Here is a 56857-nt window from a genome sequence, read left to right on the forward strand (position 1 = left end):
GTGCCGTCGGCGCCGATGACCTCCCGGTCCTGCACGGAGGCGACCCGGGTGGGGTGGAGCCGAACGTTGGGCCTGGTGAGGGCCGGATAATAGGTGTCGGAGGCGATGATGCGGCGAACCCCGAAGCGGTAGCGGGGAGTCAGCGCCTGGCGCAGGGCCGGGTCGGGGACGGACCTGCGCAGATGGAGCCGGGCCATGGCCTCGAGGGGCGGCAGCAGACGGGGGTGGCGCAGGAGGAGGCCGATGGCCTCCTGGGTCCAGTAGTGCTGGCCGCGGAAGGCGCGGCGCACGACCGGGTGCCGGTGGAGGGCCGGCGGCAGGGCGTAGTCGGGCTTGGGCAGCACCCACTGCGGGGTGCTCTGGAAGACGTCCACGCGCTCCGCCCGGGGCTGGATCTCGGGGACGAACTGCACGGCGGACGCCCCGGTGCCGACGACGGCGACACGGCGGCCGGTCAGGTCGACGTCGTGGTTCCAGCGGGCGGAGTGGAAGACGGGGCCGGGGAAGGTGTCGAGGCCGGGGATGTCCGGGTAACGGGGGCGGTGCCAGGGGCCGGTGGCCACGACGACGGAACGGGCGGTGCGGGTGCCGGCGGTGGTCCGTAGGACCCAGTGGTGCGCGGCCGCGTCCCACCGCGCCTCCAGCACCTCCACGCCGTGGTGGACGGCCCTGTCCAGGCCGTGGTCCGAAGCGGTGGTCCGCAGGTAGTCCAGGATCTCGGACCGGGGGGCGAAGCACCTCTTCCAGGCGTGGGGGGCGAAGGAGTACTCGTACAGCATGGCGGGGACGTCACAGCCGCAGCCGGGGTAGGCGTTGTCGCGCCATGTGCCGCCCGTGTGCGCGGACTTCTCCAGCACGACGACGTCGTCGAAGCCGGCCCGGCGCAGGGCGATCACCGCGGCGATGCCGGAGAGACCGGCGCCGATGACGGCGACTTCCGTCGCTCCGTCGGCCATGGCGTCTCCCCCCTGGTAGTCCGCCGAGGTGGTGAACGTACCAATTGGCGATACCAGAACAAGGGGTGCAACGAGAACGCAACTCATATGAGTGACTCGCCCCCGCTAAGGGTGTATCGATCACCTTTCCGGCGAAAACTCCGCGTCATGACGGTGGAGGTGGATCCATCGGACCGGGAACTCCCCTACCCGAGCGGCTGGTTCTTCCTGGCGCTCTCCCGCGAGCTGGCCCCCGGCCGCGTCCTGACCCGGCGGCTGGCGGGCGAGGACGTGGTCCTCTACCGCACCGACGACGGAACGCCCTATGCGGTGCACCCCTACTGCCCGCACCTCGGCGCCCACTTCGGCGCCGGAGGCACCGTCGAGGGCCTGAACCTCGTATGCCCCTTCCATCACTTCGCCTTCGCCCCTGACGGCACATGCGTCGCAACGCCCGACGGCAGGCCCCCGCGTGCGCGGGTGGAGCACCATACGATCCACGAACGCAACGGCATGGTCTTCGGCTGGTACGCGCCCGACGGTACCGGGCCCACCTGGGAGGCCCCGGAGACGGCCCCGGGCGGAGTCGTTCCGACGGCCCTCTGGAGCATCGAGGTCCACGCCCCCGCCCAGGAACTCCCCGAGAACGCCTGCGACTACCGGCATCTGCCGGTCGTGCACCGGGTGACCCTGCGGGAACTGGATCCGCCGAAGGCGGAAGGCCCGTACCTGCGTTATCGCCTCAGGCTCGGCCCGGCCCGGCCCGCCGCTCTGCGCAGGTTCCAGGTCGACCACTCCTTCCTCATGGCCGGGCTGGGGTGTCTGCGCGTCGAGGCCGCCCTGCCCCGGCTCGGACTCGTCACCTACCTCTGGGCCCTCCATACGCCGACCGCGTCCGGGCGCACGCTCCTGACCGTCGCGTCGGCCTGCTCGGGCAGCCGGTCACCGCGGTCCGCGAGCACGTCGCCCCTGCACCGCGCCGTCGCCCACGGGTTGCTGCTGGGCGCGACCCGCAAGGTCCTGCAGGACGTGACGATCTGGAACACCAAGCGCTATGAGCCTCGCCCCCCGCCTCACCACCGGCGACGAGGCCATCGGCCTCTACCGCCACTGGGTCCGCCAGTTCTACCCGCCCCCGTGAGGCCGTCCCATGATGCTCGTGATCCCCCTGATGCTGGCGCTGTTCATGGCCAACCTGGACCAGACGATCGTCGCCACCGCCCTGCCCGGCATCGGCGCGGACCTCGGCGCGGGAGCGGACATCTCCTGGATCGCGACCGCCTATCTGCTCACCGGCTCGGTCTCCACCCTGCTCTCCGGCAGGCTCGGCGACCTCTACGGCCGCAAGAAGGTCCTCCAACTGACCGTCGTCGTCTTCCTGGTGGGCTCCTTGCTCAGCGGAGTCGCCCGTACTCTTCCCCTGCTGGCCGCCTCGCGAGCGCTGCAGGGCGTCGGCGGCGGGGCGATCACCTCGCTGGTCATGGCCATCACCGGCGACCTGGCCTCCCCGCGCCGCCGGGCCAGGCTCCAGGCCGCCCTCGGCGCAGTCGCCGCCGCGGCCCTCATCGCCGGGCCCCTGTGCGGCGGCGCCTTCTCCGACGGGCTCTCCTGGCGCTGGATCTTCTACGTCAACCTGCCCATCGGCGCCCTCGCGCTCGTCGCGGTCGCCGCGAAGCTCCGGCTGCCCGGCCCCGCGGGCGAGGGCCGGGTCGACATCCTCGGTGCCGTCACCGTCACCGTGTTCACCACCAGCGTCGTCCTGTTCACCACCTGGGGCGGACACGACCACCCCTGGTCGTCCCCCGCCGTCCTCGCTCCGGCCGGGCTCGCCGTCGTCTCCCTGGGCGGATACCTCCTCGTCGAGCACCGGGCGGCCGAGCCGATCACCCCGCTGCACCTGTTCCGCTCCACCGACTTCAGCCTGGTGGCGGTCCAGTTCCTGCTCGCTTCCCTGGTGTTGATGGCCGGCATGCTGTACGCGCCGATGTTCCTGCAGACCGTGCAGCACACGTCCGCCTTCACCGCCGGGCTCTACGTCATCCCCCTGCTCCTCGGCCTCGTGGCCGCCGCGGTGCTCTCCGGCCTCCTCATCGGCCGGACCGGCCGCTACAAGCCCTATCCCGTCGTCGGCGCGGTCCTCGTCGCGGCCTCGATGACCGTCCTCGGCCATGCCGACCGGAACACCGGCGCCGTCGCCCTGATCGTTCCGCTGGCCGTCACCGGTATCGGCATCGGCTTCTTCGTCCAGGTCTGCATCCTCGTCGGCCAGTTCTCCGTGGCCCACGACCACATCGGCACTGCCACGGGCGTGCTGAACTTCTTCCGCTCGCTCGGCGGGGCCTTCGGCGCCGCCCTCTTCGGCGCGATCCTCGCCGCCGGGACGCACGGCCCCGTCCCGGACGCGGCGGCGTTCCGCTCCGTCTTCGCCTGGACGGTGCCCTTCATGGCGCTCGCCCTGGCACTCGCCCTTCTGCTCGGGAAGCAGCCTCTGCCCGAGGCTTCAGTCCAACAGCCGGGCCAGTTCGACGCGTGAGCCGATGTCGAGCTTCCGGAAGATCTGCCGGAGGTGGTAGTTGACGGTGTGCGGCGAGCGCCCGAGGCGGGTGGCCACCTGCCGGTTCGTCATGCCGCCGGCCACCAGGTGGGCAATGCGGAGTTCGGCCTCCGTGAGGTCGTCGAGCGGGACGGCGGCCGGGGAGGCCGGGTTCGACCGGGGCGGGAAGAATCCGGTGCCCAGCTCGCGGAGGACGGATTCGACCCGGGTGGCGGCGGCGCTGGCGCCGATGGAGCGGTAACGGTCCCGGGCCGCGCGCAGATGTCTGCCGACCGATGCCTCGCGGTCCCCGCGTCTCATGAGCAGCATGCCGAGGTCCTCGTCCGCCGCGGCCGCCGCGAAGGGGTAACGGTGCTGCCGGACCGCGCACTCCAGGGCCTCCACGTTGTCGTGCAGCAGGGCCCAGGCGTGCAGCGCCGCCGCCGTGTACGCGGGGTCCGCGGCGGACGGCTGCGCCAGCCGCTCCACGGCGCGGACGGCGGACGCGGCGAGCGAGGTGTCCTCGGCCCGCCGGGCCAGCCGTACGAGCCAGGCGGCCGCCGCATGGTCGCGCAGGAACAGGGAGGGCTCGGTGACGAGTTCGGGGTAGCGGCCCACGAGCAGCTTCACGGCGTTGCGCGGATCCGCGTGCTCGGCGGACACCCGGACGTCGGCCCACTGGTGGGCGACCAGCGCCGCGCGGGGTCTCCCGGCGAGCTCCGTGCCCGCCCGCCACACCTGGTCGGCGGCCCGGCCGTTCTCGCCCCGCGCCAGGGATATCAACGACATCAGTGCCAGCCCGTGGGAGGCGGTCGTGCTGTCGCCGAGCCGCCGTGCCAGGGAGACGGACGAGGCGAGTTCGGCCTCGGCCTGGGCCATGTGGCCCCGGCCCATCAGGACCCGGCCGTTCGCGATCATGGAATCGGTGATCGCCCGGTGGTGGTGCAGCCGTTCGGCCAGCGCACGTGCCCGGCCGATTTCGGTGGCGCTTTCGCAGAACCGCCCGAGCTGATTCAGCTTGGCCCCGAGTGCCAGCGACGGATAGGGCCGCCAGGTGACGGGAAGGGCGTCGTTCGCCAGGCGGAGCGCCTCACGGCCCCAGTGCAGTCCTTCGTCGAGCGAGCCCGCGGCCCATTCGAGGTTCGACAGCACGATTGCGGCGATAGCAGAGACGGGCGTGGCCCGGTGGACCCGCAGGATTTCCCGGGCCCAGTCCTTGCGTCCCCGTGCATCGTCCTTGAAGAGCCGGACGACCAGATCCGCCTCGTTCCCGGCCGCGGCGGCATCGGTCGATCCGGACAATTGGCGGGTCAGCTCGGTGCGCAACTCGTCCTCCGCGGAGGACGACAATCGTTCCCCCGCCGAACTCTCCGCCCGGAACAGCCCGGACAGCAAATCCTCGGCGACACCCGAGGAGTTGCCAGTGGAGTTGCCAGTGGAGTTGCCAGTGGAGTTGCCAGTGGAGTTGCCCGAGGAGTTTTCCGGGGAAAACACGGCCTCTTCCCCGGGAACGGCCGGACCGGCCGCCTCATGCAGGTGGGAGGGCGAGACGCTGTGGAGAAGCATGCGCCCCACCCGGCTGGGGACTTGTTCCCGGAGGGCCCGGTGGACCTCCGCCGAGGCGAATGCCAGGCGGTCGCCGGCGAAATCGACCACCCCGGCGGCGAGGGCCTCGTCGAGCAGGGGCAGCAGACTCAGCGTGGTCACCGACTGCAGCTGGGCGACCTCCTGCAGCGTGAAACCCTCCCCGACGAGGGCCGCCGCCTGGACGAACTGCCGCGCGCCGGCGGAGAGCTCGTCGAGTTCCGGATAGGAGAGGGAAAGCATCTGGCGCGAAGTGATGACGTTATCGAGCACTTGACACCCATTAGTGTGTAGCGGCCGATTTCGAAATTCAGTTGACCGGGCGATACAGAGCCGGAAAATCCGTCACCGGCAAATCCACTCACCCCGATCCGAGTTACCCACGAGTACGACCGGCAGAGCGCCACGGTACATCACCCGAGCACGCACCCGACAGCCGCCGGAAGCAACGCACGCGATGGTACTCCACGTCGCACTAACGGCCGGGCAAAACTATGTTCAGCTACCAACCACTACGGGAACGTGGGAATATTTTGCCCAACGGGCGGCCGTGGAGGGATATTTCACGGCGGGCGGAGCCCAAGGGAACGGCCGGGGAACGCCGGGCCCGCCCGCCACCGGGCGGGCCGGACGGCCGGGTTCGTGATCGCGACGGCTCGTGATCGGTCCGCACTTCGTCCCGGAAATGTCACCTCCGGGAGCCGGGCCTCGGTGTGCGTCGCGCAAACGACAGGAGCGGGAACCGGGTGGGGATCCGGCTCCCGCTCCTGGGTCCGAGCGGCGGTGCGGCGGTGCGGCACGAGGCTCAGGCGACCGCCCCTGCCCGTCCGGCGCCCCGGCCGTCCAGGGCCGCGCCGGAGCAGACGAGTACGGCCCGTGCGATGGCGTCGGAGTCGGTGAGAGTGACGGAGTTGACCCCGGGACGGATGCCGGCCGCGGTCACCCAGTGCACCGACTCGGTGGGCACGCCGAAGGCGAAGCGCCGCGGATGCGCGCGGCCCCGGACGTCCACGAGCCGGAAGGGGCGGGGGGTGACGGAGAGCCCGTCGGTCTCGTACCACCCACCGTCCCTGGTCCTGATCCGGTACGGGGCGCACTCCCCCGCGTCCAGCAGGCCCCGCAGCAGCGCGTCATCGGTGTCGCGCAGCGTGATCCCCGGCAGCCGGGCCTCGACGACGGCTCCGGCGCGGACCTCGGAACCGGGCACCACGGGCGAGTGCGCGGTGAGGACACCGGTCGCCTCGTCCACGTCCACCCGCATCCCGGGACCGACCACGGTCAGGACACGGGCCTCGATCAGGGCGGTCATCTCCTCGATGCGCCGCGTCGGCGGACCGATGGACAGGAACGCGTTGAGCGGGGTGAACCAGCCGTCCAGACCGTCCCGGTGCGAGTCCCCGTGCAGCCCGCCGTGGTCGACCAGCTGCCGTATCTCGTTGCGCAGGTCGCGCAGCACGTCCAGGGCGGCCTTGCGCGGACCGTGCACGTTGCCGGCCCGGGCCTCGGCCACGTCCTGGCGCAGCCGGTCGAGCAGCCAGCACTCGAAGGCAGCGGGGCCGCTGAACTCCTCGTCGCGGTACGGCCGGGCGAGCAGGTCCCAGTCCCATCGCTCCTTCTCCCCGATGTCGTGGGCGTCGAGGATGCGCTGCTCCTCGTCGGTGCCCCACGGGGCGTTCACATATGCGCTCTCGAAACGCCGTGCCCGCAGGGTGAGTTGCCGGGAGGCGAGCAGGGTGCGGTAGTAGACCGTCTCCACCTCCTTGGCGACCAGGGGCCAGATGTCGCTCATGAAGTCGAGGCCGGATTCCAGGACGGCGCGGGCCTTCAGGGCGGCGATGCGCTCCGGGGTCAGCAGCAGCGGCTCGTGGCGGCCGTGCGGTCCCTTCTGGTTCTCGCCGCGCGCGTGGTACGGGATCCCGCGCCGCGAACCCGCGTACAGGCGCGGCTCGTTGCCCGACGCCCGGTAGACGAGCCGCCCGGCGGACCGGGCGAAGGAACCGCCCCGGCCGACGGTGAACAGTGCCATGTAGTCGAAGAAGTTCAGCCCCAGCCCCCGCACGATCACCTCCTGGCCGGGACGGATCGCGCCGAGGTCGACATCGGCGGGGTTGGCCGGCGGGACGTGGTGGATCCCGTGGCGCGCCGTCTGCGCCGCCCGGGCGCGGTCGGCCCGCGAGAGGCGGGCCGGCAGGTGGCCCTGGGCGAGGACCACGGCGTCGAGACGGCGCAGTTCCGTGCCGTCCGCCAGCGTGACGGCCTGCCGGGGGACGTCCGTGACGCCGTCCTGCTCGTCCCGCAGGGCCACGGCCCGGGTGCGGTGTTCCGTCACGGTGACCGAGGACGGGGCGCCGGCCACGATCCGTGCGTGGACCCAGCGCAGGTACTGCCCGTAGAAGGCGCGGGTGGGATAGCTGTCGGGCCCGAGCTCCCGCGCCTCCGCGAGGACATCGCGGCGCAGCCCGTCGGGGCACGTGTCGTCGGCCTCGCCGGCGAGCAGCGACTGCGCCCACTCGTACAGGCTCGGCCCGGGCTCCAACGGCCCCTCCAGATCGACGCTCGGGTCGGTGAACACCGAGATCTGTCCGGCCACGGTGTTCATCAGCAGCAGGCGGGACTGGCCGGTGCGCCACACGCCGCCCGCTCCGGGGGCGTACGGGTCGACGACGTGGATGTGGATGTCCGTGCCGGCGGGTACCCGGCGGGCGTTGGCGCAGATCCGTTCCAGCACGGACAGGCCACGCGGCCCCGCGCCGACGAGGCATATGGTGTGTGGTCTGGCGGTCACGGCCGGAACTCCTCCTGGGTTGCCTGTTGCGGTGGCTGAATCGGGGTGTGCGGCACTGACGGGGCATACGGAACCAGACCCACGGGCGAGGTGGGCCCGGTTCCGGGCGGTGGACGGCGGAAGGATCGGAAGGGACGGAAGGAATCTGCTGACGGAACGTCAGTTCTCGGCAGGGGCCGGGCGGCCGGCTATCCGGCGGAAGATCGCCAGCATGCTCATCACGACGAGGCACATGAGCAGGCAGACGGACGCGGCCCACACCATCGCGTCCACATACGAGGTGTCGGGCGCGCGGTCGCCGGCGACGGCGAAGAACAGCGCGCCGACGGCGGCGACGCCGGCCGAACTGGCGAACTGCTGCGCCGTGGTGAGTGCCCCGGACGCCATACCGGCCTTGTTCGCGGGAACTTGCAGCAGGGCGGCGCCGATGAGCGAGGGCAGCACCACGCCGTTGCCCAGACCGACCAGGCACAGAGACCCGCAGATCCAGGCCACGCCGGTGTCCTCACCGGCCGTGTGCAGCCGCAGGACGAGGACCAGCAGGCCGACGGCCGTCACCGCGCTGCCGGCGATGAGGGCGTTCATGCCGTAGCGGGCCGACCACTTCTTGCCCGCGATGGACGTCACCATGTAGGCGACTCCCATCGGGGTGAAGGCGAGGCCCGCGCGGACCGGGCTCAGGCCGAGGCCGCCCTGCAGGAGCAGGGTGAGCGTGAAGATGAAGCTGCCGAAGTAGACGTAGAAGGCGCCGCTGGCGACGATGCCCGCCCGGAACGACGGGCCGCGGAACAGCGACAGGTCGAGGACGGGATCCCCGCCCCGCGTGCCGAGCCGCTGCTCCCATCCCAGGGTGAGCGCCATGAGCGCGGCCCCGCCCGCCATGCACAGCCAGGTCCAGGCGGCCCAGCCGGACGAGTGTCCCAGGGCCAGGGGGACGAGGATCATGCCGAGCGAGATGCTCAGTCCCAGCGCCCCGACCGGGTCGAGGCCGGTGCCGCGGCGCGGCTCCGAGGCGGGCAGGACCCGGGGGGCGAGCAGCGCGACGACCGCGCAGATCGGGACGTTGACCAGGAAGATGGCCCGCCAACCGAGCCCGGCCACATCGGCGTTGAGCAGCAGGCCGCCGAGCAGCTGGCCCGCGATCGAGCCGATGCCCGCCGTCACCCCGTAGGCGGCGATGGCCCGGGGGCGCTCCGTGGGAGCGAAGGTCGCGGTGATGGTGGCGAGGACCTGCGGTGCCATCGCGGCGCCGGTGAATCCCTGCACGAGCCGTGCGGCGATCAACTGCCCCGGTGTCATGGCGATTCCGCACAGCAGCGAGGCTATGCCGAACCCCGCCATGCCGATCGCGAACATCTTCCGGTGGCCCAGGAGGTCACCGAGCCGGCCGCCGGTGACCATGCCGCTGGCGAGCGCGAAGGCGTAGCCGCCCACGATGAGTTCGAGCGCGGTGCCGCCCGCTCCGAGGTCGTCCTGGAGGGACGGGGCCGCCACGTTGACCACGAAGAAGTCGAACTGGGTGATGAAGGTGCCCGCTAAGAGGACCGCGAGCACCGCCACTGTGGACACGCCCTGCACCGCTTTCGGTTGCCCCGAACTGCCCTTGCCCGAAGGGATCGAAGCGGGCGCCCGGGAATCAGCATCTGTCATTTCTTTCCTCGTTGCATGCGCTGCGGAGTGTTCGGAGCGACTGTAATCCGCGCTGTGCACGTGCGATTACCCGCCTCGTCGAAGACGGCCACGTCGTACGAGGCCGTGGCCGGCCCGAGGTTGAGGGCGGTCGCCACCCCGGTGACGATGCCTCCGCGCACCGCGCGGTGGTGCGTGGCGTTGATGTCCACGCCCAGCGCTATGTGGCCGCCGCCAGCGTGCAGGGCCGCGCCGATGGACCCCAGCGTCTCCGCGAGGACGACGGCCGCGCCGCCGTGCAGCAGGCCGTAGAGCTGTTTGTTCCCCGCCACCGGCATCGTGCCGACCAGGCGGTGGGGCGAGGCCTCCAGGAGCTTGATGCCCATGCGCGCGGCGAGGGTCTCCGGGGCGCCGGGTCTGACGATCCAGCGGGCCAGTTCGTCCGGGTCCGTAATCGGTTGCGGGTCGGTGATCGGTTGCGGGTCGGTGATCGGTTCCGGGCCGGTGATCGGTTCCTGGTCCGTGATCGGTCCCGGCTGCGGGGAGGTCGGGATCTCGGTCATCGGGAGGCAGCGCCCCCGACACCGGCGGTGGCGAAGGCCGCCGTGCCGGTGGCCGCGTAGTCGGCAAGGTCGGCGTACTTCTCGCGCAGCATGCGCTTGAGGACCTTGCCGGTGGGCCCGACCGGGATGCCCGACGCGTCCTCGGCGATCTCCAGCAGGGCCAGCGCGGGCTGACCCGCCGCCGCCAGCGCCGCGTTGGCGCGCCGCAGCAGGTCCCCGGGGTCCGCCGCCCCGTCCGTCCTGACCACGGCCACCGGCGTCGGGGTGCCGCCGAGGTGTCCGGCGGCCACCGCGCAGTCCCGGACCTCGGCCAGGTGCATCAGGAGGATCTCCTCCATGAGCACCGAGTAGCCGTCGCCGTCGGGCGTGCGGATCGCGTCCACGGCCCGGTCGACGTGGAAGAAGTCGTCCCCCTCGCGGTACACCAGGTCGCCGGAGAGCCAGTAACCGGCCAGTTTGCTGCGGTAGTAGGTGTCCGCGTCGTTCCAGTAGCCGGGGATGACGGACGCGCTGCGCAGGCCGAAGAGGCCGACCTCGCCGTCCGCGGCCTCGGTCCCGTCCTCCCTCAGCACCGCCACCTCGCCGGCCGGAACCGGGTTGCCCAGGAAGCGCGGCCGGGGCGGGGTGTCCCGGTCGACGTAGCGGCGCAGGGTCGCCCACCCCAGCTCCGAGGAGCCGAGGCCGTCGCTGAAGACCGAACCGGGCCTGCGCTCGCCGTCGACGAGGTGGTGGCCGTGGCGGAGCAGCTTGCGGATGTGGGCGTCGTGCGCCGCGTCACCGGTGTTCTGCCACTCGCGCACCGAGGTGAAGTCCTCGGGGTCCAGCTCCATGGCCGCGAGTTCGGAGTAGGTCTGGTTGAACGCCAGGATGCGGGTCGGCCGGTGCTCCCGGGCGCCGCGCGCCACTCCGGCGCCGGTCTGGTCGGAGAAGGAGATCAGCGGCAGTCCGCACAGCAGCGAGTAGAAGGTGTACGCGATCGCGGACGAGTGGGACTGGGGCGCCGCCGAGAGCAGCACGTTCGGGGCCTCGGGCACGGACAGCCGCCAGCCCGGGCCGTGCAGGCTCTGCCGGTGCGCCCAGATGACGGGCTTGGGGTTGCCGGTCGTGCCGGAGGAGTGGCACAGGAAGACGGGGTCCTCGTCGGCGTGCCGGTACAGCGCGCCGTCGGGGAGGGTGCGCCGGCCCGGGCCGCGCGCCTCCTCGTCGGTGACGGTCCAGCGCAGGCCCGCCAGCTTCTCGTGCCGGCCGTCGAGCAGCGCCAGGCGGTCCGCGTCGGTGTACAGGCCGACCGGGTCCACCCGGGCCATCAGGCCGAGCGCGAGCGCGGGGTCCATGCGGCCGTTGATGAGCAGGGGAATGGCACCGATCCGGGCCAGGGCGGCCAGCTGCACCTGGTCGTCGAAGGAGTCCTCGACGTAGACCACGACGCGGTCGCGTGCGCGCACGCCGCGGTCCCAGTGGAACGCCGCCCATCCCTCGGCGAGTTCGTCGAGCTGGACGAGGCTGAATTCCGACTGCCGCGCCCCGTCGAGGTCGTACACGGGGCGGTCGGCGACCAGACAGGTCGCCTCCGGGTGGGGGCTCAGTTCAAGAGCCTTGCGCCAGGCGTTCCCGCCGCCCACGGAGGGGTCCTCATGAATGCGCGTTCGGGTCTCCTGGTCGAGCATGGTTCGCGTCGTGAGCGGCATCTTCACCTGGCCTCGATCGGGATCCGGTGCGCCTGATGTGTCGCACCACGTCTGCGGACGACGTTAGTTCGGCGCATTGACCTGCGGCACTACCTGATCGAGTAGGTGGGCCGGGTGGCGGCCTACCTCTTCACGCGGTTCCCGCGACGGCCGGCGCCGCAATAGCTTTCTGGCCACCGGCAGGAAGGGAAGCCACCAGTGACCACGGAAGCCCCACTGACTACACGAGCGAGCGCCGCACGCGCTCGCCTCCGCGAAATCGTGGCGACGGTTCTCGAGATGGAAACGGCCGAAGTCGGCGATTCGGACCGGTGGGTGGACGAACTCGGCATGGACTCCCTGGAGAAGGTGGAGACCGTCACCCGCATCCGGGAGGAGTTCGGCCTCGCCCTCCCGGCGCGGGAGGCGTCGCGCATCGGCTCCGTGGCCGACGTCCTGCCGCTCCTCGACGCCCGGGGGTACGACCTCGTCGAGCGCCTGGTGGGCCGTCAACTGGCGGCGGGGCGGGGCGATCTGCTCTCCTACGCGGACCCGGACGTGGGCGCGGTGTCCTACGCGGCCCTGTACGAGGCGGCCCGCGGCTACGCGGGCGCCCTGGCGGAGGCGGGCGTCATGCCGGGCTCGCGCGGCGTCGTACTGGCGGAGGACTCGGTGGCCACCGTGGTGGCCGTCCTCGGGCACTGGTGGAACGGGTCCGTCCCGGTCATGGTCAGTCCCCTGCTCGGCGACGGCGACATCGCCTTCGCGGTCGAGGACTGTGCCGCCCGGATCGTCCACCTCGACGGCGGCGACGCCAAACGCTCCTCCCTGCGGGCGGAGTTGGCCGGCCGCGCGCTCGTCGACGGCGAGGACGTCCGCCGGGACCTCGCCGGGACACGGCCGCCGGCCGTCCTGCGGCCCGCCGCGGCCGGACCGGCGCACGTCTGGCCCGCCGACGGCGAAACGCTGGTGCAGTACACCTCGGGCAGCACCGGCACGCCCAAGGGGGTCCGGCACTCCGCCGCCGGCATCATCGCCATGATCGACGGATTCGGCGAGGTCCTGGGACTGCGCCCCGAGGACCGCTTCCTGACCACGGCACGCCTGTCGTTCGGCTACGGATTCGGCAACGCCTTCCTGTGCGTCCTCGCGGCCGGCGCCAGTGCCGCCCTCGTGCGGGGCACCGTCGACCCCTACGTCACCGTCGACGCGCTGCGCACGCACCGGCCGACCGTGCTGTCCTCCGTCCCCCGCCTGTACGCCGCGCTGCTGGCCCTCGGCGAGGAGGAACGGGACGCCTACGGCCCGGTGCGGCTGTGCACGACCGCGGGCGAGCACTGCCCCCCGCAACTCGCCGACCGCATCCGGGAGATGACCGGGGCCGACCTGGTCGACTGCTTCGGCGCCACCGAGGTCATGCACGTCGCCCTGACCACCCCGCCCCGGGGCGGGACGGACGGCCCGCTGGGCTTCCCCGTGCCCGGCGTCCGCGCCACCGTGCGCGACGCCGCCGGCGCCGGGCTGCCCCTCGGGCAGGACGGCCGGCTGCACATCGCGGGCCCCACCGTCGCCCTCGGCTACGTCAACCGGGAGGGGCTCGACGCTTCCTCGTTCGCGGACGGCGGCGTGTACACCGGCGACCTCGTCCGGCAGGAGGCCGACGGGTCCTTCACCTATCTGTGCCGGGCCGACGACATCATCAACCTCGGCGGCTACAAGGTCGTCCCCGCCGAGATCGAGAACGTGGTGCGCGGCGTCGAGGGCGTCGCCGCGTGCGCGGTCGTGGCCGCCCGTGACGACAGCGGTCTGGAACAGGCCGTCGCCTGCGTCCAGGTGGCCGAGGGATTCGACGCCGGGCGCACGCGCAGACAGGTCGTCGCCGCCGCGCGCAGGCAACTGCCCGCGCACAAACGGCCCTCGCGCGTCGAGCTGTTCGACTCCTTCCCCACGACGACGAGCGGCAAGGTCTCCGTCCGCCGTCTCCGGGAGCGGGTGACGGGCGCATGACCTGGGACATCACCGGGCTCGCCGCCATCACCGCCCTCGGCGGCGACGCAGAGGAGAGCTTCGCCGCGATGCGCGCCGGCCGCGAAGGGCTCGCCCCCACCCGGATCTTCGACTCCGGCAGGTACCGGGCCCGGCACACCTACGCCATCGACGACCTGCCCGCGGACGGCCGCGACGTACCGCTGCGCGCCACCGGCTGGCTGCTGACGGCCGTCGCCCGGGCACTCGCCGACGCGGGACTCGGCGAGGACCTCACCGACGTCCCCGTCCTCGTCGGCACCACCCTGCGCGAGCAGCGCAGCCTGGAGATGTGGTGGCGCGAGGGCGCCGAACTGACCAATGACGACCTGTACTTCGGACCCGCGCTGCGGCGCCGGTTCAACGCCGTCACGAGCTACACCTGCGCCAACGCCTGTGCCGCCTCCCTGTACGCGCTCGGGCTCGGGGCGGACATGCTGGAACTGGGGCTCGCCGACATCGTGGTCGTCGCCGGCGTCGACTCGATCGCCGAGTCCACCTTCGCCGCGATGGACCGCGCCCAGACCCTGGTCCCGCACGCCGTGCGCCCCTTCGACCGCACGCACAAGGGCATGGTGATGGGGGAGGGCGCCGTCGCCGTCGTCCTCAGGAGGCCCGGCACCGGCGGCGGGCCGCCCGTCGCGCGGCTGCGGTCGGTGGCGCTCAACTGCGACGCCGTCCACCCCACGGCGCCCGACCCCGCGGGCATCACGACCGCCGTGCGCGAGGCGCACCGCCGGGCCGGGGTGCGCCCCGCCGACATCGACCTGGTCATGCTGCACGGCACCGGCACCGCCCGCAACGACGAGACCGAGGCCACGGTGATGGCCGAGGTCTTCCCCGAGGCCCCCGGCCCCCTCATGACGGCCGCCAAGTCCTCGGTCGGGCACACCCTCGGCGGCTCCGGCCTGCTCAGCCTGATCACCGCCGTGCTGGGAATGCGGCACGGCGCCGTGCCGCCCGTGGCCGGGCTGACCGACCCGATCGAGGAGGCGGCCGGGCTGCGGCTGGTGCGCGGCGCCGCCGCCCCGGCGAAGATCCGCCTGGCCCAGGTGAACGCGTTCGGATTCGGCGGGATCAACGCCGTGGCAGTGGTGGAGAAGGCATGAGCACCGACCGCGCGCACACCGTGTTCGTCACCGGGACGGGGCTCGCCGTACCCGGACTGTCCGGCGCGGCCGACCTGTTGGGGACGGCGCCGGCCGAAGGCGGCTTCGATCCGGAGACCGGTCTGACCGGCCGCGATCTCAGGCACAAGGACCGCGCGACCCGGCTCGCCCTGCGGGCCGTCGGACCGGCCCTGGAGGACGCGGGACTCCACGACGCGGACGACGGCTTCACGGCCGATCCCGCCGCCACGGCGGTGGTCGTCAGCTCCAACACGGGCAACTACGACAGCGTCTGCGGATACGTCGACACCGCCGCCCTGCGGGGCTCCCGCGCGCTCAGCGCGACGGGCCTGCCACAGACCTCCACGAGCGGCATCGTCGGCTGGATCGCCATCAACTACGGCCTGCGCGGCCCCACCGTGGGACTCGGCAACGGCCCGGCCGGCGGTCTCGACGCCCTGCACTGGGGCCGCAACCTGATCGCCGTGGGACGTGCCGGGATCGCCGTCGTCGTGGGGGTCGAACCGCACAACGACGTCGTGGCCAGGCTGCTGGGCACCACGGCGGTCGACGGCGCGGCGGCGGTCGTCCTCGAATCGGCGGAGCACGCCGCCCGGCGCGGGGCCCGGCCCCGCGCGGTCCTGCGGGGATACGGCCGCGCTCCCGGCCTCGACGGCGCCGTACGCCGCGCGGCGGCCGACGGCCCGGACGGAGCAGGGCTGTTGCTCGTCGACCGGCTGCCGGACGAGCCGCCCGGGACGGGCCGCGTCCTCGATCTGCAGGCCCGCCTGGGGCACTGCTCCGGCGCGCTCGGCGTGCTCCAATGCGCCGCCGCCACCGCCTGGTTCGACCGGGGCGGACGCGGGCCGGCCCTGGCCACGGCCGAGGGGACCGACGCCTCCGTGGCGCTCCTCCTCGCACCGCCGGACGCCTCCTGACCACCGCCCCACCACGCCCCCGCACCTCGTAACGCCCCGTAGATCACAGAGCCGAGAGGAAACACGATCATGTCCGAAACCGCCCCCGCCGTCGTCGACCTGGAGGAACTCCGGCAGCTCCTGGCGGTCACCTTCGACCTGCCCGCCGCGGAGATCACCGACAAGGCCCACTTCGTGCAGGACCTGGGCATGGACTCGCTGATCACCCTGGAGATCGCGACCCGCCTGGAGGACCGCTACGCCATCGAGATGAGCGACGACGAGCTCAAGGCCATCAGCACGCTCCTGGACGTCCGCGACCTGCTCGAGCGCAAGCTCGCGGACGCATGACCGGGCCGGCCGCCCCCGCCGCCGGCGAGCGGCGGGTGGCCCTCGTGTCCGGCGGCTCCCGGGGCATCGGCCGCGCCGTCGTGTCCCGCCTGGCCGAGGACGGTTACGACGTGGCCTTCTGCTACCGGTCCGACTCCGCGGCCGCCGACGGGACGGTGAAGGCGGCGCGCGAGGCCGGAGCGCGGGTGTACGCCGCCGCCGTCGATGTCTCCGACCCCGGGCAGGCCCGCCGGTTCGCGGCGGACGCGGAGCGGGAACTCGGCACGGTGCACACGCTCGTCAGCGCCGCGGGCATCACCCGTGACCGGCCGCTGGCCTTCATGACCGACGAGGAATGGGACGCCGTCCTGACGACCAACCTCGACGGCACCTACGCGATGTGCCGGGCGGTGATCTCCCGGATGGTGCGCCGCAGGAACGGCTGTGTGATCACCCTGTCGTCCGTGGCGGGGGTGCACGGCAACGCCGGCCAGACCAACTACTCGGCCTCGAAGGCCGGAATCATCGGCTTCACCAGGGCCCTGGCCAAGGAGTGCGGTCCCTATGGAGTGCGCGCCAACGTCGTGGCCCCCGGCTTCATCGACACGGACATGACCGCGGTCCTGCCGCAGAAGACCAGGGAGCAGCTCAGGGGCCGCATTCCGCTGGGCCGGTTCGGGGAGGCGGAGGACGTCGCCCATCTGGTCTCCTTCCTCGCCTCGGACCGCGCCGCGTACATCACCGGGCAGGTTCTCGGGGTCGACGGCGGTCTGGTCGTCTGACCGGATCCGGCCGGCCGCGGTGCCGGAACGGGGGAGCCCTGTCGATCGCACGGTTCGCGAGCACACAGTCGACTCAACATGGAGCAGTGCAGCGATGCAGGAAACGATGGAAAACAGGACGGCCCTCGTCACCGGCGCGGCCGGCGGCATCGGTGCCGCCGTGGTCGCGGAGCTGTGCGGGCGGGGTGTGCGGGTCGCGGCCGTCGACCGCGACGCCACCGCGCTGGAGAAGCTCGTCGCCGAACTCGGCGGGAGCGGCGAGGGGGAGGGGGCCGTGGCCGTCTTCACCGCCGACATCACCGACGCCTCGGCCGTCGACGACGTGGTGGACGCCGTCGAACGGCGTCTGGGGCCGCTCGACTACCTCGTCAACGGGGCCGGCGTGCTGCGGGTCGGCGAGGTCGTCGGGTTCACCACGGAGGACTGGGCCGCGGTGTTCGCCGTGAACACCACCGGCGTCTTCCATGTGAGCCGGGCGGTCGCCGAACGGATGGTCGCCCGCCGCCACGGCGCCATCGTGACCGTCGGCTCCAACGCGGCGAACACCCCGCGCGCCCAGATGGCCGCCTACGCCGCGTCCAAGGCCGCCGCCGCCCAGTTCACCAAGTCCCTGGGCCTGGAGGTCGCCCGCCACGGGATCCGGTGCAACGTCGTCGCCCCCGGCTCCACCGACACCCCGATGCTCGCGTCCATGCTGGACGGCGACTCCGGTCGCGCGGCGACCGTCCGGGGGCGCCCGGAGGTGTTCAAGCTCGGCATCCCGCTCGGGAAGCTCGCGCGGCCCCAGGACGTGGCCGAGGCCGTCGCGTTCCTGCTGTCGGACGCGGCCTCGCACATCACCCTGCACGAACTCACGGTCGACGGCGGGGCGACCCTGGGCGCCTGACCGGCGCGCGCCCCGTCCCGCCCCCTCCCCCTGTGAAGGATCACCGAAGTCATGAGCGGAATACTCGACGGCAAGCGTCTCCTGATCACCGGCGTCCTCAGCAAGGACTCCCTCGCGTTCCATGTGGCCCGTCTCGCACAGCAGGAGGGCGCCGAGGTCGTCCTGACCGCCTACGGGCGGCGCAGCCTGGTCGAGTTGATCGCCAGGCGGCTGCCCCGGCCGGCGCCCGTCGTGGACCTCGACGTGACCGACCGGGAGCACCTGGACACCCTGGCCGACCGCGTCGCCGAGCACCTCGGCGACGATCCCGCACTCGACGGCGTGGTGCACTCCATCGCGTTCGCCCCGCAGGACGCCCTCGGCGGCAACTTCCTCAACACCGGCTGGGAGTCCGTGGCCGTCTCCCTGGAGATCTCCGCCTATTCGCTCAAGTCCCTCACCAAGGCGGTGCTCCCGTTGCTCTCCCGGCGCGGCGGTGCCGTCGTCGGCATGGACTTCGACGCCCAACTGGCCTGGCCCCACTACGACTGGATGGGGGTCAGCAAGGCCGCGCTGGAGGCCACGTCCCGCTATCTGGCCCGGGACCTGGGCCCCCGGGGCATCCGCTGCAACCTGGTCTCCGCGGGGCCGGTGCGCTCCACGGCGGCGAAGAACATCCCCGGGTTCAAGGAGCTCGCGGACGCCAGCGTGGGACGGGCGCCGCTCGGCTGGGACCTGGAGGACCCGGAGCCCGCGGCCCGCGGCGTCGTGGCGCTGCTGTCCGACTGGTTCCCCCGGACCACCGGCGAGATCGTGCACGTGGACGGGGGCGCGCACGCGGTGGGCGCGTGAGGTCGTTCCCGGGGCCGTTCCTCGGGCCGTTACCGGGGGCCGGTCTCACCTCCGCGGCGCCGCCACCCGCCACAGCGTCGACGGCCGGTCCTCGTCCCCCGGGTGCGACTCGAACGCGATCCACTTGCCGTCCGGCGACCAACTGGGCGCGCCGTCGTAGGACTTCGCGTCGCGGGTGACGCGCACCGGCGTGCCGCCCGTCGCCGGGATCACAAAGATCTGCGGCAGGTCCAGGCCGCCGGCCGTGGAGGAGAAGACGACGGACTTCCCGTCGGGGGACCAGCTCGGGTCGGTGTGCTCCCCCGCGACGCCCGTCAGCCGGCGCAGTCCGCGGCCGTCCGCGTCCATCACGTACAGCGCCCAGTCGCCGCCGCGTTCGCGCCGCTGGAGGACGAGGCGGTCGCCCTTCGGGGACCAGTTGGGCTGGCGGTTGTCGGTGTGGGTGGCGGGGCCGTCGAGGAGGCGGGTGCGATGCGTCCCGTCGCGGCGGACCTTCCAGATCGACCCCTCGCCGCCGCTGTCGCCGGAACGTTCCACGCTCTCCTGGAAGGCGATCCACTGCCCGTCGGGAGAGAAGCTGGGCTCCAGATAGCCGGTGTCGCCGTCGTGTTCGGTCACGCGCTCCGGCTTCGCGCCGGAGCCGGGCTTGAGGGTCCAGACCTCGTCGTGGCCGGCGCGGTCGGAGGTGAAGGTGAGCCCGGCGGAGGGGTGCCAGCTGGTGCCGGGGAGGTTCACGGCGGCCCGGTCGGACTCGTCCAGGACGGTACGGGGCTTCTCCCGCTCGGCGCCGCCCCGGAACGGGAGGGTCCGCAGGGCGGCCGCGCCCTCGTTGTAGCCGTCGTGGAAGACGGTGAAGAGGAGGGACCTGCCGTCCGGGGAGAAGGCCGGGTTCTGGGCACTGGCCTTTCCCCCTGGGCGGTGGAGGAGTTCCGCGCCGTCGGCACGGGTCGTCCCCCGCCGCGCGGTTGCGGATGGCGGGGCCGGGGTGCCGGAATCGTCCGGGCCGTCCGAGCCGGAGGAGCCGCACGCCGTCAGGGCGAGTGCGGCCAGCAGAAACGTCACGAGCAGGCGACTGCGCACCGGCCGACCCTAACCGAAGCAACTCGCCGGGAACAACGGCCACTTGAGACACATCCCGCACGGCACCGCATCACTCGATCCGGTGATTGCCGGGCCACCCTCGCTGACCCACCCTGGAAGTCACCGCACCGCACAGGGGGATCCGATGTCGAACGACCGGCCCGCGGCCCCGCCGCGCCCGTCTCCGCCCGCGCCCGAGCGCCCCGTCTGGCGCGCCCCCGCGTTCACCGACGTCGCACTCGGGGCCGAGGTCACCGCCTACGCCGCCGCCCGACGCTGACCGGACGGCGACCGGACGATGACCGAACCGGCCGCGGCCGGCGCCGAGGAGTTCGCCGCCGCGCTGCACGCGCACGCCGAGCGGTACTGGGACCGTCACCCGTTCCATCTGCGCCTGCACCGGGGCGAGTTGCCGCCCGACGAGGTGCGCCGCTGGATCGCCAACCGGTGGTACTACCAGAAGTGGCTGCCGCAGAAGGACGCCGCCGTCGTCGCCAACTGCCCGGTGCCCGGGATCCGCCGCCGCTGGCTCCAGCGGATCGCCTACCAGGACGGCACGGCGGAGGGCCGCGGCGGCAACGCCCAGTGGCTCGACCTCGCCGAGGCCGCCGGCCTCCCGCGCGCCGAGGTCCTCGACGAGCGGCATGTGCTGCCCGCCGTCCGCTTCGCCACCGACGCGTACGTCTCCTTCGCCCGCACCCGGCCGTGGACGGAGGCCGTCGCCGCCTCGCTCACCGAGCTGTTCTCCCCCGGCCTGATGCGCGAGCGGCACTCCGCGCTGCGCACCCACTACCCCTGGATCGACCCCGCCGGGCTCGGCTACTTCGCCGCCCGCCCCCGGGCGGCCACCGGCGACGCACGGCACGCGCTCGGCGTCGTCACCGCCTACTGCACCACGCACGCACAGCAGCGGGCCGCGCTCGACGCCCTGGCGTTCAAGTGCGACGTGCTGTGGAGCATGCTCGACGCCCTCGACCACGCGGGCGGGACGGAGGGGGGACGGGCATGACGGACACCGACGGGATCCGCTGGCGGCTGCGCGGCGGCGTCCGGCTGCGCCACGACGCGGTGCGGGACACCGGCGTCCTGCTGCACCCGGAGGGCGTCCTCCTGCTCAACGAGACGGCGGTCGCGGTGCTGCGGCTCTGCGACGGCGCGACGGACGTCGACCGGGTCACGGACGCGCTGTCGCGGACGTACGCCGACGTGGCGGCCGCCGACGTCCGCTCCTTCCTGGCGGCCCTGGCCGAGCGGCGGCTGATCGAGCCGGCGGCCCGGGAGGGCGGGGCCCCCGATGGATAGGCCCCTGGACAGGCCCCTCGGGCTGCTCGCCGAGCTCACCCACCGGTGCCCGCTGCACTGCCCGTACTGCTCCAACCCGGTCGCCCTCGTCGGCCGCCGCGCCGAGCTCCCCCTCGGCCACTGGCGCCGCGTCCTCGACGAGGCCCGGGAACTCGGCGTGCTCCAGGTCCACTTCTCGGGCGGCGAGCCGCTGCTCCGCCGCGATCTGGCGGAGCTCGTCGCCCACGCCCACGGCCTGGGCCTCTACACCAATCTGATCACCGGCGGCCAGGCGCTGTCGGAGCGGCGGCTGGACCTCCTGGTCGCGGCCGGCCTCGACCACGTACAGCTCAGCGTGCAGGACGCGGAGGCCGCGGGCGCCGACGCCGTCGCGGGACGCCCGGCGCACGAGCGGAAGCTGGCGGCCGCCGCCCGGGTGCGGGCGGCCGGGCTGCCGCTGACCCTCAACGCCGTGCTGCACCGCGCCACCATCGGACACGCCGCGGCGCTGATCGATCTCGCGGAGCGCCTCGGCGCCGGCCGGCTGGAGCTGGCCAACGCCCAGTTCTACGGCTGGGCGCTGCTCAACCGCCGCGCCCTGCTGCCCACCCGGGCCCAACTCGCCCGCGCCGAGGCCGTGGTGGCCGCCGCGCGCCGCCGCCTGGCCGGCCGGCTGGAGATCGCCTACGTCCCGGCCGACTACCACGAGGAGTGGCCGAAGCCCTGTATGCACGGCTGGGGAAGCCGCCAGCTGACGGTCGCGCCGGACGGCGACGTCCTGCCCTGCCCGGCGGCGGGCCGCATCCCCGGCCTGGGCATCGTCAACGTCCGCGACGCCCCGCTGGCCGAGATCTGGTTCCGCTCCCCGGCGTTCAACCGCTTCCGGGGCACGAGTTGGATGCGCGAGCCCTGCCGCGGCTGCCCGCGCCGGGAGATCGACCACGGAGGCTGCCGCTGCCAGGCGTTCGAGCTCACCGGCGACGCCGCCGCGACGGACCCCGTCTGCCGGCTCTCCCCGCACCACGCGCTGGTGACCGGGGCCGTACGGGACGCGGAGCACGCGCCGCTGCACATCGTCCGGAGGACACCGTGACCGACCCCCCGGGCCCGCCCCCGGTCACCACCCAGCACAACGACAACCGGCGCACCGGCGCCAACCTCCTGGAGACGGCGCTGAGTCCGGCCACCGTCGGCCCGCGCACCTTCGGCCTGCTCTTCAGCAGGCCCGTGGACGGGCAGGTGTACGCCCAGCCGTTGTACCTCCCCGGTCTCGAACTCCCCGGCCGGACCGTCAGGAACGTCGTCTACGTCGCCACCATGCACAACAGCGTCCACGCCTTCGACGCGGACGACCCCGCCGCACAGGCCCCGTTGTGGCGCGCCTCGCTGGGGCCGTCCGCCCCGCTGCCCGACCCCGACATCGGACCGCGGGGCTACGGGGACATCACGGCCGAGGTGGGCATCGTCAGCACTCCGGTGATCGACGCCGAGCGGCGCGTGATGTACGTCGTCGCCTTCACCAAGGAGTCCGACGGCCACCACCACACGCTGCACGCGCTGGACGTGCGCACGGGGCGGGAGGTGCTGGGCGGGCCGGTGCGGATCGCCGCCACCGTTCCGGGGACCGGTGACGGCAGCGTCGACGGCCGTCTCGTCTTCACCAGCCACCGGCAGCTGCAGCGCGCGGCGCTGACCCTGGCGAACGGCCGGGTGTACGTGGCCTTCGCCTCCTACGGCGACAAGTCGCCCTACCACGGCTGGGTGTTCGGCTACGACGCGACGACCCTGCGGCGCACCGGGGTGTACGTCACCACCCCCGGCACCGGACTGGGCGGCATCTGGCAGGCGGGCCAGGGCCCGGCCGTGGACGACGCCGGCGACCTGTACCTCATCACCGGCAACGGCGGCTTCCGCGAGGACGGTTCGGAGCTGGGCGACTGCATCGTCCGGCTCCGCCCGGACCTGACGGTCGCCGACTGGTTCTCGCCGTTCGACAACGCGGCGCTCGACGCGGCCGACCTCGACCTCGGTTCGGCCGGCCCCCTGCTCGTACCCGGCACCCGGCTCCTGCTGGGCGGGGGCAAGACGAGCAAGTTCTATCTGCTCGACACCCGCTCCCTGGGCCACTTCCACGCCGGGTCCGACAGCCAGATCGTGCAGAGCTTCCCGGTCGTGCCGCCGGACGGGAACCGGCACCACATCCACGGCGGGGCCGTGCACTGGACGTTCCCCGGCGGACCGTGGGTGTACGTGTGGCCGGAGAACGCCTTCCTGCGCGCCTACCGGTTCACCGGCGGGAAGCTGGTGACGACGCCGGCCTCGGTGAGCACCACCACGGACCCGACGGGCGTGCCCGGCGGTTCGCCCGGGATGCCGGGCGGCTTCCTGTCCGTCTCCGCGCACGGGTCCGATGCGGAGTCGGGTCTGCTGTGGGCCTGCCATCCCTGGAAGGCGGACGCCAACCAGGCCGTGGTGGAGGGCGTCGTCCGGGTCTACCGGGCGTCCGACCTCACCCAGGAGCTGTGGAACAGCAGGATGGAGGCGGCCCGGGACGACGTCGGGCTCTTCGCCAAGTTCGTCCCGCCGACGGTGGTGAACGGGAAGGTGTACGTGGCGACGTTCTCGGGGGCGTTGCGGGTGTACGGGCTGCTGGGGTGACTCACTGCCCGACGGGCAGGGGCGGCAGCGGTGCCGGCAGCCCGCCCGGGGCCACCTTGGGCACGTCCGTCAACATCTTGGTCAGAATGGCCAGCACCTGGGTGACGTCGGCCGTCACCGCGGCGACGTTCCCCGCGGCGAGGTCGCCGAGCAGCTTGGTGACGGCCTGGGTGAGCTGGTCGAGATCGGCCTTGACGTCGCCGGCGGCGTCCTTCTTCTTGTTCTTCGGATTGGCGGGCGTCTGCTGGGCCTCGGCCCGGGCGAAGCCGTGCAGCCGGGTGCCCTCGTCCGAGAGCTGGCGCTGCATGGTCTTCAGCTTCGCCAGGTCCGGCCTGGCGGCCCGGGCGTCCCTGACGATTCCGGTGGCCAGGGCCAGCGTGTTGCCCAGACTGCCGAGCAGGCCCAGCCGCGCGGTGACGTTCGGGGAGGGGGCGGCGACGGGTCTCGGCTTCGGCGCGGCGACCGGGTCCACGGCGAGGGCCGTGCCGGTCAGGCCGAGCGCGAGCGAGCCGCAGAGGGCGAGGGCGACGGTGGTGGACTGGTTCACGGGCATGCGGGCACTCCGTTCCTTCCGGTTCGTGCCCACCGTGTGCCGGGCGCGGCCGGGCCCGCAACCGCGGCACTTGGCCGAGTGGGTGCGGGTGCGGGGGTGCTGACGTGCGGTTTCCCTGACGGGTGGACGGATGTCGGCCGGGGCGGCCCCTGCGCCGAAAGGGTTCGCCCCGGGGGACAATCGTGTCGTGTCCAAGAAGACCGGGAGCATCACTCCCACCTCGCCCTGCCCCTGCGGCCTGCCCGCCTCGTACGCCGGCTGCTGCGGCGCCTTCCACACGGGTGCGTCCTCCGCCCCGACCGCCGAGCGCCTCATGCGCTCGCGCTACAGCGCCTTCGCGGTCGGCGACGTGCCGTACCTGCTGCGCACCTGGCACTCCTCCACGCGGCCCGCGGTGCTGGACCTGGATGACGGGGTCCGGTGGACGGGGCTGGAGATTCTGGCGACGTCGGGCGGGACGGCGTTCCACCAGGAGGGGACGGTGGAGTTCCGGGCGCACTGCCGGGTGGGGGGCCGGGAGGATTCCCAGCACGAGCTGAGCCGGTTTGTGCGGGAGGGGGGGCGGTGGGTGTACGTGGACGGGGTGTGATCCCGGGTCCAACCGAGGCCCGGCGCGCGGGCCCGCCCATCCGCCGGCGGGCCCGGACCGGCCACGTCCCACCGAACCGGACTCCCGTTCCGCACCCGCCGGACGCGGCCTCCGCGGGACGGACCCGTCAGCGGCCCGTGCCCGCGGACTTCCCCAGCAGCCACAGCAGATACGGCCCGCCGACCAGCGCCGTCACCGCCCCCACCGGGATCTCCAGCGGCGTGAGCACCGTACGCGCCGCGAGGTCGGCCACGACCACGACCACCGCTCCCGTCAATGCCGAGCAGAGCAACGGCAATTGTGGTGTGCGGGTGATCCGTCTGGCCAGTTGGGGGCTGGTGAGGGCGACGAAGCCGACCGGTCCCGCCGCACCGGTGGCGCTCGCCGCGAGGACCACTCCGAGGACGGTCAGGCCCAGGTGGACACGGCGGACGCGGACGCCGAGCGCGGCGGCCGTGTCCGCGTCGAGGCCCAGCGGCCGCAGCACACGGCTCGCCCACAGCAGGGCCGGCAGGCACAGCAGCAGCACACAGCCGAGCGGCCCCGCCTGCTCCCAGCCGCGCCCGTTGAGGCTGCCGGTCAGCCACAGCTTGAGCTGCTCGGCGGCTTCGAGATCGGAATCGGTGAGGTAGAGGTGCACGACGGCGGAGAGCGCGACGCCCATGCCCACCCCGGACAGCACGAACCGGCCCGGCTGCATTCCGTGCCGCCAGGCCAGCACGTACACGAGCCCCGCCGCGGCCAGCCCGCCCGCCACGGACACGGCGGGCAGCGCGCCGGGCGCGGCGACGGTCCCGGTGGTCAGGGCCAACACCGTTGCCGCCGCCGCGCCATGGCCGACGCCGATCACGTCCGGACTGGCGAGGGGGTTGCGCGTCACGCTCTGGACGAGGGCCCCGGCGGCCCCGAACGCGGCGCCCACCATGGCCCCGAGCACGATGCGCGGCAGGCGCAGCTCACCGACCACGAGCGCGTACGGGCCCGCGCCGCCGCGGACGACGTGCCAGACGTCGTACGGCGTCACCGCGGTCCGCCCGAGGCAGGCCGAGGCGAGCATGGCGGCCGCGAGGACCGCGAGCAGCACGCCGGCGACGGCCGCCGAACGGCGGTGCAGCAGAAGGGAGACGGGGCGGCGGCCGGGCAACGGGCGCAGCCGCAGGGCGGACAGACCCGCCGAGCGGGGATACGGGTACGCCGGTTCGGCGGTCACGCCGGGACCCCCTTGCGACGGACGAGCACGATCAGCACCGGCGCCCCGATCAGCGCCGTCATCACCCCGGCCGGTACCTCCGCCGGGGCCCGGACCACCCGCCCCACCACATCCGCCGCGAGCAGCAGCGCCGCGCCGAGCAGGGCGGAGAGCGGGAACACCTGCCGGTGGGCGCCGCCGACGAGGCGGCGGGCCAGGTGAGGTGCGGCGAGTCCGATGAACGCGACCGGGCCCGCGGCGGCGACCGCGGCCGCGGTGAGCACGGTCGCGCCGAGCGCCGCGCCGCCCCGGACGAGGGGCACCCGCTGGCCCAGCGCGCGGGCCGTCTCGTCGCCGAGGGCGAGCGTGTCCAGGCCCCGCGCGCACGCCAGGACCAGCAGCGCGCCCCCGATCAGAAACGGCAGCATCCGTACGACGGTCTGCGGGTCGCGTCCGCTCAGCGAACCCGCCTGCCAGAACCGGAACTGGTCCAGGGCCGCCGAACTCGACGTCAGGACAACGGTGGTGGCCCCGGTCGTCATCGCCGCGAACGCCGTCCCGGCGAGCGCCAGCTTGACGGGTGTGGCCCCGCCCCGGCCGCGCGAGGCGATCGCGTACACGACGCACGCCGCGAGGCAGGCCCCGGCGAAGGCGTACCAGACGTAGCCGTCGAAGCCGTTCGCCAGGCCGAAGGAGATGGCCAGCACCACCCCGGCCGCCGCGCCCTGGCTCAGCCCGAGGATCCCCGGATCGGCGAGCGGATTGCGGCTGACGGCCTGCAGCGCCGCTCCGGCGATCCCGAGGGCGGCCCCTGCCGCGAGACCGGTCTCCGTACGGGGGACGCGCAGGGAACGCACCACGAGCACGTCCGGATCCGCCGGACCCGCGCCGTGTGCAAGGGCGTCGAGGACGGCGGGGAGCGGCACGGGCCGGGTGCCGACGGCGAGGCTGAGGGCGGCGGCCGCCGTGGTGAGGGCGAGGGCGGCGGCGAACCAGCCGGTCCGGCGGGTCACTTGCCGAGGTTCCCGGCGAGCTCGCCGACGACCAGACGCGCGGCGGCCGGACCGGCGTTGAGGTACCACGGGTCGTCGTCGACGCGCACCGCGTGCCCGGACTTGACCGCCTTCATCGACTGCCACAGCGGCCCGGCGAGCACCTTCCCGGCGTCGGTCCTCGCCTCCTTGCCCTGCACCGAGTAGAAGATCCAGTCCCCGTCCGCACCGTCAACGCTCTCCGCCCCGATGTCCTGCGAAATCGCCGTGAACTGCTGGGACTTGGGCCGCGCGATTCCCATGTCGGCGGCGATGGAGCCGGTGAACGACGACACTCCGAACATCCGCGTGCGGTCGGGGGTGAAGCGCACCATGGACACCGTCATGCCGGCGCCCTTGGCCTCCTTGAGCCTCTTGCCGCGCGCCCTGGCGTCGCCGGTGACGTCGTCGAGAAGCTGCTGCGCCTGCTTCCCCTTACCGACGGCGGCGCCGACGAGCAGCAGGTCCCGCTTCCAGTTGATGCCCTGGCCCTTGGTGACGACGGTGGGCGCGATCTTCGACAACTTCGGATACAGCTCGCCCAGCGAGTCGTTGGCGAGGATCAGGTCCGGCTTGGCGGCGGCCAGGGACTCCAGGTCGGGCGCGGTCCGGGTCCCGACGTCGGTCATCCCGGCGAGCCGGTCCTTGTACCGCGGGAATGCGTCGCGCAGGTAGTCGGGCACGAGCCCGGCGTCCTTGGCCCTGGTGGAGACCGTGGGGACGAGCCCCAGGGACAGCAGGTCGTCGAGCTGCCCGGTGCTCAGTACGGCGATCCGCGCGGGCGCGGCGGCGAGCTTCGTCCTGCCCTTGTAGTGGGTGACCGTACGCGGGAACTGTCCGTCCTTCGCGGTGTCCGAGCCCAGCCCGTCGGCCAGCTTGTCCGGCGCGGTGGACGGTCCCGCGGACGCGCCCGCCACGAGGTTGCGGGAGCCCTGCTTGTTCTTCTCGTTCTTCGACGCGGCCTCGCCTTCCGCCGGGCCGGACGAACATCCGGCGAGCAGACCGCCGACGACGGACACGGCCAGGACGGCCTTCAAGCCCAACGCACCCACAGTACGCACAACAACCGCTCCGATCACTCACAAAGGTAAGCCTTACCTTAGTTGTTCTGTTTGTGAGTGTATGCACGGGGGTGGGGGGACGACGTCGCCCTCACCCGGCTACATGGAAGAGATCCTCGACGGCATGGGTGACACCCCCGGGCGCGAAGCGCCGACCCAACCGGCATCGGGAGCACGGCGCACGGGGCGTTCACGCTGCTTCCAGAACGGTTCGGGTACGGTAACGCGCCGTCTCCGACGACCGGACCGGGTTGCCGTTCATCCATGAGACGACCGTGTCCGGCATCGCCTCCAGGGCCCGCCGTTCCCCGGGGCCCACGCGCGGGAGGAGCCGTCCCCGGATCTGCGCCTCGGCCTCGTGGAACCGCGCGGTCTGCTCCGTGATGAGGGCGGCGACATACGCGGCAGCCTCCTGGGCCGAGCAACGTCGCTCGTACCGCGGCACGGACACGTAGTTGCACAGATCTCCCCGCTCCAGTTCCTTGGGCGCCGAGTAGAGGTCATTGGCCCAGGCGACGACGTTGTTGGCGCTCTCGCGCGCCGCCTGGACGGAAGGGTGGACGCAGAGCGTCTCCGGCACCGGGTGTCCCGACGCGGCCTCGCCGATGCCGAGGGAGACATGGACCGCGCTGGAGAGAAGCCGGTGCCGGCGGTAGTGCTCCTCCGCGAGCGGAGCCTTCCGGCGTTCACCAGGGCCTGGGTCCGGTAGGAGTTGGCGTATGCGGCCAGGTCACCGGCGAGGCGCCGGGTCCAGGCGGGCGGCATGCCCGCCGTGGTGCGTCGCCACAGCTCCTCCAGCGCCTTCCGGTACGGCTCCACGCACGGGTGCGGAGCCGGGCAAGCGGCCTGTCCGTGAACGGAGTTGAGGGTGTCCGCGACGAACACGGCGAAGTCCTGGTAGCGCCCTTCCGCCGTGTCGTCGAGGATGTCGTCGAAGGCGAAGAACCAGCATCCAGTCGGTGGCCGGCAGCAGTCCGTCCGGGGTGGCGTTCGGGTACGTCCAGGCGGCCGGCCGGTCCAGCAGGGCCGCGTCGAAGCGCTCGCCCTCGGGACCGTCGGCCACCAGGCCGGTGGCCCGCGTCGAGGGATGGAGCCGCGCGGTGCCGGGTGTGGCGAAGGGCGGCACGAGCAGGTCCACGGCTGCGCCCCCGGCTAGCCGGTGGAGAACATGCCGGCGCAGACCCCCAGCGAGTCACCGCTCTTCGCCGTGCCCGCGCCGAAGGTGGAGTTGAGGGTGGAGATGAGCTCCGGGGTGAAGTCCGCCCGGAGACCGGCCATGGTGACGGTGAGCGCGGGAACCGGCAGGAGCGACGTGATGGACGGCGAGAAGGTGGACGGCAGGCCGTACGAGTAGACGGGGATGCGGACACCGTCCGGGCTGGCAGGGCTCTTGACCAGGTAGGTGGTCGTCCCGGTCGGCAGGGGGCCCTGGGGGGCCGATGCCTCGACCTTCCTGCCCTGGGCGTCGGAGAAGGTGAATCCACCGGTCGCGTCGAGGGTGAGGGTGACGGCGGAGGCCAGCTTGGCCGGGTCGTCGATGACGTCGGTCGGGGTCGCGTCGAGATTGAGCGTTCCCGTGACATCGGTGTACGCGACACTCGGCCCGGTGGCGCCCTGCACCGGCGTCTGCGGTGTGAACGTGATGCCCGGCGCCTGCCAGGAGACGGAGCACTGGGCACTTCCGGACCCCACGGGGAGGGGCAGCGAGTCGACGGCGTACGCACTCGTGGCGAGCGCGGCCACGAACACGGCGGATATCCCGACTATGGTTCTGCGGCGCATGGAGAGGCACCTTTCGGGGTGCTTGCCTCCCCTCATGCTTCTTGCGAGCACCCCCGCCGGCCACCCCGGTACCGCTGTCCGGGGGAAGCATGCGCGGGCGGGCCTGGGCGGTCATCCGCCCCGGCCCGCCCAGGCCCCCATTGGGGGACCCATGTGCTCTTCGCGCGCGTCAGCGCACGCGCCCGTACCACACACTGTTCGTCCAGATCTTCTCCAGACGGACCTTCTTCCCGGTGCCCGGCGCATGCCAGATCTTGCCGCCACCCGCGTAGATACCCACGTGGTAGACGTTGCTGCCGGAGTGGAAGAAGACCAGATCACCCGTGGTGCGCGAGCCGCGCGAGATGTGACGGGTCGCGTTGTACTGGTCGGCCGCGACGCGCGGCAGCTTCTTGCCGGCGCCCTTCTTGAAGGAGTACTGCGTCAGGCCCGAGCAGTCGAAACGGTTGGGGCCGGTGCCGCCCCACTGGTACCAGGAGCCCTTCTTCGAGGCCGCGACCTTGACGGCCTTGGCGCCGGGCGACGTGGCCGCCTGGGCCTCGCCGGCCAGGCCGGGGAGGAGGACGGAGGCCGCGACGGTCGCGGCGGTGAGGGCCGATGCGGTACCGGCCCGGGAGATGAGCGCGGGTATTCGAGGCAGCGCAGACATGCCGATAAGCCCTTCGTCATCCGCCTGCGAAAGATGACCTGTCGGGTTCGGGCTGACAAAGTTGCCCGGCCACCAAGTGGCTTCACCCCTAGAACCACCGCCTTCGTGGTTCGTCCTGCCTGGGTCTCCCGCTCCTGCCGATCCGCGAAATCAGGTCCGCACCCGGAGCGGCGGCAGGACTCGGCGTCCGCCCGGGTCGCCCGCCTCTGTGACGGGGTCTTGGTTGTTCGGTGCATGATCCTGCACCATCCGCCACCGAAAACCGGTGCCGAAACGGTGTTCTGTGAGGTTCTTCACGCACCGTGCGGTGAACTTCCGTCACGTTACGTCCCGTTTCGGGACGCCACGTCAGCAGGCCCTGCGCCAGGAGTTCAGCCCCAGCTTCTTCTGCATGGAGGACAGCCCGAGTTCCTTCGCCTCGCCGCAGAACTCCCCGGGCGCCATCTCGTACTCGACATGGAAGACGGCCTTCCCCTTGTCCACGAAGGGCTTGAGCCGCTCGCACTCGCCGTACTGCGCGCACTGTTCGTTGACGGCGAAGTCGAAGTCCCGGACCAGCTCGGGTATCTGCTCCAGGTCGTTCTTGAGGCCGACGGCCATGCCCCGCTCATGGGCGAGGGAGGCGATCATCCGGTTGAACGCCAACTGGTGGGCGGCGGTGAGCGGAAAGCCCGTCTTGTTGCGGAACCCTTCGGTCAGATCGGGCTCGACCGCGTCGAACCCCTTCTTCCGGCACATGTCGAAACGTTCCGCCATGATGGGCCGCAGGACGTCCAGGCGCCGGATGTCGAGCCACTTCTCCCCCTTCCACCCCTCGTTCTTCGCGCCCAGCACGGACGCCGGGAACTTCCCCTGGTCCGGACGCCAGTCCTCGTACGCCCCGACGTTGATGTAGCAGATCACCTTGCGCTTCTTCGCGTGCAGCTTCGCCACGGTCGCCGCGTCGTTCTCGAAGCCGTCGATGTCGTAGACGGGAACGTCGACGGAGGTGTCCACGGCGCCGTCGAGCTGCCACTGCCAGCGGGTGCCGGGCTTGGGCTGCCAGCGCGTGCCGGGGCGCGGATGCGCGGAGGGCGGCGAACTCGGCGCGTTCGAGGCGTCGTCGGACGCGTCGTCGGAAGGGGATGTCGTCACCGAACAGCCCGTCGCGACCAGCAGCGCGGCCGTCGCCAGGACTCCGCCCCGAAGCCATCTCACGGTGCGGTCTGCCATGGATTCTCTCCGTTCCCCGGAACGGCGCAGTGCACCGCGGCACCGCGTCTTCCGGCCGTGCGGGCCACCAGTCCGGCCCACTCCTGGGGCACACCGTAGACCAAGTGACAGAAGCGCGAGGGGAGATGGTCGGCCGTCCAGCCGGGCACCCGCGCGGTGCGGTACGCCTCCCAGGGCCCCTCGAAGGTGACGAGCAGGTCGGCGACCTCGGCGTACCCGGGATCCGGGTGGGTGCCGGGGTTGAGCACGACGGTCCGCGCGCCCAACGCGCGGGAAAACAGGGCGAGTCGGCGGTAGTGCGGCAGCAGCGCCGCCTCCACGGCGACCCGGTCGCAGAAGACGCCGTCGACCTCGTACCAGCGCCGGTGCCGGCGCAGGTCGGCGACGGCCGCGCGCAGGGGGCGGCGGCCGTAGGCGGTGTCGACGTACCCCAGCACGGGCACGCCCGCCGCGCGCAGCCGCACCGCGGCGGCCCGGAAGGACGGGTCGGGGAACTGCCCCGGCCCGTCCGCCGCGTTGAGCACCACGCCCCGCAGGGCGGGCGCGGCCCGTACGAGCCGTTCCCATGGGCCCGGTTCGGCGCCGGGGTGCACGTACAGGGGGACGAGCAGCGACGGCTCCGTCACCGCGCGGCCCACAGATCGGCGAGCGTGGTGCCGAAGGCGTAGGACGGCTTCCAGCCCAGCACCCGCCCCGCGGCCGTGATGTCGGCCTGCTGCCAGGGCAGCGCGGCCGAGCGCGGCGACCCGGCGCCGTCCTCGGCGATCCGGCCGTGGAACCCGGCGGCTCCCGCCAGCCCCTCGGCGACCTCGCGGGCCGTACGGGCCGTGCCGCTGCTGATGTTGAGGACCCCGGTGACCGGCTCGGGCGCGGTGACGGCGAGGACGACCGCCCGTGCCACGTCCCGCGCGTCGACGAAGTCGCGGTGCGCGGAGAGGTCACCGGTGCGCACGGTGCCCTCGGGCCCGGCGTCCGCGATGCCCCGCACCAGCCGCCCGGCGAGGGAGCCGTCCGGCGCCCCGGGGCCCAGCGGGTTGAACACCCGCAGGACGAGCGCGTCGAGGCCGGAGCCGGTGACCGCCAGCGTCCCGGCCAGCTTGGTGGCCCCGTAGAGGCCGAGCGGCGCGGCCGGGTCGGTCTCGGCAAGGGAGTGCGGCGCGGCCGCCGGCCCGTACTCCGCGGCCGAGCCGAGGTGCACCAGCCGGGCGCCGGGCACCGCCGCGCGCAGCGCCTCGCAGAGCACCGCCGGGCCGCGGGCGTTGACGGCGGCGAGGACGGCGGGACTGCCGGCGGTGGCGCCCGCGCAGTTGACGACGGCGTCCGGGGCCGCCGTGCGCAGCGCCCCGGCCAGCCGCTCCGGGTCGGCGGTGGCCAGGTCGCAGGGGACGGCGCTGCCGGGCGTCCGGCCGCCGTCGAGCACCCGCGCGCCGGGGAGGGCGCGCAGCTGCCCGGCGGCGTGCCGGCCCAGGAAGCCGGTGGCGCCCAGGAGGAGGATGCGCATGCGGGCCGGTCACGCTCCCTTGATCAGCAGGTCGCGGCGGTGGGAGAACTCCGCGTTGGCGCGGTCGTAGTCGTCGGGGCGTCCTATGTCGAGCCAGTATCCGCCGAACTCATAGGCGTTGGGCGGGGTTCCGGCGGCGAGCAGGTCGAGGACGAGCTCGTCGAAGCCGAGCGGGAGCCCGGGGGTGTAGCGGGCGAGCGCGTCGCGGGTGACGCCGTAGACGCCCATGGAGACGCGGTAGTCCATGCTGGGCTTCTCGGTGAAGCCGGTGACGCGGCCGGCCTCGGTGGTCAGGACCCCGAAGTCGATGCTGACCTGACGGGGGTAGGTGGCGATGGTCAGCGGGGCGCCGGAGCCGCGGTGGGAGCGCAGGACGTCGGCGAAGTCGAGGTCGGTGAGCACGTCCCCGTTCATCACCAGGAAGGTCTCCGGCAGCCGGTCGGCCATGGTGAGCAGCGGGCCCATGGTGCCGAGCGGGCTCTCCTCGGTGGTGTAGTCGACCTCGAGGCCCCACTGGGAGCCGTCGCCGACGTAGGCGCGGATGATGTGGCCGAGGTGGCCGATGGCCAGGGTGCAGCTGGTGAATCCGGCGCCGGCCAGCTGGCGCATCACGATCTCCAGGATGGCGTGCTGGTCGCCGATGGGCACGAGGGGCTTGGGCAGGGCGGTGGTGTAGGGGCGCAGCCGGATGCCCTTTCCTCCGGCGAGGATGACTGCGTGCATGGGACGTTCCTCTCTTCGGAACGATCTGCGGGTCGGATGGCGCGCGACGGATCGGATGGCGCGACGGATCGGGTGGCGCAGCGGATCGGGTGGCGCAGCGGATCGGACGTGCGGCGGATCGGACGTGCGGCGGGTCAGACGTTGTAGATGCCGGTCTTGTAGCGGGCGAGGTTGGCCGGGTCGCGGAAGAAGGCGACGGTGGCCGCGAGTCCTTCCTCCAGGGTGTGGGCGGGCGCCCAGCCGGTGGCGGCGCGCAGCCGGGAGGCGTCGCAGACCAGGCGCATGACCTCGGAGGCCGCGGGGCGGACACGGTCGGTGTCGGAGCGGATCTCCAGCTCGGCGCCCATGAGCTTGCCGATGACGGTCACCAGGTCGCCGACCGAAATCTCCTGCCCCGTGCCGGAGTTGAAGGTGCGGCCGACGACGCGTTCGGCGGGTGCGGTGCCCACGGCGCGGAAGGCGGCCACCGTGTCCTTGACATAGCTGAAGTCACGGGTGGGGCGGAGGTCGCCGAGGGTGATGGTGCGTTCCCCGGCGGCGACCTGTCCGATGACGGTGGGGATGACGGCGCGCATGGACTGGCGGGGGCCGAAGGTGTTGAAGGGCCGCAGGGTGACGACGGGCAGGCCGAAGCTGGCGTGGTAGCTGTCGGCGAGGCGGTCGCCGCCGGCCTTCGAAGCCGCGTACGGGGACTGGGTGTTGATGGGGTGGTCCTCGCCGATCGGCACGGTCTGCGCGGTGCCGTAGGTCTCGCTGGTGGAGGTGTGGACGAGGCGCGGGATGCCCAGGTGGCGTACGGCTTCGAGGATGTTGAGGGTGCCGGTGACGTTGGTCTCCACATAGCTGTGCGGGGCCCGGTACGAGTAGGGGATCGCGATCAGGGCGGCCAGATGGTAGACGGTCCCGGCGCCCTTGACGAGGTCCTGGACGGAGCCGGGGTCGCGGACGTCGCCGAGGACGATCTCGACGGAGTCGAGCACATCCGCCGGGAGGGTCTCCAGCCATCCGTAGGAGGAGAAGGAGTTGTACTGGACCATGGCGCGGACCCGGTGGCCGTCGGCGACGAGGGCCTCGGTCAGGTGCGAGCCGATGAACCCCTCGGCGCCGGTGACGGCGACGGTCGTGGTGGCGGGCATGCGGGATCTCCTTGGACGTACGGGATGTACGGGACGTGCGCGGGGTGTGCGGGGTGCGCGGGGTGTGCGGGCGGACAACGGGAGCGGGACGTACGGTGGGCGCCGGATCAGCGGTGCGCGGTGATCCGGCCGAGGAGCGCGGTGGCGGCGGCCACCAGGGCCGCCGTCGTCCCGGCGCAGACGGTGAGCTGGACGGCGGCCGGCGAGGGGAGCCGTACGGCGAGCGCCGCCGCCTCCGCCGCACCGGCCACAAGACACAGGAGCGCGGGCGGCCACGCGACGCCGTACGCCTGGAGCAGCAGGCCGGTCCACAGCACGGCGCCGAGGGCCAGCAGGCCCGCGGTGTGCAGGACCGTGGGCATCGCCCCGCCCGGCCAGACCGCGTCGGCGGCCAGCGCCAGGACGGCGAGCGCGGCGAGGTAGGCGGCCAGACAGCCGCCCAGGACGCGGGCGATGCCGGCGAGCAGTCCGGCGGTCGTGGCGGTATGGCCGAGGGCCTTGAGGGCCCGGCTGCGGAAGCGGTAGAGCAGCCACTCGGCGGCGCCCATGCTCAGGGTGAGCGCGATGACGGCGGGTCCGGCGGGCGCGGCGTCGGCGCCGTGCCGCAGGACGTCGCCGAGGGCGGCGACCGCCGTCAGGACCCCGCAGCCCAGGCCGAACAGGCCGTAGGGCAGCGAGGCGAGCGGCGACAGGTCCGGCGCGCCCGCGGCGGACTTCTCGCGCCAGGCCAGGACGCACTGGTACGAGGCCGTCGCGAGCACCCCGGCGAGCGTGGCCAGCAGCAGCCCGGCGGCCAGGGCCCGCGGCGGATCGGTGACGAGGGCGGCCCCTCCCCCGGCGGCGACGGGCAACAGCGTGTACAGGAGCAGCCGTTCGCGGCCGAGCACCAACAGCACGGTGGCCGCCGAGAGGTAGAGCGCCTGCCCGACGGCGAACGCGACCGCCCCCGCGGGCCCGCCGCACACCACCGCCGCGGCGGTGGCCAGCAGCCCGCCCAGCGGGGCGCCGGTGCGCAGGCAGCGCCCGGCGGCGGCCCGCCCGCCGGACGCCAGGCGCAGATAGGCCCGGTGGGCGAGGCCCTGGTTCCAGGCCCAGGCGGTCAGCGCGGCGGCGACGAGGGCGGCGGTGCCCTGCGGCAGCCCGGCGGGGCCGCGGCCGCCGGACATCAGGGGCGCGCCCAGGGCGTAGCCGAGGCCGGGCAGGGTGAAGACCAGCGAACGCAGCAGCACCAGACCGGGTTTGACCCGCCAGGGGTCGGGGGCGGGCGGGGGTTCGGGATACCCGCGCGGGACCCGGTCGTAGAGCGCGGCGGCGAGCTCGAAGGAGTCACGGAGTCCGTAACGCCCCGCTATCTGCTCACTGGTGAGGCCGTCGGCCTCCAGGACGGCGGCGATCTCGTCGGGGTGGACGGCCGCCGCGCACACCTCGGCGAGCTCGCGGGCGAGCTCGCCGACGGCGGCGGCGTTCCCCGGCGGCCGGGCGGCGGGCAGCTCGTGGACGGCTTCGGGGTCGGGCGGCACCAGCCGCAGCGGGCCGCTCATCCGGCACCGCCCGCGGCCAGGGCCATCGCGGGCATCTCCCGCACGGATATGGGCGCTTCGGCGGCGCGCCGGGTGCCGGCCAGGTCGTGGTAGATCTCCCGGAAGGCGCTGATGGTCTGCCGCAGGGTGAACTGTTCGATGACCCGCAGCCGCGCCTTCTCCCCCATGTCGGCGCGGAGCCGGTCGTCCTTCAGCAGCTTCAGGGCGGCGTCGGCCATGCTCCGCGGGTCGCGGGGCGGTACGACGAGCCCGGTGTCGCCGACGGCCTCTCTGACGCCGCCGACGTCGGTGGAGACGGTGGCACGGCCGCAGGACATGGCCTCGATGAGGGTGAAGGGGAAGCCCTCGCTGATGCTGGAGAGCATCACCACATTGCCGGCGGCGTAGGCGTCGCGGATGTCCTCGACGCGTCCCTCGAAGGTGACGGCGTCGGCCGCGCCCAGTTCGGCGGCCAGGTTCTCGCAGGCGGTCCGGTAGCCCTCGCCGCCGCGCGGGGTGCCGCCGAAGAGCCGCAGGCGCGCCTCGGGTATCTCCTCGCGGACCAGGGCGAAGGCGCGGATGAGCGTCTCCAGCCCCTTGATGGGGTCGACGCGCCCGGCCCAGCTGAGGGTCGGCACGCCGGGCTCCGGCCCGGCGGGCGGGAAGGCGGCGGGGTCGACGCCGTTGTAGACGGTGCGGATGCGGTCGGGCGGGGTGCCGCCGTGCTCCTCCCAGCGCCGGTTGTAGCGGTTGCCGGGGGTGACGAGGGCGGCCACCCGGTAGGTCTCCTCGGCGAGGAGCCGGAAGAGGCCCAGCATCAGGGCCTTGACGGGCCAGCGGTAGGGCTCGGTGCGGAAGCCCAGGTAGCGCTCGCGCAGATAGATGCCGTGCTCGGTGAGGAGCAGCGGGGTGCCGTGCCGGTGGTGGGCGAGCAGTCCCGGGACGGCGGCCAGGCCCCCGCTGACCGCGTGGGTGATGCCCTCGGCGGGGGCGTTCGCGGCGAGCGGGCGCAGGGCGTGTTCGAGCAGGTCGGTGGCGGTCAGGGCGTCGCGCAGGGTGGGGCGGGACCCGGCCGTGGCCAGCGAGGGCCGCTTCCACAGCCGGGCCAGGGTGCGCACGGCGGCCTCGCCGCGCAGGGCGGGGATCAGGGTGCCCTCGGCGGCGTGGTCGGCGAGCCGGTAGAAGGTGCGGGCGAAGTCGTGCTCGTGCCGCGGGTCGAGGAGGGCGAGCAGGAACTGTTCGTAGCAGGTCAGGAAGGCGCGCAGGTGACGGCCGCGGGGTGCGCGGCCGGCCGGGGCGGGGCCCCACAGCGGGAGGGTGTCCACGCCCTTGACATGGTGCGGGAGTTGCCAGGCGAGCTCTTCCCGGCCGGTGCCGGTGACGGCGATGATCCGGAAGCTGATGTCGGGCATGCCCTGCACCAGTTGGTCGCACCAGACGCTCACCCCGCCGTGGCTGTGGGGGTAGGTCCCCTCGGTGAGCAGGGTCACCGATGGGGCGTCCGCCGCGGGTGCGGCAAGGGGTCCGTGCATGGAGACTCGGTTTCTTCGTGGGAGACGGTGTGGTGTGTGGTGCGCACGGAACTTGCGGGCGGTTCAGCGCTTGGCGGTGTTCCCGGCGCCGAACGGGATGCGGTGGCCGGCGCCGTAGGGCACGGGCAGGGCGGACGCGGCGGCCTGGACGCGGGCGGCCGCGCCCTTGGCGTGCGGGGTGGCAGGGGCGGCACCGGACGGCAGGGCGAAGACGGTGCTGCTCTCCCCGGCGGCGGGCAGGGCCCAGCCGGACTGCTCCCCGGCGTAGGGGCTGCCGAACGTCTCGGAACTGCCGCTCTTGACCTGGGTCGTGCCGGTCGGCAGCGTCAGGGGCGCGTCGGTCCCGGCGGGCGCGGTGACGGTGACGGCGGTGCCGATGCGGTACGCGGTGACCTTGCCGGCGCCGACGGCGGCGTTCCAGGCGCCGCGCTTGGCGAGCTCGCTGCCGACGTCGCGCATACGGAGGTTGACCAGCGGCGTGTTGTCGGCGAAGAGCGCGGTGTGGTCGGCGAGAACCTTCTCCAGGATGCTGTAGCCGATCCGCTCCTCGGCGAGGTTGGACTGGTGCATGAAGTGCGGGCGCGGGTCGTTGGAGAGCACATGGCTCAGGGCGATCCGGGACTCCAGCGGCGCGATGTAGGAGTTGAAGCCGGTCCTCACATCGAGCGGGGCCTTGAGGCAGGTGGTGACCTTGGAGTTCTCGCAGATGCCGCTGCCGCCGTCGGCCTTCTTGGTGTAGAGCCAGTTGTACTCGTCCGTCTGCTCGGTGGCCTTGCCGACGTTGTAGTAGACGTTCATCGGGAAGCGGGAGACGGTCAGGGCGGGGCCGACCTTGCGCTGCTGCGGCTCGCGGGAGGTGTCGCTGGCGATCCACTTGACGCCGGTGCGGGTGAGGGACGGGCCGAGCTCGGGGTTGTCGTCCTGCTGCTGGGGCAGCATCCGCAGCCCGGAGTGCTCACCGGTGACCAGCTCGTCCGCGTCGACCTTCAGGTTCTGGGCGGCGGCCCAGCCAAGGTTCCGGGCGATCTCGTCGGTGATCTTCGCTCCGCTGACCCAGCGGATCCGTCCGAACAGGTCGGTGGCGCACTTCCAGGGGACGACATTGGTGTTCTGCTCGCAGCCCAGGAAGGCGTGCGTGTAGGTGTGGTTGATCCAGCGGAAGGACTGCTGGTCGGCGACGAACTGGTCGAGCAGCGGGTCGCGGGCGCCGCCGTGGGCGGCCCGGTACTCCTCGCTGCCGACGCCGTTGTAGGCGAAGTCGATCGGCAGGTTATGACTCTTCGACCAGTCCTTGGCGTACTGGGCGTCGGCCGGCGTCATGCGGATCGGCGGGGCGTCGGGCGACGGGTTGCCGGGGCAGTCGACGTCGCCGGGGGTGCACTTGCGCTTGCTGTCCCAGCGGTCGTCGGAGGCGAAGAGGTCGTCGACGTGGACGCCGAAGTAGTCGCGGGAGGCGCCCAGATGGACGCCCTGGGTCAGCCACTCGACGATGCCGCGGGAGACCAGCCGGAACTGGGTCTGGTACTGGTTGGCGACGAAGGTGACGACCAGTTCGCTGCGGCCGTCGTGGGTGTACTGGCCGATCAGCGAGCCGCGGCCGGAGCCGCCGGGGACGGGCGCGTCGAGGAACGTGGTGAAGGCGGCCCCGTCGTTCTGCTTGTCGAGCGGGGCGGAGAGGTAGCCGTAACTCTCGTTGACCTCGGGATCGTTGTCCTCGAAGGGCACGCTCTTCCTGAGGTAGCCGAAGGGCCCGGCGGCGCCCGCGGCGGTCACCTCGGCGGCCTTCCCGTCGAGGACGCCGCTCCAGCCCTCCTCCTTGGCGGCCTTGAGGCCGACGGCCGGCCGGGCGTAGGTGTAGGCGTCGACCTGGCGGATGCCGAACCGTTTCTCGTACGCGGCCAGGGCCGCCATCTCCGGCGAACCGTCGCCGAAGGGATTGTCGTTGGGCAGCACGACGCCCTGGAACTTGGCGCGCGGCCGCCCGTCCACCGTGTCGCTGAGGAAGGCCGCGTCGATGCGCTGGCGGCCGGAGTCGGCGAGGCGGACGGTGGTGTACGGCGTTCCGGCGGCGGTGAGTTCGGCGCCGATCGCCTCGGTCGCGGGCCCGCCGTCGTCGACGACCAGGACCCGCAGGTCGACCCTGGGTATCGGGTCGTCGGCTCTGGCCCCGGTGACCGGCAGCGTCAATGCGAGCAGGCCCGCGGCGGCCCATGCCGCGAGCAGACGTGTGGTGCGCACCATGGTGCTACTCCCCCCTGCTGGGACGGCAACGCACAGCGCTGCGGCGTCCGTTCGGAATCTGTCGCGCGGGATGGCCGGACCCCGGCGCGCACGGTGGATCAACCCCCGGCTGTGCGGTCGCACTCGGCCGGATTCCCCGCTCCGGCCGCACTCGTCCCCCGCCGGGCCCGGTCTCCGGGCGCGGGAGCGAAGGGGTCCCGGGAGGCACAACCGCCTCTCGAACGCCCAGCCCATATAGTGCGGCATGGTTGAACGCCCCGTGGGTCGCACGGCCCAGGAGGACGCGGATGTTTACGTATGCCTGGCCGGAATCTGCCGCACCGGGCCCAAGTCCCCGGCACGCGGGGCACGTTCCGCTCCGGCCGCCGACGGCTCCGATGACCTGGGCCGATGCCGGGACCTCCCGATACCGGACACCAGTCTTTCGTGCATTTGATCGCATCCGATGCGACGAGGAGATCGTCCCGAGATCGGCCTGATGACGGCCGTCGGATTTGCCGGAGATGTTCGATGTACGGCGGGCGACCCCCGGGGCGTCCGGGGGTGCGGAACCCTTGACGGTTTCAACGTTGTCATGGACATTGCGCATGCTTGGTATGGGCCATTGGCCCGGCATCGGCCCGGAAGGAGTCCCATGAGCGGACGCGCACACGGACGCGCACACGCCTTCGTGAACAGATACCGGTCCCTTCTGGTGGCGGCACTGCTCCTCGTGCCGGCGGCCCTCGGGACCGCACCGGCCGTCGGCGACACCGGCGGCGGTCACGCCCCCGACCCCCGCGCCCCGCACCGCGGCACGGTGGCCGGCGCCCGGACGCCGGGCCACTCGCCCGGCCGCGACCGGGCCGTCCGCGCCTTCGCCGAGGGACGCGCCGAAGGACGCCGCCTCGACGCCGACCTCACCCACAACTGGTGGGGCGTCTTCCCTCAGCCCGGCACGCACGACGGCATCACGGCCACCCACAGCGTGGACACCTCCTACCGGGTCTCCGACCCCGACAACTTCACCTACGCCCCCACCACCAAGGCGGAGAACTCCTGCATGGAGGTGGTCACGGCGTACTGGAACAGCGGCAACGAGCTGTGGGCCTGGGACTGGTGCGGCTCCCCCGGCGGGCCCGCGAAGGTGGTGAGGATCGACGCCGACTTCCTCGCCACGTACTCCGCGGCGTACGGCGTCCAGCTCGTGCGGGACGACGCGGCCTCCAACACCTGGTCCGCATACCTCTACAACCGGCGCACCGGAACGTGGGAGCTGCTCTACCGGAATTCCGGCACGGACCGGAGCGGGCTCTCCCACGGGTGGGACATGTTCGAGATCTATGCGAGCGTCAACCCCGCGACGGGCGTGGGCTGGTACTGCACCGAGGCGCGGAAGACGGTCTTCGACAGCTCGGCGATACAGCTGCGCAAGGGCGGTGCGTGGCGGCCGGCGGGACCGGCGGAGGCGCCGTGGACGGACACGAATCCGCAGGGGCGCGACTTCCTGTGTCCGGGGCTGAAGTTCGTACGGGCGGGGGCTAATGATCATTGGACCGTCCGGCAGTAGCGGGCAAGGCCCGGCCGCTGTGGAGAAGCGGCCGGGCCGGTACGGGGGGTGTCAGCTGAGGGCGGAGGCGCAGGTGGTGGGGGTGGCGTGCGCCGGGTCCAGCGCGTTGGCCACCTCATGGAAGGCAATCGTGTCGATCGTGCCGATGGCGGCGTGCTCGGAGATGTCCCACTTGCACAGGTTCTGGAGCTCGATGTTGCGCACGTTCGGGCCCGACAGGAACTGGGTCTTGTACGGGGTGACCACCTCGTCGTACTTGGTCGCGATGACCGTGTACTTCACCCCGGGCACGGTGTCGCCGCCGGCGTTGAGCTTCTTCATGAACTCCGAGCCCACCAGCTGGTCCTCCGCGCCCGGCATCGCGAGAGAGACGGCCTTGCGCGCGCCCGGCAGGATGTCGATGAGGCGGGACAGGCCCGAGGCGGTGGTGCCGTGGTTGGACGGGGCGATGCCCACGAGCTTGTCGACCTTCGCCGCGCCGCCCAGGAACTTGAGGTAGTAGCGCGGCAGGGCGCCACCGCCCTGGGAGTGACCGACGATGTCCACCTTCTGCGCACCGGTCGACTGCCGCACCTTGTCCACGAACGCGGAGAGCTGGTCGGCGGACTTGGCGATCGGCCCGATGCCGTAGAAGAGCGGCACGCCGCCCTGCCCGTAGTCCAGGGAGTAGACGCAGTAGCCGCGCTTGACCAGGTACGGGGCCGCCACGAGCCAGTTGTCCCACGAGTTGGCGAACGTACCGTGGGCGAGGACGACGGGGTTGGGGTGGGCCGCGGACGGCTTGCAGGACCAGTTGTTCCAGCCGCTGGTGACGGTCTTGGCCGCCGTCGTACCGGCCGTGGCCGCCGACGCGGAGGGCGCCCCGAAGGACAGGGCCAGTGCCAGAGCCGAGACGGCACCGGCGAGGACGCGGAGGGTTCTCTTGCGTACGGACATGGGGACACCTCGCAAGTGGGGGGTGGAGGACCGGACTTCGTGCCGGGCTACGGGGTCAGCCGAAACAGGGTCAGCTGAAGACGGAGGCGCAGGTGGTGGGGGTCGCGTGCGCCGGGTCCAGGGCGTTCGTCACCTCGTGGAAGGCGATCTTGTCGATCGTGCCGATGGCGACGTGCTCGGAGACGTCCAGCTTGCAGAGGTCCTGGACCAGGACATTGCGCACGTTCGGGCCCGAGAGCCGCTGTGTCTGCCAGGGCGTGGCGATCTCGTCGTACTTGGTCGAGATGACCGTGTACTTCACACCCGGCACGGTGTCGGGCTTGGAGTTGAGCTTCTTCAGGAACGCGGAACCGACCATCTGGTCCTCGACGCCCGGGACGGCGATCGACATCGCCTTGCCCACACCGGGGACCATGCGCCCGAGGGTGGCCAGGCCCGAGGCGGTCGAGCCGTGGTTGTCGGGTGCGATGCCCACGAGCTTGTCGACCTTGGCGGCGCCGTTCATGAAGTTGAGGTAGTAGCGCGGCAGGGGGCCGCCGCCCTGGGAGTGGCCGACCAGGTCCACCTTCTTCGCGCCGCTGGACTTGAGGACCTTGTCCACGAACGTGGAGACCTCACCGGCCGACTTGACGATCGGCCCCTGGCCGCCGATCCCCGGCGTATAGGGCAGCTGGCCGTAGTCGAGGGAGTAGACGCAGTAGCCCTGCTTGACCAGCGTGGGCGCCAGGACGAACCAGTTGTCCCACCGGTTCTCCCAGGTGCCGTGGAGGAGGACGACGGGGTTGGGGTGGGCGGCGGACGGCTTGCAGGACCAGTCGTTCCAGCCGCTGGTGACGGTCTTGCCGGCCTTTCCGGTCTTCGCCTCGGCCGGTGCCGCAGACGCGGAGGCGGCGCCTGCCGTCACGGCCAGGGCCAGTGCCGAGGCAGCGCAGGCGAGGGCCCGGAGCGGTCTCTTGTGCGCGAGCATGGGAGTACCTCACAAGGTGGGGGGGTGGGTAAATGAGATGGGGAGCTACTTGACCAGGGACTTCCAGTCCGGCGACTGGGCCGGGTCCAATGCGCGCATTTTCGCGAGCACTTGGGGGTCCTGGACGTCCAGCCAGTCGGCGAGCTGCTTGAAGGTCACACAGCGCACGCCGTCGCGTTTGCACACCGACTTCACGACGTCCTCGACGGCCTTCATATAGATGCCGCCGTTCCAGTCCTCGAAGTGGTTGCCGATGAACAGCGGTGCGCGGCTGCCGTTGTAGACGCGCTCGAAGCCGTTCAGATAGCTGGTACGGGTCAGCTCGCGCCATCGCTCGTACTGCGCCGGATCGCCCTGTGTGCTGTCACCGGACTGGTTGTAGAGGAAGTTGAAGTCCATCGAGAGGACCTGCTGCTCGGTCCCGGGGTAGGGGACGAGTTGCAGCGGGAAGTTCCAGATGCCGTCGGTCTTCGACGGCCAGATCTGGAAGTCGCCGGGCGAGCTGGCGTCGTAGCGCCAGCCGAACGACTTGGCGGCCTTGAGCAGGTTCTTCTGGCCTTCCAGGCAGGGGGCGCGGCCGCCGGCCAGTTCCTTCTTGTAGTCGAAGGGCAGGGGAGGGAGGTCCTTGTAGCCGGTGTTGGTCTTCCAGTTCTCGACGAAGGAGTAGGACTGGTCGATCTCGCTCTTCCACTCGGCGGGGCTCCAGTCGCCGCCGCCCTTGGCGCCGCAGAAGTGCCCGTTGAAGTGCGTGCCTATCTCGTTGCCGTCCAGCCAGGCGCCCCGCAGCTGTTCCAGCGTGTCCCGTATGTGCTGGTCCGTTGCGTAGGAGATCGCCATCTCGCCGCGCTTGTGCCGCGGCGGACGGTACTTCGACGCCTCCGACTTGGGCAGCAGATAGGTGCCGGTGAGGAAGAACGTCATCTGGGCGTTGTTCTCCTTGGCCACCTCACGGAAGTGCGAGAACTGCTCGTCGTCGCCCTGGAGAGCGCCGTCCCAGGAGAACACCACGAACTGCGGCGGGCGTTCACCGGGTTTCAGCTTCCGCGGTGTCGGCTGGTGGGGCTGGGGGCCGGTGGAGGACGTCGATCCGTCACCCAGCACCCGGACCTTTCCGTCCCCTTTCTCCTCCGGTTCACCGGACTTCGACGCGGACGGCGCAGGGGAAGAGGAAGGGGAAGAAGAAGGGGAACGCGAGGGAGCCGAAGGGCGGACGGAAGGAGATTCCGCGTCCATCCTCCCGACCCCAACCCCGGCTCCGCTCCCGCCGGAGCCCGAGCCGGAACCGCAGCCCGACAGCAGCCCGAGGACGAGGGCCGTCCCGGCCGTCAGAACCACCGCGCCGGGCACGGCCCTCTTGGACATGGTCGATTCCCCTGTGATGGTCGCGCGTCAGGTGCGGTAGGCGTACCACTTGGTGAGCGGCAGCATCACCGAGAGGCTCAGCATCGACCGCCGGTAGGTATCGAAGGAGTGGTAGGTCAGATACGGAATTCCGAGGCTGTCCCGGTAAGTGACCAGCATGGTGTGGTCCTTGGACCCGTCACGGTCGAAGTCCGCCTGGAGGACGTCCCCGACTTCCATCTGGTAGACGTTCTTCAGCGGCTTCACCCGCTTCGAGTTCTGGGCGAACCAGGACCACTCGTTGACGCCGGTCCACGAATCCGACTGGGTGTCGGACCCGTACCACCACTTGCCGTAGTCACCGGCCTTGCCCGGGGCGTGCTTCCAGCCGCCCGCCTTCAGCGCCTGGCTGACGAAGTTCGTGCAGTCCCCGCCGTTGCCCAACGGGTACTTCCGGTAGGCCGGGTTGTAGTTCTTCCAGTACTTCTCGGCGTACGCGGCCATCGCCTTGTAGTCGAGGCCGGTCTTCGTGTCCTTGGGCAGCCGCTTCACGAACGGCCAGACGCTCGCCTCGGGCGCGTTCGGCATGTCCCCCGCGCCGGCCTCGGCCTTCGCCCTGGACACCGTCGGCGCGGGCGCGTTGATCTGCGGCATCGCGTCGAGGGATTTGATGCCCGCCAGTTCCCACCCCCCGCCCCGGACGGCGTCGAAGGTCAGCTCGTGGTGGGCCTGGAAGCCGGTGGTCCCCGGCTCGTCGCCGCGGATCTTCCGGTAGGTCAGCTCGGTGGTCTCGGTCACGCGCAGCGTGGCACGGCCGCCGGACGCCCGGGCACCGTCCACGGCGACCTTCGTCTCGCCGGCGGAATACGCCTCGCCCAGGGACTTGAGCTTCTTCCTGCGCTGCTGCAGTGAGGCGACGACGGACTTCTCCGAGCGCTCCGTCGCGGACGAGAGGTGCACCGTCTTCGCGGACGGCGGGGTGACGCGCTTCTTCACCCGGCCGTCGACGATCGCCGCGGTGCGGTCGGTGAGCACGACACCCGCGATACGGCCGAAGGATTCCGCCGTCGCCTTGTCCACGCCCCCGGGACGCGCCGCCGCCCCCGCGGCGGACGCGGGCACCAGCGCGGCCGACACCGCTATGGAGGCGACCACCCCGGCGGCGGATCTGAGCGTCAATGATTTCACAGGACTCCCTTCGTCGCCCCGCCCCTTTTCGGGCCGGGCAGCAGGAATCCTTGCACAAAGATTCGGAACAACAACCCTTGCCGAAGGAAAGAATTTCCGCACCGAATCCAGCCGTGGCTCACGGTCCCGGAACTCCCCATCGCCCCAAGGAAGTTGAACCAGGCCCCGCATTTGGTACGGACAATTCCTGCGGAAATTCCACACCCTTCTGCGGGAACTCCGAATTCCCTTGCGGAACACCCGCAAAACCCTGCGGGATTCCCGCAACCAGAACCCGGAGGAAGGTGCGCGCAACCGCTCTGTCACACTGGGGAGCGGCCCGGCCGCAGGAAGAAGCGGCAAGAAGGGCGCGGGCCCCGGAAGCGGCCCGGGGATGCGGTGCGAGCCCTTCGGAGCGATGGCCTCCGCAAGCAAGGCGAGGCACCCCGAGATAGCATGAAATCACAGCCCATACGGGGAACCGCCCCCGGTTCTCGCCCCTCTCTCACGGGAGAACACCCCCCGAAGAGGAGTTACCACTGTGGGCCTCACGTCCCAAAACCTCGTGCTGTTCCTGGTGTGCATCGCGGTGGCGATATGCGCCCTGGTGCTGTGGTTGTGGCCACGTGTCGCCCGCAAGGGCGTGCTCGCCGTCGCCTCGCGCCTCGGCCTGCTGCTCGTCTCGCAGGTCAGCATCCTCGCCGTCCTCCTCGTCGTGGCGAACAACGAGTTCGGCTTCTACTCGACCTGGAACGAGCTCTTCGGCCGCAACTCCAGCCACCAGGAGCTCCAGCGCACCGAGGGCGGCAAGCGTCCCCCGGCCCTGGTGGTCAAGGGACAGGAGTCCGTCGGCCTCGGCCCCAAGGAGAAGGCCGGCCGGGTGGACCGGATCCAGATCCACGGCCCCGTCTCCGGCTTCTCGATGGACGGCTACGCGTATCTGCCGCCGCAGTACTTCCAGAAGGAGCACGACAAGGAGCGCTTCCCGGTGATCGTGGCCGTCACCGGCCAGCCCGGCCTCTCCAAGAACCTGATCACCCAGATCAAGGTCCCCCAGGCCGCCTCCGCCGCGATCGTGAAGAAGCAGATGCGGCCGACGATCGTCCTCATGGTCCGCCCCTCGGTCGTGGCCAACCGCGACACCAACTGCACCGACGTGCCCGGCGGCCCGCAGGCGCTGACGTTCTTCAACCAGGACCTGCCCATCGCCGTCAACGACGTCTACCGCGCCGACAACTCCAAGGGCTCCTGGGGCGCGGTGGGCAACTCCACCGGCGGCTACTGCGCGCTGAAGATGGCCATGACCAACCCGGCCCGCTACGGCGCGGCCGCCGGCCTGTCCGCCGACTTCTTCGCACGCCAGGACCGCGACACCGGCGACCTGTACGCCGGCAACAAGCAGATCAAGAACGAGGCCGACCTCGTCTGGCGCCTCGACCACATGCCCCCGCCGCCCGTCTCCCTCCTGGTCGGCATCAGCAAGAAGGGGGAGGAGAAGTACTTCAAGCAGGCCATGCACTTCGCGCAGAAGGCGAAGGCGCCGACCAAGGTGGACAAGCTCGTGCGGGACGAGGGTGGCCACAACTTCCAGACGTGGCGCGAGGAATACCCCGAGGTGCTGCGCTGGCTCGACAAGGAGCTGGCCGCCGGTCACTGAGCCGGTCCGTCCGTTTCCACCCGCGAAGACCCGGGAACGGCTTCGCCGACCGTCACGTCCCAGCCGGTGTGGCCTGATTGCGCGAGGGCTCCGGGGATCCCCCCGGGGCCCTCGCGCGGAACGGGGGACGGACGGCGGTGGACACGGACGGCGGGGACGGGCGGGCCGCGCTGCTGGCCGGGCGGTACCGGCTGGTGGCCCGCCTGGGCAGCGGCGGCATGGGCGTGGTCTGGCGGGCCTTCGACGAGGTGCTCGGCCGCGAGGTGGCGGTCAAGGAGGTCAGGGCCCCGCAGCATGTCGTCCGCGAGGCCGACGTCCGGGTGCTCTACGCGCGGCTGGTCCAGGAGGCCCGGGCCGCCGCCCGGATCGCCCACCCCTGTGTGATCACCGTGCACGACGTGGTGGAGCAGGAGGGCCGCCCGTGGATCGTCATGGAGCTGGTCCGCGGACGCTCGCTCGCCGACGTCCTGGAGCGCGAGGGCACCCTCGACCCCCGGGAGGCGGCCCGGGTCGGGGCCGCGGTGCTGGGGGCGCTGCGCGCCGCGCACGCGTCCGGCGTCCTGCACCGTGACGTCAAGCCCGGCAACGTGCTGCTGGAGGACGAGGGCCGGGTCGTCCTCACCGACTTCGGCATCGCCCTCGTGGAGGGCACCGGCACCCTCACCCGCACCGGCGACGTGATCGGCTCGCCCGACTACCTGCCCCCCGAGCGGGCGTTGGGGCAGCGCCCGGGGACGCCCTCGGACCTGTGGTCGCTGGGGGCCACGCTCTACGCGGCCGTCGAGGGCGTCTCCCCCTTCCACCGGACGTCGGCGCTCGGCACCCTCCAGGCCGTCGTGCACGACCCGCCGCCCGCCCCGCGCCGGGCCGGCCCGCTCGCCCCGCTGCTGATGGGGCTGCTCGTCAAGGACCCGCACACGCGCATGGGTTCGGCAGAGGCACAGCGGCTGCTCGACGCGGTGGCGTCGGGGCGCGGACCGCAGGGAACGGACACGCCCCGGCCGCCGGACGGGTACGTCCCGACCGCTCTGGACGCCGGCTCCACCCCGCTCCCCGGCACGCCCCGCACCCCGACGTACGTCCCGCCACCGCCTCCCGTGTCCGGGCCGGCGGCCAACGGCGCGGCGGGCTACGGCACTCCGGCCTCCGGGTCGCCCCCGGTGCCCCCCGCCGGCCCGGCCCCCACGGCCCCCGGATACGGACCGGCGCCCGCCGGGACCCCGGCCGGCGGCCTGCCGACCCGCCCCGTCCCGGACTCCCCCGCCGCCCTGTACGCGGCGGGCATCACCGCGACTCCCCCCGTGGGCACACCCCCCGTGACCGGCCGCCGGCCCGTGTGGCGGCTCCTCGCCCCGCTGCTGGCCCTGCTGATCGCGGGCGGCGGGATCGCCGCGGCGCTGGTCTCCGGCGACCACGGGGGCACGGGGTCGGGCCCCTCCGGCGGCGGCTCCAGCCGCTCCGCCTCCCCCGCCCCCAGCACGGCCGGCTCCCCCACGAACGCCTCCGACAGCCCCACGCCCGCCCCGACAACTGCCGGGCCCACCACGCCGTCGGCCCGGTCCCCCGAGGAGACCCCGGGGGCCACGGCGACCTGCCCGGGCGGCTGGGTGGCCACCTGCAGTCCGTACTGACCTTCTCCGAAAACCGGGGGTGCGCATGCGACCGAAACCCGTTCCCTTCGCAACGGCCCGGCGGCGGCGCCGGGCCGCCGTCTGGCTGACCGTTCCCGTGCTGGCCGCCGCGGGGCTCACCGGCTGTACGTCGTCGGGAGGTTCCGGGGAGGGGAGCGGGAGGAACGACGGGGACAACAACGGAGTCCGGGTCGTCACGCTGGAAGGCGTGGGGAAGCCCGGCGACGCCCCGTTCCTCAAGGCCCCCGACGCCGATGTGCGCGGCGTCAGTTCGGCAGGCGGCGGCGGGCGCACGGACGCCACGGCGCCCGGCGCGTTCGGCGGCACGCGGCAGGCCACCCGGTGCGACAAGGAACAGCTGCTGAAGGAGCTGGCGTCCGACGCCGAGAAGGCCGCGGCGTGGGCGAAGGCCCGGGGCATCGCGGCACAGGACATCCAGCAGCACGTCACCGGGCTGACGGCGGTGGTCCTGCTGCACGACACCCTCGTCGTCAACCACAACTACGTGGGCGGGGGCAGGACGCGTTCCTACGACTCCGTCCTGCAGGCGGGCATGGCGGTGCTGGTCGACGCGTACGGGAAGCCCGCGGTCAAGTGCAACTGCGGAAACCCGCTGCGCCAGCCGGAGGCCAAGTCCGAGGCGCAGCAGGCGCGGTACGAGGGAACCCGCTGGGAGGGTTTCGCCGCGGCGGTGGTCACCGTCGTCGAGCCGCGGCCGGAGTCGCAGGGGCCCATGAAGCGCATCCCGCTGGCCGACGTCGAGGACCGGAACAAGGCGTTCGTGCGCGAGGTCGGCGACGACGGGAAGCGGGACTCGCAGCCGATGCCCATGCCGACGCCGACATCCAAGCCGACACCCACGTCCAAGCCGACGCCGACGGACAAGCCGCCCACGTCGCCCCCACCGTCTCCGTCATCCCCACCGCCCACGTCGTCCCCGAAGATCCCCTCCCCGGGGACCCCTTCCCCCCGGCCCACGCCGACGGGTCCCGCACCGACGACACCCAAGCCCACGGTGCCGTCCCCGACCCCGCCGTCGCCCAGGGGCAGTTCGCCGACGGCGATCCCGCCCCGCACCGCGCCGCCCGGCTCGCGGTCCGCCTCACCGACCGTCGGCCGGCACACCCCGACGGGACACGCCCCGACCGAGTACGCCCCCACCCACCACGCACCGGCGACCACCCACGCGGCGCCGATGCCCACCCACGCGCCGCCGAGCCCCGCGGCCACCGCCCCGCACGCCCCCACCCACCAAGCCCCGCACACCCCTTCGCAGCAGCAACAGCTGCACACCCCGTCAGAAGAACGCCAGTCCCACCCCGAGCGCGGCGAACGCACCGGCGAACACCCGTCGGATCCACAGCGTCACCCGGGGACTTGAGACCACCCGGTCCCGGAACACGGCGGCGAAGCGCCCGTACAGGACGAAGACAAGAAAGGTGAGGAGGACGAAGACGGCGCTCAACTCGGTCATGCGCCACAGCGCGTGCGGCTCGTCCCCGCTCACGAACTGCGGGAGGAAGGCGAAGAAGAAGAGGGTGAGCTTCGGATTGAGGAGGTTCATCAGCACCCCGGAGACGATCACCTTGCGGACCGAGCGGGGCGTGGTGTCCTCGTCCGCCGTGAGCGCCCCTTCGTCCCGGAGGGTGACCCAGGCCATCCGGAAGAGATAGGCCACGCCCAGCCAGGTCAGCGCCTTGAACGCCAGGGGGCTGGCGTGCAGCAGCGCGGCCAGTCCCGTCACGGCCGCGGCCATGTGCGGCAGTGTGCCGAGCGTGCAGCCGACCGCCGCGACGAAGCTCGCGCGGGCGCCGCGCGCGAGACCGGCGGCGATGGTGTAGAGCACACCGGTGCCGGGTGTGGCCACGACGACCAGAGAGGTCACAAGGAATTGGATGCTCACAACGTCCCGTCCGTCAAAGGGTTTCCGTCCGTTCCCATCCCCCGACCCTGCCGTCACAATGGTCCGGTGAACAGGTCCAAAGAGAGCGCCTCCGACCGGTCCATACGCTCCGTGCCCCCGGGAACCCCCGGCTCGGACTTCCTCCGGCTGGACGCCGCCGAGGCGCCGCCCGGCGGCCTGGCCGACTGGCTGACCGAACGGCTGCGGGCGGCGATCGCCGACGGCAGGCTCCCGGTGGGCAGCCGGCTGCCGCCCACCCGCGTCCTCGCCGCGGATCTGCGGCTGTCGCGCGGGGTGGTCATCGAGGCGTACCGGCGGCTGGGCGAGGACGGGCACACGGCCGGGCGCGGCCGCAACGGCACGTTCGTCGTGGCCGCCCCGGCACGGGCGCCCGCGCCGAGGCCCGGACTCCCCCGCGCGGACGTCCACTTCGCCACCCCCGGCACGGATGTCTACGACGCCATCCGCGGCGCCCCCGCCCGCGTCGACCTGTCCCCCGGGCTGCCGGACCTGTCCGCCTTCCCGCGCGCGGCATGGCTGGCCGCCGAACGCGCCGTGCTCGGCGGCCTCGCCTCCCGCGCGTTCGGCTACGGGGACCCGCGCGGGGAGCCGGAGTTGCGCCGTGCCCTCGCCGACTGGCTGGCGCGCACCCGGGGGATCAGGGCGGACGCGGACGACGTGGTCGTGGTCGCGGGGGTGGCCCAGGCGATGGGGCTGGTCGCCCAGGTGCTGCGGAGCGAAGGGATTACGGATATCGCGGTGGAGGACCCCGGGTCCCTCGGCGCGCGGCAGCACTTCCGCTACTGGGGGCTCGGCACGCCCCCGGTCCCGGTGGACGCCGAGGGCGTCCGCGTCGACGCGCTGCGCGCCACCGGCGCCCGGGCCGTACTCCTCACGCCCGCCCACCAGTTCCCGACGGGGGTGGTGCTGGGCGGCGGCCGGCGGCGCGAGCTGCTGCGCTGGGCCGCCGAGGGCGGGCTGGTCTTCGAGGACGACTACGACGCCGAACACCGCTACGACCGGCCGCCGGTGGCCCCGCTGAGGTCCCTGCTCACCGACCGGGTCTGCTACGCGGGGAGCGTCTCGAAGCTCTTCGCCCCGGCCCTGCGCGTCGGCTGGCTGCTGGCCCCGCCCCGGTACCGGGAGGCGCTGGTGGAGGCCAAGCGGTTCAGCGACCTGGGCAATCCGGTGCTGCCCCAACTGGTGCTGGCGCGGCTCCTGATGAGCGGCGAGCTGGAGCGCCACCTGCGCTTCCTGCGCCGGCGCCACCACCGGCGGCGCGACGCGATGATCGAGGCAATCGCGGCGCATCTGCCCGGCGCGGTGGTGCACGGCGCCGCGGCCGGGGTCAATCTGATGGTCACCTTCGCGTCCGGCCCCGCCGACACGGAGGTGGCGGCGGCCGCGCTGGAGCGGGGCGTGAAGGTGCAGCCGCTGTCCTGGCACTGCCAACTCCCCTACAGCCAGGGGTTTGTGCTCGGCTACGCGGCGTGCCCGACGGCCGGGATCACGGAGGGGGTGGCGGTGCTGGGCGACGTGCTGTCCCGCCGCCGGGCCGTCAGCTGACGGCGAGCAGGGCCCGCGCCGCCTCCCGGGCGTGGAGCGCGGGCTCCGGGCTGCCGGAGATCGCCGCCGTGGTGATCGCCCCCTCGGCGAGCAGAACGAGCTGGTCCGTGAGCACGTCGGCGGCGCCCGCCCCGGCCACGAGCGTGGCCAGGTAGCCCCGGAAGGCGTCCTTGTGGGACCGGGCCGCGGCGGCCACACCGGGGTGGGCGGCGCCCAGTTCCCCGTAGGAGTTGACGAAGGCGCAGCCCCTGAAGTCCGGCTCCTGGAACCACTGGTGGAGCCAGTCGAAGACGGCGAGGATCCGCTCGCGGCCGGCCGGGTGCTGCCCGGCGAACCGTTCCAGCGCGGCGCGCCAGCGCCGGTCGCGGCGGTGCAGATACGCCTCCACGAGGGAGTCCTTCGACGAGAAGACCTGGTAGAGCCGTTTGAGGGACACGCCCGAGGCGGCCCGGATCGTGTCCATGCCGACGGCCTGGAGGCCCCGGCCGTAGAAGAGCCGCTCGGCCGCGTCCAGGACCCGGACCTCCACCGTCTCCGCTGTCTCCATCGTTCCCTCTCCTTGCGCGAGAACCATCGTTCTCATACGCTACCGCACACCAAGGAGAACGTACGTTCTCCATTCGCGGAAGGAGCCGCCCATGCCCCCTCTCCCCGTCTTCACCGCCGAGACCGCCCTGGCCAAGGTCCGGGCTGCCGAGGACGCCTGGAACAGCCGCGACCCGGAGCGGGTCGCCCTCGGCTACTCCGAGGACTCCGAGTGGCGCAACCGCGACGTCTTCCTCACCGGCCGGACCGAGATCGTCGCGTTCCTCCGCGACAAGTGGCGCCGCGAACAGGACTACCGGCTGCGCAAGGAGCTCTGGGCGTACACCGGCAACCGGATCGCCGTGCGCTTCGCGTACGAATGGCACGACGGGGCGGGCCAGTGGTACCGGAGCCACGGGAACGAGAACTGGGAGTTCGACGGGGAGGGGTTGATGCGGCGGCGGTACGCGAGCGTGAACGACGTCCCGATCGAGGAGGGGGAACGGCGGATCACGAGCTGATCCGGCCCGTCCCGGCCCACGGGCCGGGACCCCGCCCGGGGCCCCCTCCCCCATTCGCCGCAACCGCGCGCGTCGCGCCCCCGCCCGCCCCCGCCCCGCCCCCATCCTGGCGCCGTGCACCGCCTCCTCACCACCGCCCTCGCGGTCACCCTCACCGCCGCGGTCACCCTGACCACCACCGCCGGAACGGCGACGGCCCACGGCACCGGCCACCGCCCCCGCGGCCGCGCGACCTCCCCCACCCCCATCGCCACCGCCGACCAGGCGACCCGCTCCGTCCACGTCCTCAAGGCGAGCCAGCGCACCTGGGACACCGACGACCGCACGGCGGGCGGGGTGCTCTGGTCCTGGACCGCGGACGGACTGGAGGAGCTGGCGGACCTCGATCCCGCCTCGTCCTGGAAGAACCCGAGCGAGGCCAAGCTCCGCACCCTCGACGGGCGCCGCTATCTGCTGGCCACCGCCTCCGGCGGCCTGGCCGCCGTGGTCGGGTACCCCGGCCGCGAGATCTACTGGGCGGCCCGCACCGGCACGGGCAACGCGCACAGCATCGACCTGCTGCCGGACGGCAACGTCGCGGTGGCCGCCAGCACGGGCGGCTACGTACGCCTCTACGCCGCCTCGACCGGCAGACGCGCCACTTGGCACACGGAAGTACCCCTGCCCGGCGCGCACGGCGTGCACTGGGACCCGGGCACCCGGCTGCTGTGGGCCCTGGGCAGCCGCGACCTGATCGCCCTGCGCGTCGGCGGACCGTCCGACGACCCGGACCTGACGGTCGTCCACCGCACGCCCCTGCCGACCCGCAACGGCCACGACCTCGCACCCGTCCTCGGGCACCGCGGCCGCCTGTGGGTGACGACCGGCTCGGCGGTCTACCAGTACGCGACGGCCCGCCACGGCTTCGTCGACTACCCGCTGCGCTCCCGGATCAGCGCCCCGGGCGTCAAGAGCATCGGGGACGACCCGGCGACGGGCCGGATCCTGGTGGCCCGGCCGGAACCGGGGCACGCCTGCGAGTGGTGCACGTCGGTCCTGACGCTCTACCAGCCCGACGGCACACGGCGCCTGTTGCACGGCGCGATGTACAAGGCGCGCTGGTGGACGTCGCGCCGCGACTGACCGGACAGGAAACGGGCATCAGCGCGCCGGGGCCCCGAGCCGCGCCCGTACGTCCGCCGCGGCGTCCGGGTTCCCGGGCACCTGCTCCCACAACGCCAGCAGGGCGGGCGCCAGTTGGTGGGCCCGCTCCCCGCTCTGCTGCCAGCAGTAGTGGGCGCGCTTGAGCGCCGCGACGACCTCGTCGTCCGAGGGCCCGCTGCGGGCCAGCCGGCCGGCAGCGGCCGACATCCACAGCTCGGCCGCCCGCGGGTGGTCGCCGGCCAGCCGCGCGAGGTCGGCGCGGACCTCGACCCACAGCCCGGCCTCGGCGCTCTGCGGACCGTGCCGGCGCAGCACCTGCTGCTCCCAGGCGGCGGCCATGGCGGCGGCCTCGTTGTGCCGCCCGGCGTTGGCGGCGGCCAGGATGCGCGGCAGCGCGTCCTCCTCCTGCGGAGCCTCCTCGGACGCGAGGGGGGCGAGGGGAGCGGGAGGAGTGAGAGGAGCGACAGGGGCCGGGGTGCCGGAAGAGACCGCCGCGTGCGCCGGATTGGCCAGCACAGGCCCCGCCGTACCGTACTGGAGGGCCAGCATCCGGTCGGGCAACACCGCCTGGCCGAGCGCCAGATGGTGCAGGAGGGCCGGGTCGAGGACGGGCCCGGCGGTGGGGTGGCCGACGCTCAGCGCGGTGAGGAAGGCCCGGGTGTAGGGCCCGGCCTCCACGGCCGGCCGCTCCGGGCCGGGCGTGACGACGCCGCACACCGGCAGGCCGGCGGTCAGCCGGCCGTCCTGCGCCGCGGCGGCGACGGCGGGCCAGGACCGGGCGTCGGCCTCGGCGTCGATCACCAGCAGCGTGGGTCCGGCGTGTTCGTGCAGGACGCGGGTGAGCCACTCCCAGGGCAGGCCGTTGTAGCGGACGGTGGACGGGGTGCTCTCGCGGAGGGCCAGATGCACCTCCTGGCCCTTGCGGGCCGGGACCATCAGATGACCGGTGACCCACACCAGCAGCGGCCCGGGGACGGTGACGGCGTCCTGGAGGTGGGCCAGGACGCTCTGCGGCCCGGCCATCGCGGGCAGCTGCACCACGTCCGCCGTACCGGCGGCGAGGAAGCCGCGCGGCCGGGCGCCGGCGACGGCGTGGGCCGTCGGGTTGGGCAGCAGGCCCCGCCGCCGGTCGGGGGTGCCGTCCAGCAGCAGAACACAACCATGGGTCAGGTGGTCCAACGCGTTCTTCCTTCCGCACGGTTCGAGTGCTCGCACCCCTGGCGTGGTGCCCGGTGTCGGATCCCACATCTGTGAGTACCCACATCTGTGCAGTACCTGAGGCAACTGTAGGCGCCACCATCGCACTCGACTCCGGTAACCACCGGGTACGCACACGAGGCGGGCCCCGTCCGATGCACCGGACGGGGCCCGCACAGCGCCCAACGGGACGGTCAGCCCATGGCGTTGCGCGACTCGACGCTCTGGTCGACGGCGCTGCGGGTGAGGCTGCGGCAGAACGGGACGTCCCCGGCCCCCTCGATGTACTTCGCCGTCACCCAGGTGGTGCGGTCCCGCAGCTGGTACCAGAGGTTGTTGCCGGAGACGTCCTGGGCGCGGACCTTGCAGCGGAGCCCGATCTGGACCCGGTGTCTGAGGACGCCGCGCACCGAGGAGTCGGTGCTCGGGTGCATCCGCTC

The 56857-nt window shown here is 72.7% G+C and carries 51 protein-coding genes, 2 pseudogenes and 1 riboswitch (2 of these 54 only partly in view); of the genes and pseudogenes, 22 read left to right on the forward strand and 31 right to left on the reverse strand.

All coding sequences use genetic code 11. The annotated features are described in order from the left end of the window. Window positions 1-956: the 5' portion of an NAD(P)/FAD-dependent oxidoreductase gene (locus AB8735_RS06200; RefSeq protein WP_344022683.1), read on the reverse strand. The gene continues 547 nt to the left of window position 1, outside the view; only the first 956 of its 1503 coding nucleotides appear in the window; it begins with the start codon at window positions 954-956; its stop codon lies beyond the left edge, outside the window. A 147-nt stretch (window positions 957-1103) separates the two neighbouring features. On the opposite strand from AB8735_RS06200, the pseudogene AB8735_RS06205 reads away from it, so the two are divergent. Then, window positions 1104-1991 (forward strand): annotated as a pseudogene (locus AB8735_RS06205) (aromatic ring-hydroxylating dioxygenase subunit alpha); the annotation flags it as partial. Between the two features lie 94 nt (window positions 1992-2085). Continuing rightward, window positions 2086-3468 carry an MDR family MFS transporter gene (locus AB8735_RS06210; protein WP_372405885.1) on the forward strand — a complete coding sequence of 461 codons (1383 nt, stop codon included), beginning with the start codon at window positions 2086-2088 and terminating at the stop codon, window positions 3466-3468. Here AB8735_RS06210 and AB8735_RS06215 read toward each other — a convergent pair. The 5 genes from AB8735_RS06215 to AB8735_RS06235 form a co-directional block, all read right to left on the reverse strand. After that, window positions 3436-5325 carry a LuxR C-terminal-related transcriptional regulator gene (locus AB8735_RS06215; RefSeq protein WP_372405886.1) on the reverse strand — a complete coding sequence of 630 codons (1890 nt, stop codon included), beginning with the start codon at window positions 5323-5325 and terminating at the stop codon, window positions 3436-3438. The two genes, AB8735_RS06210 and AB8735_RS06215, sit on opposite strands and share 33 nt — an antisense overlap. A gap of 532 nt (window positions 5326-5857) precedes the next feature. Beyond that, window positions 5858-7837 (reverse strand): FAD/NAD(P)-binding protein, encoded by a 1980-nt coding sequence (locus AB8735_RS06220; RefSeq protein ID WP_372405888.1) that lies wholly within the window; start codon window positions 7835-7837, stop codon window positions 5858-5860. A gap of 159 nt (window positions 7838-7996) precedes the next feature. Beyond that, window positions 7997-9406 carry an MFS transporter gene (locus AB8735_RS06225; protein WP_372405889.1) on the reverse strand — a complete coding sequence of 470 codons (1410 nt, stop codon included), beginning with the start codon at window positions 9404-9406 and terminating at the stop codon, window positions 7997-7999. 77 nt (window positions 9407-9483) lie between these two features. Beyond that, the gene (locus AB8735_RS06230; RefSeq protein ID WP_372405891.1) at window positions 9484-10029 is read right to left on the reverse strand and encodes a hotdog fold thioesterase; all 546 of its coding nucleotides are present in this window, start codon (window positions 10027-10029) and stop codon (window positions 9484-9486) included. Further along, window positions 10026-11696 (reverse strand): AMP-binding protein, encoded by a 1671-nt coding sequence (locus AB8735_RS06235; protein ID WP_372405893.1) that lies wholly within the window; start codon window positions 11694-11696, stop codon window positions 10026-10028. The genes AB8735_RS06230 and AB8735_RS06235 overlap by 4 nt, the downstream gene beginning before the upstream one ends. 219 nt (window positions 11697-11915) lie before the next feature. Between AB8735_RS06235 and AB8735_RS06240 the strand changes: the two genes are divergently transcribed. The 7 genes from AB8735_RS06240 to fabI all read left to right on the forward strand — a co-directional run bounded on the left by AB8735_RS06240 (window position 11916) and on the right by fabI (window position 18576). Beyond that, window positions 11916-13703, forward strand: coding sequence for an AMP-binding protein (locus AB8735_RS06240; protein ID WP_372405895.1), 1788 nt, complete (start codon window positions 11916-11918; stop codon window positions 13701-13703). Continuing rightward, entirely contained in the window at window positions 13700-14830 is a 1131-nt protein-coding gene (locus AB8735_RS06245) for a beta-ketoacyl synthase N-terminal-like domain-containing protein (protein ID WP_372405898.1), read from the forward strand. Before AB8735_RS06240 ends, AB8735_RS06245 begins: the two co-directional genes overlap by 4 nt. Beyond that, the gene (locus AB8735_RS06250; protein ID WP_372405899.1) at window positions 14827-15768 is read left to right on the forward strand and encodes a beta-ketoacyl synthase N-terminal-like domain-containing protein; all 942 of its coding nucleotides are present in this window, start codon (window positions 14827-14829) and stop codon (window positions 15766-15768) included. Before AB8735_RS06245 ends, AB8735_RS06250 begins: the two co-directional genes overlap by 4 nt. A gap of 69 nt (window positions 15769-15837) precedes the next feature. Beyond that, entirely contained in the window at window positions 15838-16098 is a 261-nt protein-coding gene (locus AB8735_RS06255; protein ID WP_344022661.1) for a phosphopantetheine-binding protein, read from the forward strand. Next, a complete protein-coding gene (gene fabG, locus AB8735_RS06260; protein WP_372405901.1) occupies window positions 16095-16859 on the forward strand; it encodes a 3-oxoacyl-[acyl-carrier-protein] reductase in 765 nt (254 codons plus the stop codon). Before AB8735_RS06255 ends, fabG begins: the two co-directional genes overlap by 4 nt. Before the next feature lie 106 nt (window positions 16860-16965). Beyond that, on the forward strand, window positions 16966-17745 hold the full coding sequence (locus AB8735_RS06265; protein ID WP_372405902.1) for a 2,3-dihydro-2,3-dihydroxybenzoate dehydrogenase: 780 nt from the start codon (window positions 16966-16968) through the stop codon (window positions 17743-17745). 51 nt (window positions 17746-17796) lie between these two features. Beyond that, window positions 17797-18576: an enoyl-ACP reductase FabI gene (gene fabI, locus AB8735_RS06270; RefSeq protein WP_344022655.1), complete on the forward strand. Its 780-nt coding sequence runs from the start codon at window positions 17797-17799 to the stop codon at window positions 18574-18576. Between the two features lie 45 nt (window positions 18577-18621). Here the strand turns inward: fabI and AB8735_RS06275 are convergent, their stop codons facing one another. Further along, complete coding sequence (locus AB8735_RS06275) at window positions 18622-19656, reverse strand: TolB family protein (protein ID WP_372405905.1); 1035 nt, start codon at window positions 19654-19656, stop codon at window positions 18622-18624. 145 nt (window positions 19657-19801) lie between these two features. Between AB8735_RS06275 and pqqA the strand changes: the two genes are divergently transcribed. Genes pqqA through AB8735_RS06300 form a run of 5 tightly spaced genes read left to right on the forward strand, consistent with a single transcriptional unit; the run spans window position 19802 to window position 23595 of the window. After that, on the forward strand, window positions 19802-19936 hold the full coding sequence (pqqA, locus tag AB8735_RS06280) for a pyrroloquinoline quinone precursor peptide PqqA (protein ID WP_372405906.1): 135 nt from the start codon (window positions 19802-19804) through the stop codon (window positions 19934-19936). Between the two features lie 18 nt (window positions 19937-19954). Continuing rightward, entirely contained in the window at window positions 19955-20665 is a 711-nt protein-coding gene (gene pqqC, locus AB8735_RS06285; RefSeq protein WP_344022649.1) for a pyrroloquinoline-quinone synthase PqqC, read from the forward strand. Further along, on the forward strand, window positions 20662-20958 hold the full coding sequence (pqqD, locus tag AB8735_RS06290) for a pyrroloquinoline quinone biosynthesis peptide chaperone PqqD (RefSeq protein WP_344022647.1): 297 nt from the start codon (window positions 20662-20664) through the stop codon (window positions 20956-20958). The genes pqqC and pqqD overlap by 4 nt, the downstream gene beginning before the upstream one ends. Beyond that, the gene (pqqE, locus tag AB8735_RS06295; protein ID WP_372405909.1) at window positions 20951-22030 is read left to right on the forward strand and encodes a pyrroloquinoline quinone biosynthesis protein PqqE; all 1080 of its coding nucleotides are present in this window, start codon (window positions 20951-20953) and stop codon (window positions 22028-22030) included. The genes pqqD and pqqE overlap by 8 nt, the downstream gene beginning before the upstream one ends. Next, window positions 22027-23595, forward strand: a complete 1569-nt coding sequence (locus AB8735_RS06300) for a hypothetical protein (RefSeq protein WP_372405910.1) — start codon at window positions 22027-22029, stop codon at window positions 23593-23595. Before pqqE ends, AB8735_RS06300 begins: the two co-directional genes overlap by 4 nt. Window position 23596: 1 nt before the next feature. Here AB8735_RS06300 and AB8735_RS06305 read toward each other — a convergent pair whose 3' ends face one another. Continuing rightward, complete coding sequence (locus AB8735_RS06305; RefSeq protein ID WP_372405911.1) at window positions 23597-24148, reverse strand: hypothetical protein; 552 nt, start codon at window positions 24146-24148, stop codon at window positions 23597-23599. Window positions 24149-24335: 187 nt separating this feature from the next. On the opposite strand from AB8735_RS06305, the gene AB8735_RS06310 reads away from it, so the two are divergent. Then, on the forward strand, window positions 24336-24737 hold the full coding sequence (locus AB8735_RS06310; RefSeq protein WP_344022639.1) for a YchJ family protein: 402 nt from the start codon (window positions 24336-24338) through the stop codon (window positions 24735-24737). 127 nt (window positions 24738-24864) lie between these two features. Here AB8735_RS06310 and AB8735_RS06315 read toward each other — a convergent pair whose 3' ends face one another. From AB8735_RS06315 to AB8735_RS06385, 15 genes and pseudogenes are all read right to left on the reverse strand, one after another. After that, window positions 24865-25947 carry a FecCD family ABC transporter permease gene (locus AB8735_RS06315; protein WP_372405912.1) on the reverse strand — a complete coding sequence of 361 codons (1083 nt, stop codon included), beginning with the start codon at window positions 25945-25947 and terminating at the stop codon, window positions 24865-24867. Then, window positions 25944-26939 carry an iron ABC transporter permease gene (locus tag AB8735_RS06320; RefSeq protein WP_344022637.1) on the reverse strand — a complete coding sequence of 332 codons (996 nt, stop codon included), beginning with the start codon at window positions 26937-26939 and terminating at the stop codon, window positions 25944-25946. The genes AB8735_RS06315 and AB8735_RS06320 overlap by 4 nt, the downstream gene beginning before the upstream one ends. After that, window positions 26936-28009 (reverse strand): iron-siderophore ABC transporter substrate-binding protein, encoded by a 1074-nt coding sequence (locus AB8735_RS06325; RefSeq protein WP_344023081.1) that lies wholly within the window; start codon window positions 28007-28009, stop codon window positions 26936-26938. The genes AB8735_RS06320 and AB8735_RS06325 overlap by 4 nt, the downstream gene beginning before the upstream one ends. Window positions 28010-28208: 199 nt before the next feature. After that, window positions 28209-28739, reverse strand: coding sequence for a terpene synthase family protein (locus AB8735_RS06330; RefSeq protein WP_344023079.1), 531 nt, complete (start codon window positions 28737-28739; stop codon window positions 28209-28211). Further along, window positions 28724-29107 (reverse strand): annotated as a pseudogene (locus tag AB8735_RS06335) (terpene synthase family protein); the annotation flags it as partial. The pseudogene AB8735_RS06335 and the gene AB8735_RS06330, both read right to left, overlap by 16 nt. A gap of 63 nt (window positions 29108-29170) precedes the next feature. Beyond that, entirely contained in the window at window positions 29171-29800 is a 630-nt protein-coding gene (locus tag AB8735_RS06340) for a hypothetical protein (RefSeq protein ID WP_372405914.1), read from the reverse strand. A gap of 169 nt (window positions 29801-29969) precedes the next feature. Beyond that, window positions 29970-30449, reverse strand: coding sequence for a C40 family peptidase (locus AB8735_RS06345; RefSeq protein ID WP_344022633.1), 480 nt, complete (start codon window positions 30447-30449; stop codon window positions 29970-29972). A 5-nt stretch (window positions 30450-30454) separates the two neighbouring features. Continuing rightward, window positions 30455-30606, reverse strand: a riboswitch (cyclic di-AMP (ydaO/yuaA leader). A gap of 191 nt (window positions 30607-30797) precedes the next feature. Then, entirely contained in the window at window positions 30798-31661 is an 864-nt protein-coding gene (locus tag AB8735_RS06350; protein WP_372405917.1) for an endo alpha-1,4 polygalactosaminidase, read from the reverse strand. Next, a complete protein-coding gene (locus tag AB8735_RS06355; protein ID WP_344022629.1) occupies window positions 31643-32287 on the reverse strand; it encodes a spherulation-specific family 4 protein in 645 nt (214 codons plus the stop codon). Before AB8735_RS06355 ends, AB8735_RS06350 begins: the two co-directional genes overlap by 19 nt. Next, window positions 32284-33162: an NAD-dependent epimerase/dehydratase family protein gene (locus tag AB8735_RS06360; RefSeq protein ID WP_372405918.1), complete on the reverse strand. Its 879-nt coding sequence runs from the start codon at window positions 33160-33162 to the stop codon at window positions 32284-32286. The genes AB8735_RS06355 and AB8735_RS06360 overlap by 4 nt, the downstream gene beginning before the upstream one ends. Before the next feature lie 9 nt (window positions 33163-33171). Further along, window positions 33172-33885 carry a sugar phosphate nucleotidyltransferase gene (locus tag AB8735_RS06365; RefSeq protein WP_344022625.1) on the reverse strand — a complete coding sequence of 238 codons (714 nt, stop codon included), beginning with the start codon at window positions 33883-33885 and terminating at the stop codon, window positions 33172-33174. Between the two features lie 134 nt (window positions 33886-34019). Further along, window positions 34020-35021: an SDR family NAD(P)-dependent oxidoreductase gene (locus AB8735_RS06370; RefSeq protein ID WP_344022623.1), complete on the reverse strand. Its 1002-nt coding sequence runs from the start codon at window positions 35019-35021 to the stop codon at window positions 34020-34022. Window positions 35022-35128: 107 nt separating this feature from the next. Then, on the reverse strand, window positions 35129-36562 hold the full coding sequence (locus tag AB8735_RS06375) for a hypothetical protein (RefSeq protein WP_372405920.1): 1434 nt from the start codon (window positions 36560-36562) through the stop codon (window positions 35129-35131). After that, a complete protein-coding gene (gene pelF, locus AB8735_RS06380) occupies window positions 36559-38073 on the reverse strand; it encodes a GT4 family glycosyltransferase PelF (protein WP_372405922.1) in 1515 nt (504 codons plus the stop codon). The genes AB8735_RS06375 and pelF overlap by 4 nt, the downstream gene beginning before the upstream one ends. Window positions 38074-38136: 63 nt before the next feature. Then, window positions 38137-40314: a hypothetical protein gene (locus AB8735_RS06385; RefSeq protein ID WP_372405925.1), complete on the reverse strand. Its 2178-nt coding sequence runs from the start codon at window positions 40312-40314 to the stop codon at window positions 38137-38139. Between the two features lie 634 nt (window positions 40315-40948). Here AB8735_RS06385 and AB8735_RS06390 point away from each other — a divergent pair. Beyond that, window positions 40949-41863 carry a carbohydrate-binding protein gene (locus tag AB8735_RS06390; protein WP_344022618.1) on the forward strand — a complete coding sequence of 305 codons (915 nt, stop codon included), beginning with the start codon at window positions 40949-40951 and terminating at the stop codon, window positions 41861-41863. Between the two features lie 51 nt (window positions 41864-41914). Here AB8735_RS06390 and AB8735_RS06395 read toward each other — a convergent pair whose 3' ends face one another. The 4 genes from AB8735_RS06395 to AB8735_RS06410 form a co-directional block, all read right to left on the reverse strand. Then, window positions 41915-42799, reverse strand: coding sequence for an esterase/lipase family protein (locus tag AB8735_RS06395; protein WP_372405926.1), 885 nt, complete (start codon window positions 42797-42799; stop codon window positions 41915-41917). 70 nt (window positions 42800-42869) lie between these two features. Next, a complete protein-coding gene (locus AB8735_RS06400) occupies window positions 42870-43766 on the reverse strand; it encodes an esterase/lipase family protein (RefSeq protein WP_372405927.1) in 897 nt (298 codons plus the stop codon). Window positions 43767-43811: 45 nt separating this feature from the next. After that, window positions 43812-45128 carry a hypothetical protein gene (locus AB8735_RS06405; protein ID WP_372405928.1) on the reverse strand — a complete coding sequence of 439 codons (1317 nt, stop codon included), beginning with the start codon at window positions 45126-45128 and terminating at the stop codon, window positions 43812-43814. Window positions 45129-45155: 27 nt separating this feature from the next. After that, complete coding sequence (locus tag AB8735_RS06410) at window positions 45156-46295, reverse strand: amidase domain-containing protein (protein WP_372405930.1); 1140 nt, start codon at window positions 46293-46295, stop codon at window positions 45156-45158. Between the two features lie 520 nt (window positions 46296-46815). Between AB8735_RS06410 and AB8735_RS06415 the strand changes: the two genes are divergently transcribed. The 3 genes from AB8735_RS06415 to AB8735_RS06425 all read left to right on the forward strand — a co-directional run bounded on the left by AB8735_RS06415 (window position 46816) and on the right by AB8735_RS06425 (window position 50943). Beyond that, on the forward strand, window positions 46816-47931 hold the full coding sequence (locus AB8735_RS06415; RefSeq protein ID WP_344022611.1) for an alpha/beta hydrolase-fold protein: 1116 nt from the start codon (window positions 46816-46818) through the stop codon (window positions 47929-47931). 137 nt (window positions 47932-48068) lie between these two features. After that, window positions 48069-49562 (forward strand): protein kinase, encoded by a 1494-nt coding sequence (locus tag AB8735_RS06420; RefSeq protein ID WP_372405931.1) that lies wholly within the window; start codon window positions 48069-48071, stop codon window positions 49560-49562. 25 nt (window positions 49563-49587) lie between these two features. Beyond that, window positions 49588-50943 carry a DUF6777 domain-containing protein gene (locus AB8735_RS06425; RefSeq protein ID WP_372405934.1) on the forward strand — a complete coding sequence of 452 codons (1356 nt, stop codon included), beginning with the start codon at window positions 49588-49590 and terminating at the stop codon, window positions 50941-50943. On the opposite strand, the gene AB8735_RS06430 is transcribed toward AB8735_RS06425, so the two are convergent. Further along, window positions 50860-51465 (reverse strand): LysE family translocator, encoded by a 606-nt coding sequence (locus AB8735_RS06430; protein WP_372405935.1) that lies wholly within the window; start codon window positions 51463-51465, stop codon window positions 50860-50862. The two genes, AB8735_RS06425 and AB8735_RS06430, sit on opposite strands and share 84 nt — an antisense overlap. A 66-nt stretch (window positions 51466-51531) precedes the next feature. Between AB8735_RS06430 and AB8735_RS06435 the strand changes: the two genes are divergently transcribed. Further along, window positions 51532-53031 carry a PLP-dependent aminotransferase family protein gene (locus AB8735_RS06435; protein WP_372405938.1) on the forward strand — a complete coding sequence of 500 codons (1500 nt, stop codon included), beginning with the start codon at window positions 51532-51534 and terminating at the stop codon, window positions 53029-53031. Here the strand turns inward: AB8735_RS06435 and AB8735_RS06440 are convergent. Next, window positions 53024-53578 carry a TetR/AcrR family transcriptional regulator gene (locus AB8735_RS06440; RefSeq protein ID WP_344022601.1) on the reverse strand — a complete coding sequence of 185 codons (555 nt, stop codon included), beginning with the start codon at window positions 53576-53578 and terminating at the stop codon, window positions 53024-53026. The two genes, AB8735_RS06435 and AB8735_RS06440, sit on opposite strands and share 8 nt — an antisense overlap. Before the next feature lie 91 nt (window positions 53579-53669). Here AB8735_RS06440 and AB8735_RS06445 point away from each other — a divergent pair, with 91 nt between their 5' ends. Both AB8735_RS06445 and AB8735_RS06450 read left to right on the forward strand, forming a co-directional pair. Next, window positions 53670-54077, forward strand: coding sequence for a DUF1348 family protein (locus tag AB8735_RS06445; protein WP_372405940.1), 408 nt, complete (start codon window positions 53670-53672; stop codon window positions 54075-54077). Between the two features lie 114 nt (window positions 54078-54191). After that, complete coding sequence (locus tag AB8735_RS06450) at window positions 54192-55199, forward strand: DUF6528 family protein (RefSeq protein WP_372405943.1); 1008 nt, start codon at window positions 54192-54194, stop codon at window positions 55197-55199. 18 nt (window positions 55200-55217) lie between these two features. On the opposite strand, the gene AB8735_RS06455 is transcribed toward AB8735_RS06450, so the two are convergent. Together AB8735_RS06455 and AB8735_RS06460 are read right to left on the reverse strand one after the other, a co-directional pair. Next, window positions 55218-56399 (reverse strand): hypothetical protein, encoded by a 1182-nt coding sequence (locus AB8735_RS06455; protein ID WP_344022595.1) that lies wholly within the window; start codon window positions 56397-56399, stop codon window positions 55218-55220. A 212-nt stretch (window positions 56400-56611) separates the two neighbouring features. Then, window positions 56612-56857, reverse strand: the 3' portion of a protein-coding gene (locus tag AB8735_RS06460; RefSeq protein WP_344022593.1) for an SH3 domain-containing protein. 162 nt of this gene lie beyond the right edge of the window; 246 of the gene's 408 nt are visible here — the last part of the coding sequence; its start codon lies off the right edge, out of view; it ends in the stop codon at window positions 56612-56614.

Source organism: Streptomyces luteireticuli (assembly GCF_041519305.1).
Lineage (GTDB): Bacteria > Actinomycetota > Actinomycetes > Streptomycetales > Streptomycetaceae > Streptomyces > Streptomyces luteireticuli.

Bases quoted from the DNA above. Each gene is read 5' to 3' on its own strand.
- AB8735_RS06210 (WP_372405885.1), top strand. From the start codon at position 2,086: ATGATGCTCGTGATCCCCCTGATGCTGGCGCTGTTCATGGCCAACCTG.
- AB8735_RS06230 (WP_372405891.1), bottom strand. From the start codon at position 10,029: ATGACCGAGATCCCGACCTCCCCGCAGCCGGGACCGATCACGGACCAG.
- AB8735_RS06235 (WP_372405893.1), bottom strand. From the start codon at position 11,696: ATGCTCGACCAGGAGACCCGAACGCGCATTCATGAGGACCCCTCCGTG.
- AB8735_RS06245 (WP_372405898.1), top strand. From the start codon at position 13,700: ATGACCTGGGACATCACCGGGCTCGCCGCCATCACCGCCCTCGGCGGC.
- AB8735_RS06250 (WP_372405899.1), top strand. From the start codon at position 14,827: ATGAGCACCGACCGCGCGCACACCGTGTTCGTCACCGGGACGGGGCTC.
- AB8735_RS06255 (WP_344022661.1), top strand. From the start codon at position 15,838: ATGTCCGAAACCGCCCCCGCCGTCGTCGACCTGGAGGAACTCCGGCAG.
- fabG (WP_372405901.1), top strand. From the start codon at position 16,095: ATGACCGGGCCGGCCGCCCCCGCCGCCGGCGAGCGGCGGGTGGCCCTC.
- AB8735_RS06265 (WP_372405902.1), top strand. From the start codon at position 16,966: ATGGAAAACAGGACGGCCCTCGTCACCGGCGCGGCCGGCGGCATCGGT.
- fabI (WP_344022655.1), top strand. From the start codon at position 17,797: ATGAGCGGAATACTCGACGGCAAGCGTCTCCTGATCACCGGCGTCCTC.
- pqqA (WP_372405906.1), top strand. From the start codon at position 19,802: ATGTCGAACGACCGGCCCGCGGCCCCGCCGCGCCCGTCTCCGCCCGCG.
- pqqC (WP_344022649.1), top strand. From the start codon at position 19,955: ATGACCGAACCGGCCGCGGCCGGCGCCGAGGAGTTCGCCGCCGCGCTG.
- pqqD (WP_344022647.1), top strand. From the start codon at position 20,662: ATGACGGACACCGACGGGATCCGCTGGCGGCTGCGCGGCGGCGTCCGG.
- pqqE (WP_372405909.1), top strand. From the start codon at position 20,951: ATGGATAGGCCCCTGGACAGGCCCCTCGGGCTGCTCGCCGAGCTCACC.
- AB8735_RS06305 (WP_372405911.1), bottom strand. From the start codon at position 24,148: ATGCCCGTGAACCAGTCCACCACCGTCGCCCTCGCCCTCTGCGGCTCG.
- AB8735_RS06340 (WP_372405914.1), bottom strand. From the start codon at position 29,800: ATGCGCCGCAGAACCATAGTCGGGATATCCGCCGTGTTCGTGGCCGCG.
- AB8735_RS06345 (WP_344022633.1), bottom strand. From the start codon at position 30,449: ATGTCTGCGCTGCCTCGAATACCCGCGCTCATCTCCCGGGCCGGTACC.
- AB8735_RS06350 (WP_372405917.1), bottom strand. From the start codon at position 31,661: ATGGCAGACCGCACCGTGAGATGGCTTCGGGGCGGAGTCCTGGCGACG.
- AB8735_RS06360 (WP_372405918.1), bottom strand. From the start codon at position 33,162: ATGCGCATCCTCCTCCTGGGCGCCACCGGCTTCCTGGGCCGGCACGCC.
- AB8735_RS06365 (WP_344022625.1), bottom strand. From the start codon at position 33,885: ATGCACGCAGTCATCCTCGCCGGAGGAAAGGGCATCCGGCTGCGCCCC.
- AB8735_RS06370 (WP_344022623.1), bottom strand. From the start codon at position 35,021: ATGCCCGCCACCACGACCGTCGCCGTCACCGGCGCCGAGGGGTTCATC.
- AB8735_RS06375 (WP_372405920.1), bottom strand. From the start codon at position 36,562: ATGAGCGGCCCGCTGCGGCTGGTGCCGCCCGACCCCGAAGCCGTCCAC.
- pelF (WP_372405922.1), bottom strand. From the start codon at position 38,073: ATGCACGGACCCCTTGCCGCACCCGCGGCGGACGCCCCATCGGTGACC.
- AB8735_RS06385 (WP_372405925.1), bottom strand. From the start codon at position 40,314: ATGGTGCGCACCACACGTCTGCTCGCGGCATGGGCCGCCGCGGGCCTG.
- AB8735_RS06390 (WP_344022618.1), top strand. From the start codon at position 40,949: ATGAGCGGACGCGCACACGGACGCGCACACGCCTTCGTGAACAGATAC.
- AB8735_RS06395 (WP_372405926.1), bottom strand. From the start codon at position 42,799: ATGTCCGTACGCAAGAGAACCCTCCGCGTCCTCGCCGGTGCCGTCTCG.
- AB8735_RS06400 (WP_372405927.1), bottom strand. From the start codon at position 43,766: ATGCTCGCGCACAAGAGACCGCTCCGGGCCCTCGCCTGCGCTGCCTCG.
- AB8735_RS06405 (WP_372405928.1), bottom strand. From the start codon at position 45,128: ATGTCCAAGAGGGCCGTGCCCGGCGCGGTGGTTCTGACGGCCGGGACG.
- AB8735_RS06425 (WP_372405934.1), top strand. From the start codon at position 49,588: ATGCGACCGAAACCCGTTCCCTTCGCAACGGCCCGGCGGCGGCGCCGG.
- AB8735_RS06440 (WP_344022601.1), bottom strand. From the start codon at position 53,578: ATGGAGACAGCGGAGACGGTGGAGGTCCGGGTCCTGGACGCGGCCGAG.
- AB8735_RS06445 (WP_372405940.1), top strand. From the start codon at position 53,670: ATGCCCCCTCTCCCCGTCTTCACCGCCGAGACCGCCCTGGCCAAGGTC.